Source organism: Kribbella sp. NPDC050470, assembly GCF_044458365.1.
In the GTDB taxonomy this organism is placed as follows: Bacteria; Actinomycetota; Actinomycetes; order Propionibacteriales; family Kribbellaceae; genus Kribbella.
Genome location: NZ_JBITHV010000008.1, coordinates 221,951 through 275,383, shown reverse-complemented (window position 1 = coordinate 275,383; position 53,433 = coordinate 221,951). Strand labels below are relative to the sequence as shown.

65 protein-coding genes (2 of these 65 only partly in view) are annotated in these 53,433 nt (G+C 68.4%); 33 read left to right on the top strand and 32 right to left on the bottom strand.

The annotated features are described in order from the left end of the window. The 3 genes from ACIBGM_RS25460 to ACIBGM_RS25450 form a co-directional block, all read left to right on the top strand. On the top strand, nt 1–330 hold the 3' portion of the coding sequence (locus ACIBGM_RS25460) for an alpha/beta hydrolase-fold protein (protein ID WP_360534420.1). It extends 327 nt beyond the left edge of the window; 330 of the gene's 657 nt are visible here — the last part of the coding sequence; the start codon falls outside the window, past its left edge; its stop codon occupies nt 328–330. 111 nt (nt 331–441) lie between these two features. After that, nucleotides 442–1,023 (top strand): dihydrofolate reductase family protein, encoded by a 582-nt coding sequence (locus tag ACIBGM_RS25455; protein ID WP_396386932.1) that lies wholly within the window; start codon nt 442–444, stop codon nt 1,021–1,023. A 181-nt stretch (nt 1,024–1,204) separates the two neighbouring features. Beyond that, nucleotides 1,205–2,185: a hypothetical protein gene (locus ACIBGM_RS25450; protein ID WP_360534416.1), complete on the top strand. Its 981-nt coding sequence runs from the start codon at nt 1,205–1,207 to the stop codon at nt 2,183–2,185. An 83-nt stretch (nt 2,186–2,268) separates the two neighbouring features. Here the strand turns inward: ACIBGM_RS25450 and ACIBGM_RS25445 are convergent, their stop codons facing one another. Both ACIBGM_RS25445 and ACIBGM_RS25440 read right to left on the bottom strand, forming a co-directional pair. After that, nucleotides 2,269–3,132 carry a universal stress protein gene (locus ACIBGM_RS25445; protein WP_360534414.1) on the bottom strand — a complete coding sequence of 288 codons (864 nt, stop codon included), beginning with the start codon at nt 3,130–3,132 and terminating at the stop codon, nt 2,269–2,271. A 10-nt stretch (nt 3,133–3,142) separates the two neighbouring features. Further along, nucleotides 3,143–4,351, bottom strand: coding sequence for a nitrate/nitrite transporter (locus ACIBGM_RS25440; protein ID WP_396386931.1), 1,209 nt, complete (start codon nt 4,349–4,351; stop codon nt 3,143–3,145). Nucleotides 4,352–4,579: 228 nt separating this feature from the next. On the opposite strand from ACIBGM_RS25440, the gene ACIBGM_RS25435 reads away from it, so the two are divergent. From ACIBGM_RS25435 to narI, 4 genes are read left to right on the top strand one after another with little or no spacing between them, the layout of a single operon-like run. Beyond that, nucleotides 4,580–8,275, top strand: a complete 3,696-nt coding sequence (locus ACIBGM_RS25435; protein WP_396387069.1) for a nitrate reductase subunit alpha — start codon at nt 4,580–4,582, stop codon at nt 8,273–8,275. Further along, entirely contained in the window at nt 8,275–9,939 is a 1,665-nt protein-coding gene (narH, locus tag ACIBGM_RS25430) for a nitrate reductase subunit beta (protein WP_396386930.1), read from the top strand. The genes ACIBGM_RS25435 and narH overlap by 1 nt, the downstream gene beginning before the upstream one ends. Then, complete coding sequence (gene narJ / locus ACIBGM_RS25425) at nt 9,936–10,547, top strand: nitrate reductase molybdenum cofactor assembly chaperone (protein WP_360534406.1); 612 nt, start codon at nt 9,936–9,938, stop codon at nt 10,545–10,547. Before narH ends, narJ begins: the two co-directional genes overlap by 4 nt. Continuing rightward, nucleotides 10,544–11,239, top strand: coding sequence for a respiratory nitrate reductase subunit gamma (gene narI, locus ACIBGM_RS25420; protein WP_360534404.1), 696 nt, complete (start codon nt 10,544–10,546; stop codon nt 11,237–11,239). Before narJ ends, narI begins: the two co-directional genes overlap by 4 nt. Nucleotides 11,240–11,242: 3 nt before the next feature. Here narI and ACIBGM_RS25415 read toward each other — a convergent pair whose 3' ends face one another. The 4 genes from ACIBGM_RS25415 to ACIBGM_RS25400 all read right to left on the bottom strand — a co-directional run bounded on the left by ACIBGM_RS25415 (nt 11,243) and on the right by ACIBGM_RS25400 (nt 14,475). Next, nucleotides 11,243–12,058: a hypothetical protein gene (locus tag ACIBGM_RS25415; protein ID WP_360534402.1), complete on the bottom strand. Its 816-nt coding sequence runs from the start codon at nt 12,056–12,058 to the stop codon at nt 11,243–11,245. Nucleotides 12,059–12,141: 83 nt separating this feature from the next. Next, the gene (locus ACIBGM_RS25410; protein WP_360534400.1) at nt 12,142–12,387 is read right to left on the bottom strand and encodes a hypothetical protein; all 246 of its coding nucleotides are present in this window, start codon (nt 12,385–12,387) and stop codon (nt 12,142–12,144) included. Nucleotides 12,388–12,463: 76 nt separating this feature from the next. Continuing rightward, nucleotides 12,464–12,646, bottom strand: a complete 183-nt coding sequence (locus ACIBGM_RS25405; protein WP_360534398.1) for a hypothetical protein — start codon at nt 12,644–12,646, stop codon at nt 12,464–12,466. After that, nucleotides 12,643–14,475: an FAD-dependent oxidoreductase gene (locus ACIBGM_RS25400; protein ID WP_396386929.1), complete on the bottom strand. Its 1,833-nt coding sequence runs from the start codon at nt 14,473–14,475 to the stop codon at nt 12,643–12,645. Before ACIBGM_RS25400 ends, ACIBGM_RS25405 begins: the two co-directional genes overlap by 4 nt. A gap of 86 nt (nt 14,476–14,561) precedes the next feature. Here ACIBGM_RS25400 and ACIBGM_RS25395 point away from each other — a divergent pair, with 86 nt between their 5' ends. The 3 genes from ACIBGM_RS25395 to ACIBGM_RS25385 all read left to right on the top strand — a co-directional run bounded on the left by ACIBGM_RS25395 (nt 14,562) and on the right by ACIBGM_RS25385 (nt 16,973). Further along, nucleotides 14,562–15,146: a TetR/AcrR family transcriptional regulator gene (locus tag ACIBGM_RS25395; RefSeq protein WP_396386928.1), complete on the top strand. Its 585-nt coding sequence runs from the start codon at nt 14,562–14,564 to the stop codon at nt 15,144–15,146. A 67-nt stretch (nt 15,147–15,213) separates the two neighbouring features. Then, complete coding sequence (locus ACIBGM_RS25390) at nt 15,214–16,551, top strand: glycoside hydrolase family 27 protein (RefSeq protein WP_396386927.1); 1,338 nt, start codon at nt 15,214–15,216, stop codon at nt 16,549–16,551. 116 nt (nt 16,552–16,667) lie between these two features. Further along, nucleotides 16,668–16,973 carry a DUF6401 family natural product biosynthesis protein gene (locus tag ACIBGM_RS25385; protein ID WP_396386926.1) on the top strand — a complete coding sequence of 102 codons (306 nt, stop codon included), beginning with the start codon at nt 16,668–16,670 and terminating at the stop codon, nt 16,971–16,973. Here ACIBGM_RS25385 and ACIBGM_RS25380 read toward each other — a convergent pair whose 3' ends face one another. Then, nucleotides 16,974–17,801, bottom strand: coding sequence for a hypothetical protein (locus ACIBGM_RS25380; protein WP_360534388.1), 828 nt, complete (start codon nt 17,799–17,801; stop codon nt 16,974–16,976). A 217-nt stretch (nt 17,802–18,018) separates the two neighbouring features. Beyond that, on the bottom strand, nt 18,019–18,513 hold the full coding sequence (locus ACIBGM_RS25375) for a cupin domain-containing protein (RefSeq protein ID WP_396386925.1): 495 nt from the start codon (nt 18,511–18,513) through the stop codon (nt 18,019–18,021). Nucleotides 18,514–18,583: 70 nt separating this feature from the next. On the opposite strand from ACIBGM_RS25375, the gene ACIBGM_RS25370 reads away from it, so the two are divergent. Further along, nucleotides 18,584–19,507 (top strand): LysR substrate-binding domain-containing protein, encoded by a 924-nt coding sequence (locus ACIBGM_RS25370; protein WP_396386924.1) that lies wholly within the window; start codon nt 18,584–18,586, stop codon nt 19,505–19,507. On the opposite strand, the gene ACIBGM_RS25365 is transcribed toward ACIBGM_RS25370, so the two are convergent. The 3 genes from ACIBGM_RS25365 to ACIBGM_RS25355 form a co-directional block, all read right to left on the bottom strand. Then, nucleotides 19,450–19,779, bottom strand: coding sequence for a cupin domain-containing protein (locus ACIBGM_RS25365; protein WP_360534382.1), 330 nt, complete (start codon nt 19,777–19,779; stop codon nt 19,450–19,452). The genes ACIBGM_RS25370 and ACIBGM_RS25365 overlap by 58 nt on opposite strands. A gap of 43 nt (nt 19,780–19,822) precedes the next feature. After that, nucleotides 19,823–20,269, bottom strand: a complete 447-nt coding sequence (locus tag ACIBGM_RS25360) for a hypothetical protein (protein WP_396386923.1) — start codon at nt 20,267–20,269, stop codon at nt 19,823–19,825. A gap of 445 nt (nt 20,270–20,714) precedes the next feature. Then, complete coding sequence (locus tag ACIBGM_RS25355; RefSeq protein ID WP_396386922.1) at nt 20,715–21,755, bottom strand: hypothetical protein; 1,041 nt, start codon at nt 21,753–21,755, stop codon at nt 20,715–20,717. Nucleotides 21,756–21,990: 235 nt separating this feature from the next. On the opposite strand from ACIBGM_RS25355, the gene ACIBGM_RS25350 reads away from it, so the two are divergent. Next, nucleotides 21,991–22,764, top strand: coding sequence for a hypothetical protein (locus ACIBGM_RS25350; RefSeq protein ID WP_396386921.1), 774 nt, complete (start codon nt 21,991–21,993; stop codon nt 22,762–22,764). Between the two features lie 54 nt (nt 22,765–22,818). Here ACIBGM_RS25350 and ACIBGM_RS25345 read toward each other — a convergent pair whose 3' ends face one another. After that, nucleotides 22,819–23,103, bottom strand: coding sequence for a hypothetical protein (locus ACIBGM_RS25345; RefSeq protein ID WP_396386920.1), 285 nt, complete (start codon nt 23,101–23,103; stop codon nt 22,819–22,821). Nucleotides 23,104–23,237: 134 nt separating this feature from the next. Then, nucleotides 23,238–23,435 (bottom strand): three-helix bundle dimerization domain-containing protein, encoded by a 198-nt coding sequence (locus ACIBGM_RS25340; protein ID WP_360534372.1) that lies wholly within the window; start codon nt 23,433–23,435, stop codon nt 23,238–23,240. A gap of 109 nt (nt 23,436–23,544) precedes the next feature. Between ACIBGM_RS25340 and ACIBGM_RS25335 the strand changes: the two genes are divergently transcribed. The 3 genes from ACIBGM_RS25335 (at nt 23,545) to ACIBGM_RS25325 (ending at nt 26,534) form a co-directional block, all read left to right on the top strand. Further along, a complete protein-coding gene (locus tag ACIBGM_RS25335) occupies nt 23,545–24,525 on the top strand; it encodes a redoxin domain-containing protein (protein WP_360534370.1) in 981 nt (326 codons plus the stop codon). A 21-nt stretch (nt 24,526–24,546) separates the two neighbouring features. Further along, entirely contained in the window at nt 24,547–25,563 is a 1,017-nt protein-coding gene (locus ACIBGM_RS25330) for an NADPH:quinone reductase (protein WP_396386919.1), read from the top strand. 161 nt (nt 25,564–25,724) lie between these two features. Next, nucleotides 25,725–26,534, top strand: coding sequence for a hypothetical protein (locus tag ACIBGM_RS25325; protein WP_396386918.1), 810 nt, complete (start codon nt 25,725–25,727; stop codon nt 26,532–26,534). 54 nt (nt 26,535–26,588) lie between these two features. Here ACIBGM_RS25325 and ACIBGM_RS25320 read toward each other — a convergent pair whose 3' ends face one another. Then, a complete protein-coding gene (locus tag ACIBGM_RS25320; protein WP_396386917.1) occupies nt 26,589–26,849 on the bottom strand; it encodes a WhiB family transcriptional regulator in 261 nt (86 codons plus the stop codon). A 177-nt stretch (nt 26,850–27,026) separates the two neighbouring features. Between ACIBGM_RS25320 and ACIBGM_RS25315 the strand changes: the two genes are divergently transcribed. Then, nucleotides 27,027–27,407, top strand: a complete 381-nt coding sequence (locus tag ACIBGM_RS25315; RefSeq protein ID WP_360531667.1) for a YciI family protein — start codon at nt 27,027–27,029, stop codon at nt 27,405–27,407. 12 nt (nt 27,408–27,419) lie between these two features. Next, nucleotides 27,420–28,634 (top strand): RNA polymerase sigma factor, encoded by a 1,215-nt coding sequence (locus ACIBGM_RS25310; protein ID WP_396386916.1) that lies wholly within the window; start codon nt 27,420–27,422, stop codon nt 28,632–28,634. A 10-nt stretch (nt 28,635–28,644) separates the two neighbouring features. Here ACIBGM_RS25310 and ACIBGM_RS25305 read toward each other — a convergent pair whose 3' ends face one another. Both ACIBGM_RS25305 and ACIBGM_RS25300 read right to left on the bottom strand, forming a co-directional pair. Further along, nucleotides 28,645–29,517 (bottom strand): alpha/beta hydrolase, encoded by an 873-nt coding sequence (locus ACIBGM_RS25305; protein WP_360531672.1) that lies wholly within the window; start codon nt 29,515–29,517, stop codon nt 28,645–28,647. 55 nt (nt 29,518–29,572) lie between these two features. Continuing rightward, nucleotides 29,573–31,000 (bottom strand): PepSY-associated TM helix domain-containing protein, encoded by a 1,428-nt coding sequence (locus tag ACIBGM_RS25300; protein ID WP_396386915.1) that lies wholly within the window; start codon nt 30,998–31,000, stop codon nt 29,573–29,575. 141 nt (nt 31,001–31,141) lie between these two features. On the opposite strand from ACIBGM_RS25300, the gene ACIBGM_RS25295 reads away from it, so the two are divergent. Next, the gene (locus ACIBGM_RS25295) at nt 31,142–31,768 is read left to right on the top strand and encodes a hypothetical protein (protein ID WP_360531678.1); all 627 of its coding nucleotides are present in this window, start codon (nt 31,142–31,144) and stop codon (nt 31,766–31,768) included. 139 nt (nt 31,769–31,907) lie between these two features. Beyond that, complete coding sequence (locus ACIBGM_RS25290) at nt 31,908–32,474, top strand: sigma-70 family RNA polymerase sigma factor (RefSeq protein WP_396386914.1); 567 nt, start codon at nt 31,908–31,910, stop codon at nt 32,472–32,474. Here ACIBGM_RS25290 and ACIBGM_RS25285 read toward each other — a convergent pair. Both ACIBGM_RS25285 and ACIBGM_RS25280 read right to left on the bottom strand, forming a co-directional pair. Beyond that, nucleotides 32,460–33,407, bottom strand: a complete 948-nt coding sequence (locus ACIBGM_RS25285) for an alkylmercury lyase family protein (protein ID WP_396386913.1) — start codon at nt 33,405–33,407, stop codon at nt 32,460–32,462. The two genes, ACIBGM_RS25290 and ACIBGM_RS25285, sit on opposite strands and share 15 nt — an antisense overlap. After that, nucleotides 33,404–33,790: a MerR family DNA-binding protein gene (locus tag ACIBGM_RS25280; RefSeq protein WP_360531687.1), complete on the bottom strand. Its 387-nt coding sequence runs from the start codon at nt 33,788–33,790 to the stop codon at nt 33,404–33,406. The genes ACIBGM_RS25285 and ACIBGM_RS25280 overlap by 4 nt, the downstream gene beginning before the upstream one ends. Nucleotides 33,791–33,881: 91 nt before the next feature. Between ACIBGM_RS25280 and ACIBGM_RS25275 the strand changes: the two genes are divergently transcribed. Then, nucleotides 33,882–34,397 carry a DinB family protein gene (locus ACIBGM_RS25275; protein ID WP_360531690.1) on the top strand — a complete coding sequence of 172 codons (516 nt, stop codon included), beginning with the start codon at nt 33,882–33,884 and terminating at the stop codon, nt 34,395–34,397. A 40-nt stretch (nt 34,398–34,437) separates the two neighbouring features. Continuing rightward, nucleotides 34,438–34,803, top strand: coding sequence for a VOC family protein (locus ACIBGM_RS25270; RefSeq protein ID WP_360531693.1), 366 nt, complete (start codon nt 34,438–34,440; stop codon nt 34,801–34,803). A gap of 459 nt (nt 34,804–35,262) precedes the next feature. Here ACIBGM_RS25270 and ACIBGM_RS25265 read toward each other — a convergent pair whose 3' ends face one another. Together ACIBGM_RS25265 and ACIBGM_RS25260 are read right to left on the bottom strand one after the other, a co-directional pair. Next, nucleotides 35,263–36,924, bottom strand: a complete 1,662-nt coding sequence (locus ACIBGM_RS25265; RefSeq protein ID WP_396386912.1) for a hypothetical protein — start codon at nt 36,922–36,924, stop codon at nt 35,263–35,265. A 445-nt stretch (nt 36,925–37,369) separates the two neighbouring features. Further along, on the bottom strand, nt 37,370–37,870 hold the full coding sequence (locus ACIBGM_RS25260) for a DUF2231 domain-containing protein (RefSeq protein ID WP_360531699.1): 501 nt from the start codon (nt 37,868–37,870) through the stop codon (nt 37,370–37,372). A 102-nt stretch (nt 37,871–37,972) separates the two neighbouring features. Here ACIBGM_RS25260 and ACIBGM_RS25255 point away from each other — a divergent pair, with 102 nt between their 5' ends. The 4 genes from ACIBGM_RS25255 to ACIBGM_RS25240 all read left to right on the top strand — a co-directional run bounded on the left by ACIBGM_RS25255 (nt 37,973) and on the right by ACIBGM_RS25240 (nt 39,839). Further along, a complete protein-coding gene (locus ACIBGM_RS25255; protein ID WP_360531702.1) occupies nt 37,973–38,392 on the top strand; it encodes a hypothetical protein in 420 nt (139 codons plus the stop codon). Between the two features lie 53 nt (nt 38,393–38,445). After that, entirely contained in the window at nt 38,446–38,595 is a 150-nt protein-coding gene (locus tag ACIBGM_RS25250; protein WP_360531705.1) for a hypothetical protein, read from the top strand. Between the two features lie 66 nt (nt 38,596–38,661). Then, entirely contained in the window at nt 38,662–39,219 is a 558-nt protein-coding gene (locus ACIBGM_RS25245) for a hemerythrin domain-containing protein (protein WP_360531708.1), read from the top strand. 86 nt (nt 39,220–39,305) lie between these two features. Then, complete coding sequence (locus ACIBGM_RS25240; RefSeq protein WP_360531711.1) at nt 39,306–39,839, top strand: hypothetical protein; 534 nt, start codon at nt 39,306–39,308, stop codon at nt 39,837–39,839. 2 nt (nt 39,840–39,841) lie between these two features. Here ACIBGM_RS25240 and ACIBGM_RS25235 read toward each other — a convergent pair whose 3' ends face one another. From ACIBGM_RS25235 to ACIBGM_RS25225, 3 genes are read right to left on the bottom strand one after another with little or no spacing between them, the layout of a single operon-like run. Beyond that, nucleotides 39,842–40,471 (bottom strand): DUF1684 domain-containing protein, encoded by a 630-nt coding sequence (locus ACIBGM_RS25235; protein WP_360531714.1) that lies wholly within the window; start codon nt 40,469–40,471, stop codon nt 39,842–39,844. A gap of 36 nt (nt 40,472–40,507) precedes the next feature. Continuing rightward, on the bottom strand, nt 40,508–40,768 hold the full coding sequence (locus tag ACIBGM_RS25230) for a DUF6855 family protein (RefSeq protein WP_360531717.1): 261 nt from the start codon (nt 40,766–40,768) through the stop codon (nt 40,508–40,510). Nucleotides 40,769–40,798: 30 nt separating this feature from the next. Further along, nucleotides 40,799–41,071, bottom strand: a complete 273-nt coding sequence (locus ACIBGM_RS25225) for a hypothetical protein (protein ID WP_360531720.1) — start codon at nt 41,069–41,071, stop codon at nt 40,799–40,801. 194 nt (nt 41,072–41,265) lie between these two features. Here ACIBGM_RS25225 and ACIBGM_RS25220 point away from each other — a divergent pair, with 194 nt between their 5' ends. Further along, nucleotides 41,266–41,511: an ANTAR domain-containing protein gene (locus ACIBGM_RS25220; RefSeq protein WP_360531723.1), complete on the top strand. Its 246-nt coding sequence runs from the start codon at nt 41,266–41,268 to the stop codon at nt 41,509–41,511. On the opposite strand, the gene ACIBGM_RS25215 is transcribed toward ACIBGM_RS25220, so the two are convergent. Continuing rightward, entirely contained in the window at nt 41,508–41,789 is a 282-nt protein-coding gene (locus tag ACIBGM_RS25215; RefSeq protein ID WP_360531726.1) for a hypothetical protein, read from the bottom strand. The two genes, ACIBGM_RS25220 and ACIBGM_RS25215, sit on opposite strands and share 4 nt — an antisense overlap. A gap of 292 nt (nt 41,790–42,081) precedes the next feature. On the opposite strand from ACIBGM_RS25215, the gene ACIBGM_RS25210 reads away from it, so the two are divergent. Together ACIBGM_RS25210 and ACIBGM_RS25205 are read left to right on the top strand one after the other, a co-directional pair. Continuing rightward, nucleotides 42,082–43,107, top strand: a complete 1,026-nt coding sequence (locus tag ACIBGM_RS25210) for a Ppx/GppA phosphatase family protein (RefSeq protein ID WP_360531729.1) — start codon at nt 42,082–42,084, stop codon at nt 43,105–43,107. A gap of 13 nt (nt 43,108–43,120) precedes the next feature. Continuing rightward, entirely contained in the window at nt 43,121–43,909 is a 789-nt protein-coding gene (locus ACIBGM_RS25205; RefSeq protein ID WP_360531732.1) for an SDR family NAD(P)-dependent oxidoreductase, read from the top strand. Nucleotides 43,910–43,959: 50 nt separating this feature from the next. Here ACIBGM_RS25205 and ACIBGM_RS25200 read toward each other — a convergent pair whose 3' ends face one another. Next, nucleotides 43,960–44,694 (bottom strand): GAF and ANTAR domain-containing protein, encoded by a 735-nt coding sequence (locus ACIBGM_RS25200; protein WP_360531735.1) that lies wholly within the window; start codon nt 44,692–44,694, stop codon nt 43,960–43,962. A 132-nt stretch (nt 44,695–44,826) separates the two neighbouring features. On the opposite strand from ACIBGM_RS25200, the gene ACIBGM_RS25195 reads away from it, so the two are divergent. Then, entirely contained in the window at nt 44,827–44,955 is a 129-nt protein-coding gene (locus ACIBGM_RS25195; protein WP_360531738.1) for a hypothetical protein, read from the top strand. 938 nt (nt 44,956–45,893) lie between these two features. Further along, the gene (locus ACIBGM_RS25190) at nt 45,894–46,193 is read left to right on the top strand and encodes a hypothetical protein (protein WP_360531741.1); all 300 of its coding nucleotides are present in this window, start codon (nt 45,894–45,896) and stop codon (nt 46,191–46,193) included. Nucleotides 46,194–46,238: 45 nt separating this feature from the next. Here the strand turns inward: ACIBGM_RS25190 and ACIBGM_RS25185 are convergent, their stop codons facing one another. After that, nucleotides 46,239–46,826 (bottom strand): hypothetical protein, encoded by a 588-nt coding sequence (locus ACIBGM_RS25185; protein WP_360531744.1) that lies wholly within the window; start codon nt 46,824–46,826, stop codon nt 46,239–46,241. A gap of 278 nt (nt 46,827–47,104) precedes the next feature. Here ACIBGM_RS25185 and ACIBGM_RS25180 point away from each other — a divergent pair, with 278 nt between their 5' ends. Beyond that, the gene (locus ACIBGM_RS25180; protein ID WP_360531747.1) at nt 47,105–47,569 is read left to right on the top strand and encodes a hypothetical protein; all 465 of its coding nucleotides are present in this window, start codon (nt 47,105–47,107) and stop codon (nt 47,567–47,569) included. A gap of 31 nt (nt 47,570–47,600) precedes the next feature. Here ACIBGM_RS25180 and ACIBGM_RS25175 read toward each other — a convergent pair whose 3' ends face one another. The 3 genes from ACIBGM_RS25175 to ACIBGM_RS25165 are packed head-to-tail and all read right to left on the bottom strand — an operon-like array spanning nt 47,601 to nt 49,879. Further along, nucleotides 47,601–48,359 (bottom strand): endonuclease/exonuclease/phosphatase family protein, encoded by a 759-nt coding sequence (locus tag ACIBGM_RS25175; RefSeq protein ID WP_396387068.1) that lies wholly within the window; start codon nt 48,357–48,359, stop codon nt 47,601–47,603. A 29-nt stretch (nt 48,360–48,388) separates the two neighbouring features. Then, nucleotides 48,389–49,279: an alpha/beta fold hydrolase gene (locus ACIBGM_RS25170; RefSeq protein ID WP_396386911.1), complete on the bottom strand. Its 891-nt coding sequence runs from the start codon at nt 49,277–49,279 to the stop codon at nt 48,389–48,391. A gap of 21 nt (nt 49,280–49,300) precedes the next feature. Further along, nucleotides 49,301–49,879: an MFS transporter gene (locus ACIBGM_RS25165; RefSeq protein WP_360531759.1), complete on the bottom strand. Its 579-nt coding sequence runs from the start codon at nt 49,877–49,879 to the stop codon at nt 49,301–49,303. Between ACIBGM_RS25165 and ACIBGM_RS25160 the strand changes: the two genes are divergently transcribed. Beyond that, the gene (locus ACIBGM_RS25160; RefSeq protein ID WP_360531762.1) at nt 49,850–50,632 is read left to right on the top strand and encodes a LysR substrate-binding domain-containing protein; all 783 of its coding nucleotides are present in this window, start codon (nt 49,850–49,852) and stop codon (nt 50,630–50,632) included. The genes ACIBGM_RS25165 and ACIBGM_RS25160 overlap by 30 nt on opposite strands. Here the strand turns inward: ACIBGM_RS25160 and ACIBGM_RS25155 are convergent, their stop codons facing one another. Continuing rightward, on the bottom strand, nt 50,633–51,274 hold the full coding sequence (locus ACIBGM_RS25155) for a HemK2/MTQ2 family protein methyltransferase (protein ID WP_360531765.1): 642 nt from the start codon (nt 51,272–51,274) through the stop codon (nt 50,633–50,635). Beyond that, nucleotides 51,271–52,392, bottom strand: coding sequence for a YbdK family carboxylate-amine ligase (locus ACIBGM_RS25150; RefSeq protein ID WP_360531768.1), 1,122 nt, complete (start codon nt 52,390–52,392; stop codon nt 51,271–51,273). The genes ACIBGM_RS25155 and ACIBGM_RS25150 overlap by 4 nt, the downstream gene beginning before the upstream one ends. 117 nt (nt 52,393–52,509) lie before the next feature. Here ACIBGM_RS25150 and smpB point away from each other — a divergent pair, with 117 nt between their 5' ends. Continuing rightward, the gene (gene smpB, locus ACIBGM_RS25145; RefSeq protein ID WP_360531771.1) at nt 52,510–52,989 is read left to right on the top strand and encodes an SsrA-binding protein SmpB; all 480 of its coding nucleotides are present in this window, start codon (nt 52,510–52,512) and stop codon (nt 52,987–52,989) included. Here smpB and ACIBGM_RS25140 read toward each other — a convergent pair whose 3' ends face one another. Continuing rightward, nucleotides 52,990–53,433: the 3' portion of an adenylate/guanylate cyclase domain-containing protein gene (locus tag ACIBGM_RS25140; RefSeq protein WP_396386910.1), read on the bottom strand. The gene runs 792 nt beyond the window's last position; 444 of the gene's 1,236 nt are visible here — the last part of the coding sequence; its start codon lies beyond the right edge, outside the window; the stop codon is at nt 52,990–52,992. It abuts the gene before it with no gap.

Genomic DNA, 53,433 nt, shown 5'->3' with positions numbered 1-53,433 from the left:
CCTGAGCGCACTGCGGTGTTCGGTGTCTCCGCGAGTGGCGAACTGGCCCTCGCCACCGGCCTTCGCCACCCGGACATCTACGGCGCGATCTTCTGCGCCTCCCCCGGCGGCGGCTATCAGCCGCCCGGCGACATGCAGACCACGCTGCCGCGCACCTACCTCGTCGGAGGCACCGAGGAGCCTTGGTTCTACGAGAACGCAGCCCGCTGGGCCGAAGCCCTCCAGGCCGCCGACGCCGACGTCGTCATCACCGAACGCCCCGGCGACCACGGCGACCCCTTCTGGCGAGAAGAACTCCCCCTGATGGCGGCCTGGGCTTTCAACAGCTGACGATGGAATGTGACCGGCGTCACACTTTCTCCTGGGGCGGCTTGTGTAGTGTCCGGCGGCTCTCGATCGACGCAGTGACGTCTGCACACCAACCGAAGCAAGGAGCATGACATGCGCACCCTGATCGCCACTGCCTTCGTCTCGCTGGACGGCGTCGTCGACTCGCCCGGTGAAGACACCGGCTACCGCAACTCGGGCTGGACGTTCAAGGACATCGCCTTCGACGAGTCCGCCTACGAACTCAAGGGCCGCGAGCAGGACCAGGCCGCCGCCATGATGATGGGCCGGGTCAGCTACGAGGCGTTCTCGCCGGTCTGGCCGAACATGACCGAGGACTTCCCCCGCTACATCACGATGCCGAAGTACGTCGTGTCCACCACCCTGCAGGACGCCGACCTGGTGACCAACTGGGGTGACATCACCATCCTGCGGTCACTCGACGACGTCGCGGCGCTCAAGGAGACCGACGGCGGGCCGATCATCGTCCACGGCAGCGCGACCCTGAACCGCAACCTGTCCGACGCCGGCCTGATCGACCGCTACCACCTGCTCGTCTTCCCGGTCCTGCTCGGTGCCGGCAAGCGCTTGTTCAGCGACACCGACAAGGACAAGCAGAACCTGACGCTCGTCGAAAGCCAGTCGTACCCCAACGGCATCCAGAAACTGGTCTACGACACCACCACCACCTCCTGATCTCGCCTCGTACACGGACCCCGGGCCGATCCGGTTCACCGTCGGCCCGGGTTCGTCTTTTAGGTGCTTTAGGCAACTTCCAGGAAATTCCCCTGAACCGGTTGGCGACGGTGCCCGTGTAGCCCCCAACAGCGCGGCACGTCGATCCGAGGCAGCCGCGACAAATGGGAGGGGCCCGATCATGAGCAGCACGACAAGACGACTCCGCCGAGGTCTGAGCGCGGCAGCCGTCGCCGCCGGCATCGCAGTGAGCTTCGCCGGTACGGCGTCCGCCGCGCCGACGGGCGGCGTCGTCATCGACACCGGACAACTGATCGTCACCGGCACGAACAACGCCGACAACCTCACGCTACGCGTGCCGGCCACCAACACGTCGGTCCTCGAGGTCGACTTCGGCAACGGTACGACGCGCACCGTCAACCGCAGCGACTTCGTCCAGATCCAGGTCAACAGCCGCGCCGGCAACGACGTCGTACGGATCGACTACGGCGCCGAGGTGCAGCCGTTCACGATCGTGGACACCGGCAACGGCAACGACTCCGCGTTCGGTGGCAGCGGCAACGAACTCTTCCGGACCGGCAACGGCAACGACACCGTCGACGGCAACCGCGGCACCGACACGGCGTTCCTCGGCAACGGCACCGACACGTTCATCTGGGACCCGGGCGACGGCAGCGACGTCATCCAGGGCGGTCGCGGTCCCGACACCATGCTCTTCAACGGCGCAGGCGGCGCCGAGCGCTTCGCCGCCATCGCGAACGGTCCCCGCCTCCGCTTCACCCGCGACCTCGGCAACATCGTGATGGACACCGACAACGTCGAACGGGTCAAGCTGAACGCCCTGGGCGGCGCAGACACCGTCACCGTCAACGACCTCCGCGGTACCGACGTCCAGAAGGTCGACATCGACCTCGGCGCCCAGGTCAACACCGAGGGCGGCGACGCAGCAGTCGACGCAGTCACCGTCACCGGCACCCCCGGCCGAGACCACATCCGCGTCTCCGGCTCCAACGGAAACGTCCGCATCTCAGGCCTCAAAGCCGAGGTCGCCCTGTCGGACGCCGAACCAGCCGACCAACTGACCATCGACACCCTCACCGGCAACGACCGAGTCTCCACCGACAGACTCGCCCCAGGCACCATCACCCTCAACACCCTCTGACCGCCAACCGGTCAGGTGCTGGATGCGTCCGCTCGACCAACCCGAGCGGACGCACCAGCCGCCGGCGCGTCCGGGGTCTTCAGTCAGGACGCCGGCTGGGGGTTGGTTGGGCGGACGACGGCGATGGGGCAGGTTGCGTGGTGTAGGAGGGTCTGGCTGACGGAGCCGAGGAGGAGGCCGGCTACGCCGCCGCGGCCGCGGGAGCCGACTACGAGGATCGAACTGTCGCTGCTGCGCTCTGCCAAGACGGCGGCAGGCTTCCCGGCGACGACCTCGGCCCGGACTCGCACGCTTGGGAACTTGTCCCGGTACGGCGCCAGGCTCTCGGCCAGCCAGTTCCGCAGCAGCTCCTCCGCGTCGTCGATCGCCGCCTCCTGGCGAGCCAGCGGCTGCCAGCAGTAGACGACCTCGAGCGGGTTGCCGGACCGAGCCGCCTCCTGGAAACCGAAGAGCACAGCGGCTTCGGAATCGGCAGAGCCGTCGGTGCCGACCAGCACCGGACCGGTCGCGGGGGCTCCCCGCACCACGACCACCGGGCACGGCGCCTTCGCCGTGACAGCTGTCGCAGTCGACCCCAGCAAGGCAGCTCCGAGCTTGCTGTGTGGTCGCGAGCCGAGCACGACGAGCTCCGCCTCGGACGCCTCCTTCAGAATCGCGTTCGCCGCCTTGTCTCCGGCCAGCCAGCCGGATCCGTTCTCGTACCCCAGGCGATCGCGGACGAAATGGACCGCGGCGTCGAGCTCGGACTGGTACAGGTCCACCTGCACTTCGGGAACGTAGCCCTCGGCGCCGGTCGCGGGCCACTCGACGGCCTGGTCCAAGTAGGCGTACACCACCCGCACGGGCCGGCTCCGCGCAGCCGCAGCGTCGACCGCCCAGCGCAACGCGACCTGACTCGCGGGGCCGGCGTCGACCCCGACGAGGATGAACTTCCCTGCACTCTCCATGATCCGCCCTTCAGCTCGCTGCTCGGCGTACTACCAGCCAGGTAAAAGCAGTCGCGGCGGCTGCCGTTGCTGCTAGCAACAGGTAGCCGACGGTGTAGTCGCCGGTCGCGCTGCGCACCACGCCCATGACCAGTGGCGGGAAGAATCCGCCCAGGCCGCCGGCGGCGCCGACGATGCCGGTGGTCGCGCCGACCTGTTCTGGCGGAACGACCTTGGCGACCAGCGCGAAACAGGCCCCGGCGGCCGCGCCCAGCGCGGCAGCCAGACCGAGGAACGCGATCGTACCCACCGGCATGAGTGGCGCCTCGATTGCGGCCACGGCGGCCAGCACCGTGGTCGCCGCGAAGGCGGCGATCAGGATCGGAACCGGGTGCAGCCGGTCGGACAGCCACCCGCCCACCGGGCGCATCACCACCGCGACCACCACGAACCCCGCGGTCCGGAACGCGGCGTCCGACTGGGTCAGGTCGAAAGCGCTCCGCAGGTAGGAGGGCAGATAGACGCTGAAGGCAACGAATCCGCCGAACCCGACGGCGTACAGGAAGGCCAGCTGCATGGTCACCGGCCTGCGAGCCGTGCGCCAGGCACGACCTACGAAGCCATGGGGCGATCCAGCCGACCACCCCGGGGCCGGGAGCAGCAACCACGCTGAGACGACGGCGAGCACCACGAGCAGCCCCGCGACCAACAGAAACGGCGCCTCCTCACCCCAGGCGTCCGTGATCGGCACAGTGGTGAACGCCGACAGCGCCGTACCACCGGTCCCGGCGCCGAAGATGCCGATCGCGGTGCCGCGGCGGGACGGCTCGAACCACGAGTTCACATGCGGTACGCCGACCGCGAACGACGTGCCGCCGAGGCCGAGGAAGAAGCCGCCCAGCAGCAATGTGGCCAGGCTGTCCGCGACCAGTCCGATGAACAGGACCGGCAGCACGGTCAGCGCCGCGATCGCGGGCATCATCCGGCGGGCGCCGAGCGCGTCCGTGAGCGCCCCGACCGGGATCCGGCCGAGTGAGCCGACCAGTACAGGGGTGGCGACGACCAACGCCTGCTCGAAGGAGCTCAAGTCGAGCCGGTCGGCGTACCTGGCGCCCAGCGGGCTGATGAGTGCCCAGGCCCAGAAGGTCAACAGGAATCCGGTCGTCGCCACCGCAAGCTGAACCACCGGTCGCGCCGCTACACGGCGCGCCGGCACTTCGACTTCCGGCTGATCAGGCATCGAGGTCACCACTATGCCTCCTCACATCGTGCCGAGCCACCCGTCGGGCTCCCGTCGAGCCTAGGGAGCACGGGCCACCCGCAGTCAGGGGCAGAAGTCCCGTGATGCAAGGGCACAAGGACGCGGCCCACCCGCCAACAGGCCCGACACGATGAGGGGCCATTGACTAAACCGCGCACCCTGCAGTTCGGTGGACAGGTCAGCGGCTTCGACCCGAAGGGGATGGGGATGGGCACGGAACCAGGCAGGGCATCAGCTGGTCTGGACGGTGCGGCGGCCGAGGCGCTGCTACGCACCGGGCGGTTCTTCAGCCGGGCCGAGACGTCCGACGACCTGCGGACGATCCACAAACGCGGCGGCCGCAGTGGCGACGTCTTCTACCGGGACCGGTGGAGCTACGACAAGGTCGTCCGCTCCACCCACGGGGTGAACTGCACCGGCTCGTGCTCGTGGAAGGTGTACGTCAAGGACGGCATCATCACCTGGGAGGCGCAGCAGACCGACTATCCGTCGGTCGGAGCGGACCGCCCCGAGTACGAGCCGCGCGGATGCCCACGCGGCGCCGCCTTCTCCTGGTACACCTACTCCCCCACCCGGGTTCGCTACCCCTACGCCCGTGGCGTCCTGGTCGAGATGTACCGGGAGGCCAAGGAGCGCCTGCAGGATCCCGTCGCCGCCTGGGCCGACGTCGTCGGTGACCCGGTCCGCCGGACCCGGTACCACCAGGCTCGCGGCAAGGGCGGCCTGGTGCGGATCGGCTGGTCCGAGGCGGCCGAGCTGATCGCCGCCGCCCATGTGCACACGATCAAGGCGCACGGCCCGGACCGGGTCGCCGGCTTCTCCCCGATCCCCGCGATGTCGATGGTGTCGCACGCGATCGGTGCCCGGTTCATCGAGCTCATCGGCGGCTGCATGACGTCGTTCTACGACTGGTACGCCGACCTGCCCGTCGCCTCACCACAGGTGTTCGGCGACCAGACCGACGTACCGGAGTCCGGTGACTGGTGGGACGCGTCGTACCTGCTGATGTGGGGTTCGAACGTGCCGGTGACCCGGACGCCGGACGCGCACTGGATGGCCGAGGTGCGCTACCGCGGGACCAAGGTGGTCGCGGTGTCGCCGGACTACGCCGACAACACGAAGTTCGCCGACGAGTGGTTGCCGGCCCAGCCCGGCACCGACGGCGCCCTGGCGATGGCGATGGGCCACGTGATCCTGACCGAGTCCTTCGTGAAGCGGCGCGTGCCGTTCTTCGTCGACTACGTCCGGCAGTACACCGACCTTCCGTTCCTGGTCACGCTGCAGGACAAGGACGGTGCGAAGGTTCCCGGCAAGTTCCTCACTGCGGCCGACCTCGGCGACGAGTCCGAAGGCGCGGCCTGGAAGACGGTCCTGCTCGACGGCCGGACCCACGAGCCGGTCGTCCCGAACGGCTCGATGGGCTTCCGCTACACCGACTCCGGCGTAGGGCACTGGAACCTCGACCTCGGCGACGTCTCCCCGCAACTGACAGTCCAGGACCTGACCGGCACGACAGGCGTCGAGGTCCTGCTGCCGCGCTTCGACGAGCCGGCCGGCGCCGGTACTCTCCGCCGCGGTGTTCCCGCCGTCGAGGTGGCTGGGCGACTGGTGACGACCGTCTTCGACCTCATGCTCGCCCAGTACGGCGTACGTCGCGCAGACCTGCCCGGAGACTGGCCGAGCGGGTACGACGACGCGGCTACGCCGTACACACCGGCGTGGCAGGAGCAGATCACTTCGGTGCCGGCCGCGACGGCCACCCGGATCGCCCGGGAGTTCGCCGCCAACGCCGAGGAGTCCGGCGGCCGGTCGATGATCATCATGGGCGCCGGGATCTGCCAGTGGTTCCACGGCGATGCGACGTACCGGGCGATCCTGAGCCTGCTGATGCTGACCGGCTGCATGGGCCGCAACGGCGGCGGGTGGGCGCACTACGTCGGACAGGAGAAGTGCAGGCCAATCACCGGCTGGGCGACCCTGGCGATGGGGCTGGACTGGGTCCGGCCGCCCCGGCAGATGATCGGCACCGCGTTCTGGTACACGCACACCGACCAGTGGCGGTACGACGGCTACCAGGCCGACGCACTCGCCTCCCCGCTCGCCACCGGCGCCCTGACCGGGATGCACACTGCCGATGTCGTCGCGCAGTCGGCGCGGCTCGGCTGGATGCCGTCGCACCCACAGTTCGACCGGAACCCGCTCGACCTGGTCGACGAAGCGGATGCCGCGGGCAACGACCCGGCGCAGCACGTCGTCAGCGGCCTGCGCGACGGCACCCTCGGGTTCGCGTGCGAGGATCCGGACGCGCCGGCGAACTGGCCCCGCGTGCTGACGGTCTGGCGGGCCAACCTGCTGGGCTCGTCGAGCAAAGGAAACGAGTACTTCCTGCGCCACCTGCTCGGCACCGACGCGAACCTGCGCGCCACCGAGACCCCGCCGGACAAGCGCCCGCGCGACGTGACCTGGCACGACGAGGCGCCGGAGGGCAAGCTCGATCTCCTCGTCTCGATGGACTTCCGGATGACGTCGACCACGCTCCTGTCCGACATCGTGCTGCCCGCCGCGACGTGGTACGAGAAGCACGACCTGTCGAGCACCGACATGCACCCCTTCGTGCACGCGTTCAACCCGGCTGTGGATCCACCGTGGGAGACCCGAACCGACTTCGACGCCTTCCACGCCATCGCCGGCCGGTTCAGTGAGCTGGCCGCCGAGCACCTCGGCGTACGGCGGGATCTGGTCGCGACGGCGCTGCAGCACGACACACCAGGCGAGACCGCCCAGCCGGGCGGTGTCGTCCGGGACTGGCGGCACGAGGACACCGACCCGGTTCCCGGCAAGACCATGTGGGGCCTCACCGTTGTCGAGCGCGACTACGCGGCGGTGGCCCAGCAGCTCGCCGCACTCGGGCCGCTCGTCGACCGGCTCGGCGTGACGACGAAAGCGGTCACCGTCATACCCGACCGTGAGGTCGACGATCTCGCGCACCGCAACGGCGTCATGTCGGCCGGGGTCGCGGCGGGCCGGCCGGCGTTGGACACCGACAAGAAGTTCGCGGAGGCGATCCTCGCCCTGTCGGGTACGACGAACGGCCGCCTCGCGGTGGAGGGCTTCCGGGCACTCGAGCGGCGGACGGGCACCCCGCTGGTCGCGCTCGCCGAAGGCAGCGAGGAGAAGCGGATCGTCTTCGCCGACACCCAGGCGCGGCCGGTGCCGGTGATCACCAGCCCGGAGTGGTCGGGCAGCGAGACCGGCGGCCGCCGGTACGCGCCCTTCACGGTCAACGTCGAACACCTCAAGCCGTGGCACACCCTGACCGGCCGAATGCACTTCTTCCTCGACCATGACTGGATGGCCGAGTTCGGCGAGCAGCTACCGGTCTTCCGGCCGCCGCTGGACCTGAACCTGCTGTTCGGCGAGCCCCAGGTCGGGCCGGACGGGCAGCGGCAGGTGACGGTTCGCTACCTGACGCCGCACTCGAAGTGGTCGATCCACTCCGAGTACCAGGACAACCTCCTCATGTTGTCGCTGTCCCGCGGCGGGCCGACGATGTGGATGAGCCCCGCCGACGCCGAGGCAATAGGCGCCAAGGACAACGACTGGGTAGAGGCGGTCAACCGGAACGGCGTACTCGTCTGTCGGGCGATCGTCTCCCACCGGATGCCCACCGGCACCGTGTTCGTGCACCACGCCCAGGAGCGGACCATCGACGTACCGCTGACCGAAACGACCGGGAAGCGCGGCGGCATCCACAACTCACTGACCCGGCTGCTGGTGAAACCGACACACCTGATCGGCGGCTACGCGCAGCTGTCCTTCGCGTTCAACTATCTCGGCCCGACCGGGAACCAGCGCGACGAGATCACTGTGGTCCGTCGCCGGTCTCAGGAGGTGACGTACTGATGAAGGTGATGGCGCAACTGGCGATGGTGATGAACCTCGACAAGTGCATCGGCTGTCACACCTGCTCGGTCACCTGCAAGCAGGCGTGGACGAACCGGACCGGGATGGAGTACGTCTGGTTCAACAACGTCGAGACCCGACCAGGCCAGGGCTACCCGCGCACCTACCAGGACCAGGCGAAGTGGCGCGGCGGCTGGGAGCTGAACAAGCGCGGCCGGCTGAAGCTGAAAGGCGGCGGCCGGCTTCGCAAGCTGCTGACCATCTTCGCCAACCCGAAGCTGCCGTCGATCCGGGACTACTACGAGCCCTGGACCTACGACTACGAGAAGCTCACCAGCGCACCGCTCGGCGACCAGATGCCGGTGGCCCAGCCGCGCAGCCTGATCAGCGGCGAGCCGATGAAGATCGAGTGGTCGGCGAACTGGGACGACAACCTGGCCGGCGGACCGGAGCTCGCCGTCCAGGACCCGGTGCTGGCCAAGCTCTCCCGCGACGTCAAGCTGCAGTTCGAGCAGACCTTCATGTTCTACCTGCCGCGGATCTGCGAGCACTGCCTGAACCCGTCCTGCGTCGCGTCCTGCCCGTCCGGCGCGATGTACAAGCGGGCCGAGGACGGCATCGTCCTGGTCGACCAGGACGCCTGCCGCGGCTGGCGGATGTGTGTGTCGGGCTGCCCGTACAAGAAGGTGTACTTCAACCACAAGACCGGCAAGGCCGAGAAGTGCACGTTCTGCTACCCGCGCGTCGAGGTCGGCCTGCCCACGGTCTGCTCGGAGACCTGTGTCGGCCGGCTGCGCTACCTCGGCCTGCTCCTGTACGACGCCGACGCCGTACTCGCGGCCGCCTCGGTGCAGGACCCGAAGGACCTGTACGCCGCCCAGCTCGACGTCCTGCTCGATCCGCATGACCCGTCGGTGATCCGCGCCGCGGAACAGGAAGGGATCAGCGCGGAGTGGATCGAGGCGGCACAGCGGTCGCCGGTCTACAAGCTCGCCAAGGAGTACAAGGTCGCCCTGCCACTGCATCCGGAGTACCGCACCATGCCGATGGTCTGGTACATCCCGCCGCTGTCGCCGGTCGTGGACGCGCTCCGCGAGACCGGGCACGACGCCGAGGAGGCCGGCAACCTGTTCGGCGCCATCGAGTCGCTGCGGATCCCGATCGAGTACCTCGCCGAGTTGTTCACCGCCGGCGACACCGCCGTGGTGGACGGCGTACTGCGCCGGCTCGCCGCGATGCGCTCGTACCAGCGCGACCTGAACCTCGGCCGCCCGGCCCGGCCGGAGATCCCGGCCGGCGTCGGGATGACGGAGGCGAGCATCTCGGCGATGTACCGGCTGCTCGCGATCGCCAAGTACGACGACCGGTACGTGATCCCCACCGCGTACGAGGAGACCGGGCGGCAGCTGGAGGAGATCGGCTGCTCGCTGGACTACGACGGCGGGCCGGGGATGTACCTCACCGGATCGAAGCCGTTCGGCGAGGCATCCGGCCGTCCGGTGCCGGTGGCCGTCGAGACGTTCCACGCATTGCGGCATCGGCAGACCGACGACCAGGCAGCGAGTCCGGAGACGGTCTCACGGCGGGTCAACCTGCTCAACTGGGACGGACAGGGAACTCCGGCCGGTCTGTTCCCGCCCCGGCGGGAAGGCGATGAGCAATGAGCCGGCAGACCACCGCGGTCGCGCACAAGGCAGCCTCGCTGTTGCTCGCCTACCCCGATGAGGAGTTGTTCGATCGACTCCCGATGATCACCGATGCGCTCTCGACGCTGCCCGCCGATGTCGGCGCGCCGTTGCGCTCGTTCGCCGAGCACCTTGCGGCGTCCACGCCGGCCGCCGCCCAACGCGACTATGTGGCGACGTTCGATCTGCGGCCACGATGCTGCCTCTACCTGACCTGGTGGACCCACGGAGACACCCGTGAACGTGGCAAGGCACTTGTCGGTTTCAAGGATATCTATCGCGCGGCAGGCCTGACACCACCGGATGACGAGCTGCCGGATCACCTCAGCGTCGTACTCGAGTTCGCCGCGACCGGTGACGCCAAGGCTGGGGTGGCGTTGCTTACGCAGCACCGCGCTGCACTGGAGCTGCTGAAGGACGCGTTGCATCGGCATCGGTCGCCGTACGCGCAACTCGTCGAGACGGTGCTCGCGACCCTTCCCCCGTCGGGACCCGACGTGCTGCTCGCGGCGCGCCGGATCGCCGCCGAAGGACCGCCGCAGGAACGCGTCGGCCTCGAACCGTACCCGACTGGAGGACCGCGATGAGCACTGTGCTGTGGGTGATCCTGCCCTACGTGACCATCGCTGTGCTGGTGGTCGGGACGATCTGGCGGTACCGGTACGACAAGTTCGGCTGGACGACGCGGTCCAGCCAGCTCTACGAAAGCCGGCTGCTGCGAATCGCCAGCCCGCTGTTCCACTTCGGCATCCTGGTCGTCATCATCGGCCACCTGATCGGGCTGGTGATCCCGGAGTCCTGGACCTCCGCCGCCGGTCTCAGCGAGCACGGCTACCACATTCAGGCGCTGGTGCTCGGCGGCGTGGCGGGTGTCTGCACGCTCGTCGGCGTAGTCCTGCTGGTCTACCGCAGGCGCACCCAGGGGCCGGTCTTCATGGCCACGACCAAGAACGACAAGACCATGTACGTCGTCCTGGTGGCGGCGATCGTTGCCGGGCTCGCGACAACTCTGCTCGGCTCAGGCGCCGTCGGCGCGGAGCACAACTACCGGGAAACCGTCTCGCCGTGGTTCCGCTCGCTCTTCGTGCTGCAGCCGGACGTCGAGGCGATGGAACACGCCCCGTTCGCGTTCCAGCTGCACACGCTGATCGGCCTGCTCCTCTTCGCGATCTGGCCCTTCACCCGCCTCGTCCACGCCTTCAGTGCCCCCGTCGGCTACCTCTTCCGTCCCTACATCGTTTACCGCACCCGAGACACCCGCCCCCGCTCCCGCCCGTAGCGGCTAGCTCTCCCACAGGCTCGGGCGGAGGAACTCACGTTCGTCGGCGCGCAAGACGCGAATCCACCGCAGAGCCAGCCAACCGCTCACCACGAGCAGCACCGCCGACGGCCCGGCGTCGGGTCCGAGATCAAACGTCTCTCCCGTGACCAGGACCGCGACCATGCCTGCCCACAGTGCGGTGAACAGCGTGACGATCTTGATCAGCACCACCACCGCCAATGGGCCGGCGACGGCGCGACCGCGTAGCAGCATCAGGCCAACGGCAGCGATGCACGGCAGCACGACCACCAGGTCGAGCACGAAGACCGGGTACGGCGTACCTCCGACTCCCTCGGGCTCAGGAGCACTCCCGCCGGCGGCGTACGGCGCCAATGTCGAGAGCCACAGCAGCGCGAACAGGATCGCAACGACGACCAGCATCCACCCGGTCCCGCGCTCGAGGCGCCGCGATCCGACCCGCGACCACGCCGTACCGCGCAACCGCAACAGCCCGTCGAGGAGCGCGGCTCCGGCCAGCGACTCGATCACGACGTACACGAGGAACACGCGGTTCATCGGGACGCCGGTCAGATAGATCGCGTAGCTGTAGACGACGTACGCCAGGAGGCCGAGCCGGACGAGATGGACCCGCGGCGAGATGTAGCGGCGACGGACCAAGTAGACCAGCAGGCCGGCAACCACGATGCTGCAGACGTCCTGTGCCTTGGCGCCCAGCACGGTCGCTTCCGGGAGATCCCGATACGGCTCGGCAGCGAACAGGCCGTACGCCGACGCGAGCACGATGCCCAGAGCAAGTACGACGGTTGACCACAACATCAGGGCAGTCCGTCGCACCCCCGCGCCGCTCGCTTGAGTCGAACGGCTCTCTGTTCTGGTGGTCACGGCGTCTCACCTCCCTGCTACCGATGGACCTGAGGGAACGAGCGGCGGCGGCCGTAGGTGAAGTAGGCGATCGGCACCGCGCCGACCGAGTTGGTCAACGTGATCGCGACCGCCCAGCGCACCTTCGACCCCCGCACCTCGGCAGGCGACCGCCGTGCCAGATCGGCCAGCGCGGCGATCTTCAACACACTGTCAAACGCACCCGCGGCGATGACGACGCGGCGCATCCTGGGACTCAGCTCGTCCCATCTCTTCCCAGCCACGTCTTCACAGTGCCCCCAACAAGCGCCGCCGCAATAGGGCACATCGGCCCTACATACCCGACCCCTGCAGCCCTCATCATGGGGACCGATCAGACGAGGGCGAAGCCGCCGGTCCCGGAGATCTTCTCGCCGGCGTCTTGCGGGGCTTCTTGGTCGGGGCGCGCTGCTGCGTTCGGTAGGCCAAGCCGATGCCGCCGAAGCAGATGATGGGTGTCAGCACCCCGATCACGGCCAGCATCACCAGGTCGATCGCACTCATCGCGTGCTCCTCTGCTGCGCCGCTTCGCGTCCCGCCAGGTAGCCGAAGACCAGCCCGAGCGAGATGGTGCCTCCAGCTCCGCCGTAGAACCCCTTCGTGGGTGCGCCTCCTGCGTTGCCGGCGGCGTACAGGCCCGGAATGGCCTCGCCCTCGGTGTTCAGCGCGCGCCCGAGCGCGTCGGTCTTCGGACCACCCACGGTGCCGAGCGCACTGGCTTCGACCTTGAGCGCGTAGTACGGGGCGGTGTCGACCGGTCCCAGCACGCTCGACTTCGGACTCTTCAGTACGCGCCGGATGATCTTCGCCAGCGGCCCGACCACGAGGGAACGCACGCGTTCAGGGTCGTTGTTCTTCGCCACCCGTCCCGCGAGCTTGCTGACAACCGGCCCGATGAGTGCCGCGATGGCCAGCCGGGCCTTTGCGGTGGCAGCGGGGAACCGTGCGTCCGGCGAGTTCTTGCCCAGCCGGGGATAGAAGGCGCCGAAGTAACGGTCGAACAGCGTGCCACCGCGGTTGAACTGCGGGTCGCGAGCGCGTGCGGCCTGCGGGTTGAACTGGTCGACGGTGCGGAGCAGCCCCACCTCATCGACCCCGATCTCGGTTGCCAACTCGGACAGCGTGTCGGCGCGATGGAGGTAGTCGGGCACGTCTCCGCCCGGGGTGATGCCGAAGATCCCGAACTTCGTCCAGTAGTTCTGGTCGAAGATCAGCCAGGCCGTGGCGTTCGGCATGGCGCCCGTCTCCGGGTCGACCGCTCGCATGATCTTCCCGAGCTGGTCGTACGGAAGGGCCTCGTTGGCGAAGCGGTCGCCCTTGCGGTTCACCATGATGCTGTGCGGCAGCGCCCGCTCCCCCAGGAACACCCGACTGAGTGGGCGGCCCTCCAGTTCTTCGCCGGGCAACTGCACCCCGGGCATCCACCAGGCGTCCTCCACCCCGGTCAGATCAGCGCCGACCTCCTCAGCCAACTGCATCGCAATGCCGTCATGACCCTTTGGCGAGACCTGAACGCCGAAAGGCGCGCCGAGGTAGGTTCCGGTGACCTCGGGCGAGCTCTCGAACCCGCCGCTGGCCAGCACGACCCCCTTGGTGGCACGCACCGTGTGCTCGACGCTATCGGCTCGGACCACCACGCCCCGCACCCCCGATTCGTCTGTGACGAGCCGCACCACAGGAGCCTCCACGCGTACGTCGACACCGTTGCGCAGGCCTGCCTCGAGCAGGGCTCCGACCAACGCCGGCCCGGCGAGCCAGACGTCCTCGCTGCCGATCCCACCCAGCAACCAGAACGGGAGCGGATTCTTGGCCATGCCCGTCGTCAGGGCCGGCCGCACGAACTTCGCAGCCTCACCCAGACCTTCGGGCGAGTAGGGGCCGGGAAAGAGGGCCCGGCCGACCGACGCGCCGTCGATGTCGGAGCGGTAGTCCGGCCAGATCGCCGGGATCCACCCGAAGGAGGTGTGCTCTTCGATGAACCGGGCGACCTGCGGCCCTGTCTGCAGGAACTGCTCCACCAGGTCGTGGTCGAGAACGTTGTCCCGGCCCTCGCCGTAGAGATAACGCCGAGCCTGGTCGAGGTCGTCGTCGACCTGCAGGTCGCCGGTCGAGAAGCCGTGGTTGGGGATCCACGCCGCGCCCGCAGAGATCCCGGTGGCGCCACCGACGATCTCCCGTGACTCCACGACGAGAACCCGCGCTCCCTCCTTCGCGGCGGCCAGCGCCGCCATCAACCCGGCTCCGCCGGAACCGACGACTGCCACGTCGACCTCGTCCGGGATGCCACGCTCCGGCACGCTCCCGATGGAGCCGCGGAGGTTACTGCCGATCATGATGTTCCTCCTCTTGCACGAAAGATTTACGCTACAGATGATGTAGCGTAAATGGATGCGGATCTATTCCCGGCAGACTGGGCCCCATGCCTCACAGCAGCTCCAACCGCGGCCGGCCCCGGCTCGAGTCGACCGACCAGCGCATCATCGAAGCGGCAATGGAGCTGCTGAAGGAGAAGGGGCCGGCCGCGGTCAACATCGACGCCACAGCGGCTCGATCCGGTGTCGCCCGTACGACGATCTACCGCCGGTACCGCAGCCGGGACGAGCTGATGACCACCGTCCTCGAACACCTCATCGACCCGGCTCCCCTGGCGCCCGACCTCCCGGTCGCCGAGAAACTGCGCTGGGTTCTGGACCGGATCAGCGACATCCTGGAGAACCGGCTCGGTCCGGGTGGCGCCGCAGCCGTCATCGCCGACAGCGATCCGGTGTTCACCGCCGCCGTACGCGCACGTCTGGCGACCCGGATGGGCGCACTCGCCGACCTGATGAACCTCGACATCAGCACAGGCAGGCTCCGCGAGACCGTCGATCCCGACACGGTGCTCGGCATGTTGGTCGGCAGCTATCTCGCGGAGGTCCTCAGATTCGGGTCGCCGCGCGCCGGGTGGACCGACCGTGCCGTCGAGTTCCTGACTCCGGCAGTGGCACCGGTAGGGATGGACTGATACTTGACGGGGTGAATTAACCCGCCGTACGGTACCGGGCACGCCCCGCTACGGAAGGTGCCCCGTCATGATCACCGTTCGTCTCGTCCGCCGTGTGCTTGCGCTGGTGACCGCCGTACCACTGGCTCTGACTGCCGGGGTGGTGCCGGCGCAGGCCAAGAGTGACTTCAGTGTGAAGCCGTTCATGGGGTGGAGCAGCTGGAGTGTGCAGTCGTCGACTCATCCCGACTACGGCACGAAGTGGCTGACCGAGGAGCACATCAAGGCGACCGCCGACTCGATGGCGGCGAACCTGAAGCGAGCCGGGTACACCAACGTGAACCTCGACGCGGGTTGGAACGCCAACTGGGAGTGGCAGTTCCGCACGGACGCCAACGGCATCCCCGAGGCCGACCCCGAGCGGTTCCCGAACGGCATCGCCAGCCTGGCCCGGTACGTCCACGGCAAGGGCCTCAAGCTCGGTCTGTACGGCGGCGCCGGCCTGCAGAAGGCGATCTACGACAAGAACGCCCCGATCGTCGGTACCGACTGCACGACCCAGGACATCACCGTGATGCCGCTGACGCCGACCAACATGTGGGGCGGCGACTGGAAGATCGACTTCACCAAACCGTGCGCGCAGGCGTACTTCGACTCGATCGCGGACCGGTTCGCGTCCTGGGGTGTCGACTTCGTCAAGGTCGACGGCGTCACCACCGACAACATCCCCGACATCGAGGCCTGGTCGAAGGCGATCGACCAGAGCGGCCGCAAGATGTGGCTGACCGCGAGCGCCTGGCCGATTCCGCGCGAGGCGGGCGAGGGCCTGCGGCCGTGGGCGAACAGCGTCCGCGTCGACACCGACGTCGAGTGCTACTGCAACACCGTGTCGACCTGGACGAGCTCGGTCGACAACCGGTGGGAGGACCTGCCGAAGTGGCTCGACGTGGTCGAGCCGAACTACTGGCCGGACCTCGACTCGATGCCGATCAACAACAACACCGGCGCCGGGATCCAGGACGGCATCACCGACGTGGAACGGCAGAGCGTGATGACGTTCTGGTCGATGGCCTCCTCACCCCTGTACGTCGGCGGCGACCTCTCGAACATCGACGACAAGGCCGTCTCGATCCTCACCAACCGCGAAGTGATCGCCGTCGACCAGGCCGGCGTGATCCCCACCCAGGTCACCGCCGGAACCCTGCAGGTCTGGAAGAAGCGCCTGCCCGACGGCCGCCTTGCCGTCGCCGTCTACAACCTCGGAGACCAGCCCGCCGACATCACGGTCTCCTGGCAGCAACTCGCCGTACACGGCAGCAAGAAGGTCCGCGACCTGGTCGACCACCGCGATCTGGGCAGGCACAACAAGTCCTGGACCGCCAAGTCAGTCCCAGCCCACGGCTCCCGCCTGATCACCCTGTCCTGACCTCGTTGGGATCGAGGCCCGCAGAATTGACCGGATAACGGGCAACACAGCGTCCGGGGAGCCAGTCAGCCGAACACGGCTTCCCGGGCGCGGGAGTGGATCCGTAGCCTGCTGGGGTGACTTGGGTGCGGGCTTTGCAGGATGCCAGGGCCAGACGAGAACTGGCCGCGCTGCGCGACCGGATCATGCCGGAACTGAACCCCTTCGCGCCGGCGCTTCAAGCCGCCATCGACCAGCATGCGGCCGCGATCCGCGACATCCTCGGACTCACCGCGGGCCGCTCCGGCCCGGTCGAGTTGGCTGCGTACGCCAACGGCGTACACGACGTCGCGGTCGAGCGTGGCTGGACAGGCGGGACCACCCTGGACTGGGTGACGATCCGGCTGCTGGCCGCGGTGAGTATGGCGTCCGCGCCGCGCTGATCAGATTCCCCGCGATGTCGGCGGCGGGTTCGTGGACGGCCGGGGTCGTTCGCCTTCGAGTCCGACGCTCATCCCGGCCGACGGCTCACTCGGCTCACTCGGCTCGCGCGGGTACTGGCTGCGCTCGGCGTCCTCACGGCCGCGCTGGTAGGCCTCGTCGCGGGCGCGCGCGTTCGGGAAGTCCTGCTCGGCACGGTTCAGCCAGCGTTCCCACCGTTGCTGCATCGGGCGTACCAGCCCGCCCCCCATGCCGACGACGATGACGCCACCGACGGTGGCCAGGACCGCGATCAGGACCGGCGTCGTCACCGTGGTGGCCACACCGATCTGGTTGAGGGCCGCGATGATTCCCAGCGCGATGACGAAGATCTGAACCGCTTTCGCCACCAGTTGCCCGTAGCTCAGGGCCGACAGTGCGCTGCCGACGAGGTCGCGCAGCGCGTTGGCGACCGCGGCGGCGACCACGACGATCACGATCGCGACGACCGCCCGCGGCAGCCATCCGACGATCGCTGCGAGCAGGTCGCTGACCGGGTTCGGACCGAAGACGCCGAAGGCGAACTGCAGAGCGATCAGCAGGACCGCGTAGTAGACCAGCGCCGCGATCAGGCCACTGGCGTCGTACTTCGACTGCGCTAGCGCCCGGCCCACGCCGCCACGTTCGACCGCTCGGTCGAAGCCGACCCGGGTGAGCACCACCTCGACGACCTTGCGCAGCGCCTTGGCAATTAGCCATCCGATCAGCAGGATGACCAGGAACAGGGCGAACTTCGGCAAGAAGTTGATCACTGCGCCGACCGCGTCGTTCCACGACTGGGTGAGATCCATCGTTCCGCTTCCCTTCGATCAGCCCGGCGGATCTCCCCAGCGGATCACGGGCGGCGATGTGCGTCGTTCTACGCCGCTGATTTGCCCATGCGGTACCCGCCCCCACACCCAACAAACGACAGCCCCCGCGAATACCCCCGCAGCGCACAGGTGTTGCCGATAGGCGGTGGATCGGGGCGCGGTTGTTCCTGGCGTTCGCCGATATTGGTGAGCGCAGTTACCAGGACGGCCGAGGTGGCGGACCCAGCAGGGCGATGCCGTGCCGAGCAGCCGTCTTCGCGAGTACGGCGAAGTCCGGCCGCTGCACGGGCTCGGGCGGCAGCGTGAGCGCCGGAGCGGGCCGGCCGACCTCAGCGGCGAATTGCTCGAACCCGGCGGGCGTGTGCAGGGACAGGAACCGTGCCGTCGTCGAGGTGACGACGTACGCGTGGCTCACGCGTCTCGGCAGCACAGCGGCGGTGCCAGGACCTGCCGTGTGCTCGGAATCGCCGACGAGGACCCGCAGCTCACCATCGAGCACGAGGAACATCTCGTCGTCACGTTCGTGGACATGGACCGGGCTGGCGTCCCCGCGCCGGGCCAGGTTGTCGGTCAGCGAGAAGGCTCCGCCGGTCTGTTCGCCGCTCACGCGCACCTGGGACAGCACGCCCAGGAACCAGATCGCCGTCTGGGCCTCCGGATCGGCGATCAGCCTGCGGGTGTCTGATGTCATGGGTTCCAGCCAACCGGGATCCATCGATGATGTCCAAGGCCTATTGGTTCGTGATTGATAACGTGGCTGCATGGATGTGGATGCCCGCTTGTGGCGGTCGTTCGCCACAGTGGCGGACGAACTCCACTACGGCCGCGCCGCAGAGCGCCTGCGCGTCACCCAGCCGGCGCTGTCCCGGCAGATCCGCGACCTCGAACGGATCCTCGGGGTCCGGCTGTTCGACCGCACCAGTCGGCGGGTCGCGCTCAGCCGGGCCGGTCAAGCAGTGCTCGAGCAGGCTCGCCGGGCGCTGACCGAGTCCGATCGCGCCGTACGGCTGGCCCGGCTCGCTGCCGAAGGCGACTGGGGCGAGCTGACCGTCGCGATCCTTCCGTCGGTCGCACCGGCACTGCTGCCCGCGATCATCCGGGCACACCGGAACGCGCACCCCGAGATCGGCTTCCGGATCAGCGAGAGCTTCGACGACGAGCAACTGGCGGCGCTCACCGCCGGGCGCATAGATGCCGGGTTCGTACGTGCCTCCGCGGCACCGCCAGGCATACATCTCGAGACACTGCTCACCGAGCCGCTACTGGCCGGCGTACCGCTGGATCACCGACTGGCCGACCGTGACCGGATCGCCCTGTCCGAGCTCGCCGGCGAGCCGTTCGTGTTCTTCCCGCGGCACCGGTCCGTCTTCGCGTACGACGAGTTCATCGCGGCCTGCCGCGCAGCCGGGTTCAGCCCGGACATCGTCCAAGAGGCCAGCGGAATCTCCGCACTCGGCCTCGTCGCGGCGGGCCTCGGCGTCACCGCCGTCGCCTCCTCCTACGCAGCGGTGTCAATGGCCGGCGTCCGCTTCGTCCCCATCACCGGCCACGAGCTCACCCTGCAACTCGCCTGGTCCGCGGACAACACCAATCCCGCCCTGCCCGCCTTCCACGAGACCGCCCGCCGTCAGTGCAAGGCAACCGACAGCAAGAGGACGGACGGCTCCAGGGCTTCGATGTCGTGACGTTGCGGAGGTACGGCGACCAGGCCACCCGGACCGAGTTCGACCTCCGCCTCGCCGGCGTGGACCAGGACGCGACCCTGCAGGCAGAGCAGCGAAGCGTCCCCGGGACTCTTGTGCTCGCCCATCATCCGGCCCGCGGCCAGCGCCATGAGCGTTTGCCGGAGCCGCGCGCCGGACCTGCTGTAGACAGTCACCGAACTGCGCCCGCTGTCGGCAGACCCTGCCTTCACCAGCAGGTCGGCAGCCAATTGGTTGATCACCGCAACGTCCATCGTTCGATGATGGCACGACACCGCGCTGTCCTTCAGCGGCTCGTCACGGCAGGCAGGCCGGAGCGCTTGCCAAGGCCGCGTCGGCCCGCGCGAACGCGTTGAGGTTTCTCGCCGCGTTCTCCCAGGCCGTGACCCACATTTCCTGAGCATGTTCGGCGCCGAAGTCGCCGTCCGCGTGGGCTCTCATCATCTCGAGATGAGCGGCCCAGTCGCCGGCCGCAGCTCGCCCGCTGGCCGCGGCTGCCTGGAGCGTGGTCAGCCGCTGGGCGCAGGCGACCGCCTCCGGGCTGGTCAGTCCCTCGCACCCCCGGACGACCTTGTCGTACGTGGCCGTGACCGTGGCAAGTTGAGCGACATCAGCCGGTCCGGCAAGCCGAGTCCGCTTCCAGATCGCTTTGGTCGTCTCTTCGGTGTTCTTCCCGGCCATGAGATCCGTACGGGCCTGGACATGCTCCCGCCAGTGCCCGGCCGCAATTCGCGCGGATTTCACCACCGCTTCAGCAGCGGCAACCTGGGTCGCACAGGCACCGGCCGGACCGGTCTCATCGGACGCCGGAAGCGTCCCGGAAGCCGACGACACGGTTCCCGGCAGGAAGGTCGAAGGCGGCGGACCAGTTCCTGGTTCACCACCAGCCTGAAGCTGTGCGCCCACGACCACGACCACGACGGCGGCTCCGACAAATCCCGCCGCGAGCAAAAGCCCGCCGCTCCAGCCGTTCCCGTGCGGTAACGCTCGTCTGGCCCGTGACATCGTGGCAAGCTCCCCGGTTGCTCGGTCGGCCCTGCGAAGGGAATGCTGCCAGGAATGCACGGACAAGCGCGAGTTATTCACTTTACGGAGCGGTAATCGTACGGACGGTCGAATGACGCTGCTTGTAGCAACCACCCCGGCGGCGAGCGCGCCGGGGTGGTTGCCACTGGCAGCCTGAAGGAGCTCAGCAGCCCAGCCAGAGCACCGGACGGGCGCGTGGGCCGTCGATGAGCCAGCCGGCCGCAACACCACTGTCGCTGAGTGTGACCACCGCGCCGCGATCAGGCCCGTCGACGCCGGGCAGCGGGACGATCCGGCCGCCATGGTGGGCGATGGCGGCCGGGAGCTCGGCTCCGGACACCGCCAGGTCACCGTGCCGGTTGACCGCCCGCGCGCGACCTACGACGCCGAGCACGTTGGCCGCTCGTCCACGGGACCGCCAGGCGGCCGGGATCTCGCCGTCAGCGCCGATCAGGCCGCCGGCGATCCATCCGCCGCGAATCTTCCAGGTGTACACGTGCGGCTCGTCGGCCGGCCCGTGAAGCACCCGGGCAGCGCCCCCGCGCGGCCAGATGTAGCCCACCGTCATCGGGGAGTACGAGCCCCCGACCACGGTCCCGTCGTCGTCGATGTCCACGGCGTACAGGTGATCGGAGCTCGCACCGGGCGGCGGGGTCAGCTCCCGCGGCCTGTCCGGCTGCCCAGCCGGCCAAACCAAGACATGGGCCTCGAAGGTGGCGGGATCATGCGAGATCCCCAGGATGTCGCCACGGGCGTTGATCGCCACCGCGTCGGTCACGTAACCGGGACGCAGGCTCGCCAGGGTGGTGAACCGTCCATCCTGGTATCGCCAAGCACCGCGCGACCCGGCCCCGACCAACACACCCGACGCGTTCACGTCCTTGATCAGCGCCCGCTCGTACGGCGTCCGCAGCTCACGCAGCCGCCGGTCGATCCACAGCAGCGGGGTCCCCTCCTCGGGCGTGGTCCATCGCGCGCCGATCAGGTACCGGCCAGACGGATCGCCGCCCGTCACGACACTGTCCCCGGGCAGCGCCGGCTGCGGGAGACGATGGACCCGGCATCCACCGGCGGCGGCCTCGCTCGCCGCAGCCCCGCTTGCGGCGGTCCCGGCGAAGCTCGGCACACCGACCGCGCCCACCGGGACGGCGGCGACGGCCAGGACGGCGAGCGCGGTTCGGATCGGTCTGCGGAACGTCTTCATGATGTTCCCCCCTTCGGATATACCCACCTAGATGCCTTCCAGGGCGTCGCGGTTATAGATCCTCGGTGATCATTTCCAGTGCCCGGTCCAGCACGCGGCGCGACCGGAAATTGCTTTCCTGATCGCACCGTCGCATTTGCAGAAGGGCAACGCACAATCGGGCAACTATTTCAGCGCGCGGCTCATCGTGCGTGATAAGAGGCGCGACCCGGCGCCTCAGCAGGGGGGAATTGCCATGTTCAGCAGACGTTTGATCACCACGTCGGTCCTGATGACCGTCCTCGTCGCAGGTTGCAGCGAATCTCAGCCCACAGGTACGCCGCCCACCATTGCGGGCAAGGCCGGACCATCGACCTCCGCGACTCCGTCGAAGCCGGCCACGAGACTCGACGCTCTGACGGCCGATCAGCTAGCCGAAAAGGCGGAGTCCGCGGCCGAAGCGGCCGTCGGCGTACGGGTCCGAGCCACGATGACGACTGACGACGGCAGGCCGTTGACGTTCGATCTCGGACTCACCAGGACCGCCGCTTCCGGCACTCTCACCATCAACGGCGCACGGCTCAAGATTCGCATCATCGGCAGAACCGTCTACCTGCAGGCCAGCGACGCCTACTGGCGGCAGAACACCAAGCCGAAGAAAGAGGCCGACATGGTCATCGAGATGATGCGCGGCAAATGGCTCAAGGTCGCGCTGACCGACGAGAAATTCGGCCAACTGACGACCTTCGTCCGCAAGTCCGCCCTGTTTTTCGACCTGTTCGACCACGCCGTCGGGTCACGGAAGGCCGGGACGAAGACCGTTGGAGGCATCCCGTGCATCGGCCTCGTGGACGCCCAGGGAAACACACTGTGGGTCGATGCCACCAATGCCCGCCCCATCCGCCTGGACCAGCCTGGCAAGTCTCGTTCCGAGCGCATGACCTTCACCTTCAGCGAGTACAACCAGATCAAGGAACCCAAGGCACCGCCGGCCGCGCAGATCACCGACGGCAAGAGCCTCGGCATCTGAGAGTCCACCGACATCCCCGGTCCGGACCGCCACGGTCCACTGCATCACCTGACGTCAGTGCAGGGAGTCCAGCTTCTGGCGGGCGGCGGTGAGGCGGCCGGCGGCCTGGTCGAGGTGGTCGGAGGCGGCGATCAGGTCGGCGTCGGCCTCCGTGAGGACGCCGGCGGTCGTCGGCCGCTGGGGGCGGATGAGCCGGGCGTAGCGGGACAGGCTGAACGACGTCATCAACAAGGCCATCGTCGACATCAGCGCTCGCAGCTCGTGGAACTCGGCCACGAGCCCCTTCGCCGCGACCTCGTCGGCCGGACGGTGCCGCAGTACGTCGACCGCGCGCCGCAACGCCGCGCTGCAGGGAGTCTTCCGCGCTCTCTGACACTCTGGTCCTCTCCGGTCCGAGCCACCCGAGGGAGCAAGCGTCGCCAAACCACCTGCCGGCAGACAAGCGGTTCGGCCGAGCCGTGGACGAATCGTGACTATGCCAGCTCGCGCAGTCGCGCCTTGGCGCCCCTTTCCACGAACAGCGGCACGAAGTCCCGGATCGGGACCTCTTCGAACTCGGGGCGGGACTGGTTCACGGCCTGCGCAACTTCCGCTGCGGGCACCCCCGGAAACTGCTTGGCCAGGCGATCGACCACTTCTCCGATCGCACGCTCCTCATCTGACCTGTCCATGTCATCCATGGTCCGGACCGCAGTCCCGCACACAAGACCTGTCCGACATTCGATCAATTCTGTGCGAGTGTGGCAGTGGGTACTCAGGTGTCCGAGGGAGGGGATCGTCGTGAACGCGACGGGAGCGGGAGCACCTCGCCGTACTCCGCTGGAGGCACTCGGACGAGCGACCGAGTGGATCAACTCGCCCCCGCTCACCGCGGCCGGGCTGCGCGGCCGCGTCGTACTGGTCGACTTCTGGACCTACACCTGCATCAACTGGTTGCGGACGCTCCCCTATCTCCGGGCCTGGATCGAGAGGTACGGCGGCCACGGGCTGGTCGTCGTCGGCGTTCACACCCCCGAGTTCGGCTTCGAGCAGGACCTCCGCAACGTCCGGCCGGCGATCGACGAGCTTCGGGTCGACTACCCGGTCGTGGTGGACAACGACTACGCCATCTGGACGGCCTTCGAGAACCACTACTGGCCGGCCGCGTACGTCGCCGACGCCGACGGGACGATTCGCCACCACCAGTTCGGCGAAGGCGGCTACGAGGAGATGGAGGCGGTCATCCAGCGCCTGCTCGCCGAGACCGGCGCCGGCGGATTCGGCCCGGACCCCGTCGAGGCCCAAGGCACCGGCGTCGAAGTCCAAGCGGACTGGCAGAACCTCTGGTCACCGGAGAACTACCTGGGCTTCGCGCGCACCGAGAACTTCGCGTCGAAGGACGGCGCCGTACTCGGCCGCCAGCACACCTACGCCGCGCCCGAGCGCCTGCAGCTCAACCAGTGGGCGTTGTCAGGTGACTGGACGATGACCAGAGAGTCCGTGGTGCTCAACGAGCCTCAGGGCCGTCTCTCCTGCCGATTCCACGCCCGCGATCTCCACTTGGTGCTGGAGTCGAGCGACCCGATTGGCTTCCAGGTGCGAATCGACGGACAGCCTCCGGTCGCCGCTCACGGCACAGATGTCGACGCCCATGGCGATGGCACCCTCGACCGGCCGCGGCTGTACCAACTCCTCCGCCAGCCGGACGTGGTCGCCGATCGCAACTTCGAGATCACCTTCGCCAGGCCGGGCGTCCGCGCTTATGCCTTCACCTTCGGCTGATTCAACCTAGGAGACCATCGCATGAGAAGGATCCGCTACACGCGCGCCGGCGATCCGTCCGTACTGGAGCTGGTCGAGGCGCCGATCCCAGAGCCCGGGTACGGCGAGGTCCGCGTACGCGTGATGGTCTCCGGCGTGAACCCGACGGACTGGAAGTCGCGAAGTGGCGGTGACGTGGCGGAGGCAACGGTCCCCAATCACGACGGCGCCGGAGTGGTCGACCAACTCGGCGCCGGTGTCGACGGCCTGAGCGTCGGCGACCACGTCTGGGTCACCCTGGCCGGCGACGGTCGTCCGGCCAGCGGCACAGCGCAGGAGTTCACGGCCCTGCCGGCCGACCGGGTCTTCCCACTACCTCCGGGCGCGTCCTTCGATCTCGGGGCCAGCACGGGCATCCCCGCTCTCACAGCCCATCGCGCACTGACGGTCGGCGAAGATGGTCCAGCCCGGCTGGCGCCCGGGGCGCTGACAGGCCGGACAGTACTTGTCGCCGGCGGAGCCGGTGCTGTGGGCAACGCAGCGATCCAGCTCGCCCGCTGGGCCGGTGCGAACGTGATCTCGACCGTCAGCCAGGAAGCCAAAGCGCGGCTCGCGACTGCCGCCGGAGCGCACCACGTCGTCAACTACCGCTCCCCCGACGCGACCGACGCGGTCAAGGCGGTCGCCCCGGACGGCGTCGACCTGGTGGTCGAGGTCGCTGCCGGCGCCAACTCCGAGCTGGACCTGGCAGTCCTGCGGACCCGTGGGACGATCGCGATCTACGCGAACGACGGCGGCCGGCCGTTCGATCTCGACGTACGGCGAAACATGGGACTGAACGTGCGCTACCAGTTCGTCCTGCTGTACACCGTCGGCTGGGGCTGGATCGCGAGCGCCGCCGCTGACATCAACCAGGCGATCACCGACGGCGCGTACCGGGTCGGCGAAGACGCCGGACTCCCCCTGCACCACTACCGCCTCGAAGACACGAGCGCCGCACACGCCGCTGTCGAGCAGAGCACGGTCGGCAAAGTCCTGATCACCGTCAACACCGACTGAGTTCCTGGCGGTCTATGCCAGTTCGAACTTCTTCCGGAGGACCTGCGTCTGACCTCGCATGCGTGCCCCTTGGGGAAGGGGCCATTTCGTCTGGGGGAAGTACACGTACGGCGGATCCGTCCGGCCGCTACATCCTTGGCGAGGCGAACCGCGAGGGTCGCATGCACGGCCAGGCCGTGCTCTGGGTGAACGGAGTACCGCGCTGGCTCGCCTCACAGGCGGAGGGCGAGTCGTTTGCCTACTCGGTGATCGAGGGTGGACTCGTCCTCGGCTCCACCAGCAGCTTCACGCGAACCGACCACTGGATCTACTCGGTCAAGACCAACTCGTACCGGATCCTCGCGCCCACGACACTGCAGATCAGTCAGCTGACCGGGATGAACAAGCACCAGGACATCCTCGGCACCACCTGGGACGAGGCGCTCGGCCAGCACGTCCCGTTCGTCTGGCAGGCGGGCGGTCAGCCGCAGCGGCTCGCCGTACCGAGCGACCAGACCTTGTACGCCATGGACGACATCTCCGACGAGGGCCTGATCGTCGGACGGCTCTACCTTCCCGACGGCCAGCACACGAGCTACCTGTGGAAGTCGTCGAGCGCCGAGCCCGCACGGCTGCCCGGCATCAACGACACCGGCGTTTGGGCACGTGACATCCAAGGCAGTTGGATCGCCGGCGGCGACACCGACATCGACGACGTCACCGGCCTGCTGTGGAACACCGGCAACACCAGCATCGTGCAGCTCGAGGACAGAGTGGTCGACCTCAACCGCTCCCGCGACGCTGTCACCGAAGGCCGCTTCGGCCCACTCGGCGACTACCCGTCGGTGATCATCAAGAGCGACGGCACGAAGATCACGTTCCCCCAGGGCACCCTTCTGGAGCACATCTTCGAGCGCAACACCCGGTGGACGGCCGCCGGGTACGACGTCAGCTCCGGCGAGCTCGTCCCCGTCGTCTACGCCTGCGGCTGACCGCCAACCAGAGCAGCCCGCTTGCCGGCCGGCAAGCGGGCTTTGCTCTGCCGCCTACCGGGGCAACGAGTCCGAAGGGTCCATGTGGCGACGCCGGCGCTTCAGGTCCCGGCGCTCGAGCTCAGACAGCCCGCCCCAGACCCCGGCGTCCTGCCCGGTCCGCAGCGCCCACTCCAGGCAGCTGTCGATCACCTCACACCGCCGGCACACCGTCTTCGCGGCCTCCACCTGCTGTACGGCGGGCCCGGTCGTCCCGATCGGAAAGAACAGCTCCGGATCTTCGCTCCGGCACGCTGCCCTGAACAGCCAATTCATGACGTCGGATCTCCTTCGATCTCTCGAAACCTAGACCGACCGATAGCTCGGTTTGTGACGCCACCGGGCGTCCAGGCGCGGAGATTGCTGAGATTCTTGGCTGAGGTGTCCTGATCGGGGACCAGCCGTTCGTCATCAGGTCGAGCGGGACCGTCCCGCCTGATCGAAGGAGTCCGGATGAATCAGTACCTGCTGTCGGTCTACGAGGTGGACGGGCAAGCCGCGCCGGCGCCGTCGTCGCCGGAGGAGATGCAGGCCTTCATGGGCCGGGTGATCGCGCTGGAGGAGGAGCTGGACAGCGCGGGCGCATTCGTGTTCGGCGGCGCACTGCACGGCCCCGACGCCGCCACGGTGGTGAGCGGCGGCACCGGCCTCGACAAGGTGACCACCGACGGGCCGTTCGTCGAGACCAAGGAGCACATCGGCGGCTTCTACATCATCAACGCCGAGGACCTCGACGCGGCTCTGGCCTGGGCAGAGAAGGTCGTCGAGGCCACGAATCGCTCGATCGAGGTCCGGCCGTTCCGGGCGACCGGCCGGGTGCAGGCCGGCCACTGACCGGCCCTGTCGATGGACGACGTCGAGCGCGCCTTCCGGGAGGCGCACGGCCAGGCCGTGGCCACGCTGACCCGACTCTTCGGTGACCTCTCGCTCGCCGAGGACGCGGTACAGGACGCGTTCGTGACCGCGATGGATCGGTGGCCGCACGACGGCGTACCGCGTAACCCCGCCGGCTGGATCGTCACCACCGCGCGCCACCGGGCCCTCGACGTCGTACGGCGAAACCGCCGGGGCCGCGAGCTCGCCGAAGAGCTCGCGGCCGGCCTGCTCCGGGATCTCTCCGGCTCCGACACGGACCCACCGCGCGACGACCAGTTGCGCCTCATCTTCACCTGCTGCCACCCGGCCCTCCGGCCGGAGCACCAGGTGGCGCTCACCCTTCGTCTGATCGCGGGACTCACGGTCGCCGAGGTGGCTTCGGCGTTCCTGGTGAGCGAGGAGGCCATGGCGAAGCGGCTCGTTCGGGCGAAGTACAAGATCAAGGCGGCACGCATCCCGTACCGCGTGCCCGGCGCCACCGAGCTCCCGGGTCGGCTACGCGCCGTACTCTCGGTGCTTTACCTGATCTACAACGCCGGCGCCGACGACCCTGCGAGGTCCGACCTGCGCGCCGAGGCGATCCGGCTCACCCGGCTGATGGTGAAGCTGATGCCTGATGATCCCGAGGTGCTGGGCCTGCTGGCCCTGATGCTCTTGAACGAGGCGCGAGTGCCGGCGCGCGGCGGATCCGCAGAACTGATTCTCCTCAAGGACCAGGACCGGTCGCTGTGGGACAGTTCGATGATCGCGGAGGGTCAGGCGCTCGTGCTGTCGTGTATACGTCGCCGTCAGTTGGGTCCGTACCAGATCCAGGCCGCGATTCAGGCGCTGCACTGCGCGAGTCCCCGGTACGACGAGACCGACTGGGCGGCGATCGTCCGGTTCTACGACCGGCTGCTCGCGGTGACGCCAACACCCGTAGTTGCTCTGAACCGTGCCGTCGCCGTCGCCGAGCGGGACGGGCCTGCCGTCGGACTTTCCCTGCTCGACGAGCTTTGCGACGAGTTGGCCGGCTACCACCTCCTGCACGCCGCACGCGGCTCCATGCTGCACCGCCTCGGGCGACGATCGGAGGCCGCAGCGGCCTACGCCCGCGCGGCGACGCTCGCCAGGACCTCGTCGGAAGTCCAGTTCCTCAGCCGGCAGAGTCGGACCATCAGCCAGGAGGGCGACGCTCCCGGATGACGCAGCACTTCTACGAAGCGCGCTCGGCCAAGGCGGCAGCCGCTGCGGCGACCTCTGCTGGGAAGTCCTCCTGGAAGAAATGCTTGCCCGGGACCGTCTTGATGTCACCGAGGCGGGCGGCGAGACGGGCCTGGACGCCGTACGTGCGCAGTGGAAGCGCCGGGTCCTTGCTGCCCCATAGCACTCCCACCGGGTACGCGTCGGAGCCGACGACGCCTTCGTAACGCCGCCGCTTCTCCGGCGTCCGCTCGAACGAACCCATGATCCGGAGGAACGCACGGCCGGAGTCATCGCCGACGAGCAGCCGCAGGTACGCGTCGATGACCTCCGTCGGCACATCAGGACCGACTCCGATGTTCCTCATCAAGCTGCGGAACACCAGCGGCGCCTGCGCGGTCGTAAGCCATGCCCGGCCGAGGAGGTGATGAGCGAACGGCTCCATCACCCACGGCCGTCGGAAGGTGTCGACGGCAACGAGTGTGTTGAGCAGCAGCAACGAGCGAACGCGATCCGGTGCGGCGGCAGCGATCTCGAAGCCGACCGGTCCACCGATGTCATGGACGATCAGGTGGACCCTGTCCAGCCCGAGCTCGTCCAGGGCCGCGGCCGCCCAGCGCCCGAGCCCGGTCCAGGAGTAGTCGAAGTCGCGCGGCCGCTCAGCCAGGCCCAGTCCGGGCAGGTCGAACGCGATCCCCCGGAACCCGCGGCCGGCCAACTCGGGCAGCACCGACCGGTAGACAAACGACGATGCCGGTACGCCGTGCAGGCAGACAACTGCCTCCGAGTCAGCAGATCCGTGGTCGAGCACGAAGCTCCGCACCCCGGTGGCGCTGAACTCCCGCCCAGCGCCACGATGCGCCGCAAGCACCTCGTCCACGCCCACAACTCAACGGTACGCCGGAAGTCCTCACTCTCCAGGCTGTCCTTTCCGTGGGTCGCTATCCGGCAACGTTGAACCATGCTCGCAGGCCTGCGATCCGGCGGAGCAGGAGCTGGTCGAGCACGAGAACGGCCAGCAGCGTGATCCCGAACAGCGGCAGGAAGAGCGCCAGGGCAATGACGAGGACAGCCAGCGCGGGAGTTGCGCGGAGCGGAAGCCGGCCACGGGGCGCACCGAGCGACGTACCCTTCGGGCGCCGGCGCCACCACATCAACGGGCCACTGACACACATGAAGATCACGCCGAGGCAGAAGATCGCGGTCAACCAGAAGTTGAGGGTGCCCAGCCGCCTGCCTTCGTGCAGGGCGATCCCCTGCGAGACCACCTTGGCCAGGGCCGGGTAGTCGCTGTAGCCGTACGTCGACACCACGCGGCCGCCGTACTGGTCGACATGGAGCGTGCGTTCCTTGCCGGGGTCGTTGAAGGCGTAGCCGATCGCCGAGAACACACCCTCGTCGTCGGCGGGCAGTGCGATCGTCATCGGACGCAGCAACCCGTTGCGCCGGCCGACCTCGATCGCGGTGTCGATCGTGGCCACCGACTCGGTCCGGTCCGACGGATTCGAGCGCGGCACCTCGGTCTTGCCCAGGCCCCAGGGCACCGAGTGGCTGTGCGGCAGGGACTCGTCCAGGGTCGAGGTCGGGTTCGACAGCGCACCGGGATCCTCGCCCCAGAACGACGTACCTTGGCTGGACGCGATCTCTTGGGTCTTCGCGCCCCAGAACCCGGTCCACGGCAGCCCCGACACGATCAGAAACAACAAGCCGATCCCGAGGACTGCCCCGGTCCGGCCGTGGCGTGATCGAAGTACCGCGCCTGCTGCTCCGGCGGCTCTGCGACGTGCTCGCGCCACCCGTCCGCGGACGAACAGGTAGTAGCCGGTCAGCGCCATCACGATGGCCCAGCAGGCGGCGATCTCGATCACGTAGTCGCCCCAGCGGCCCGCCATCAACTCGCCGTGCAGCAGGATCGCGCCGCCGGACAGCGTCGCGTCGTGGTTCAGCGACCCGAGCACCTTGCCTTCGTACGGGTCGACGAACACATCCCTTGGCCCGGCCGCGGTGTCGACGGAGAACACCGTCGAGCGGTCCGGCCCGGACGGTTCGGTCATCGAGACCACGGTCGCGTCCGGAAGGGCGCTGCGCACCGCGTCGAGCTGGGCCGAGTACGGCTGAGCGACCAGCCCGGCGGGCTGCTCGACCTTCATCACGTCGGCATGCAGCATCGGCTCGAGTTGGAACCGGAACAGGTAGATCAGTCCGGTCGCCGCCAGAATCAGCAGGACCGGGATCACCAGGAACGCGGCGTAGAAGTGCCACCGCCAGAACGCGCGGAACAACCCGGCTCCGCGGCCGCGCGCACCGCCGTCGGGCCGAGCCTCCACCTCGACAACCGTTGCGCCCTCAGCGCCTTCTACTCTGCTCACGCCCACTCCTTCTGCACGATCCAGAGCAGGAGTCGGTCGGGGACGGCAATCAGTTCCAGCCCGGTAGATGTGAGGTGGACCACAGAGCTGATGGAGCCTGTTCAGTGCGGCACAGGTGGCGGATGCGACCATGGTTCGGCCATGCAGCAGAGCTGGGGATTTCGAGTCGCACGAGCCGGGATGTTCGCGGCTACGTCTGTGCTGCTCGCGGCGCTCGGTCACGTGCTCATGTCCGGTGCGGCGATTCCGTGGTGGGCGCTGGCCATGTGCTTCGGATGGATCGGGCTCACTGCCTGGATCGTGGCCGACCGCGAGCGCGGCGTACCGTTCGTCGTTCTCGGAACTCTCGTGATCCAGGCCGCGCTGCACACGGTGTTCTCCATGACGCAGTCACTCGTCCGTCCGGAGCCCGCCGGACTGCCTTCGGACCTGCACCCGATGGCACATGACGCGATGCCGATGGCGGCAGCGACCGATCCGGCTGCCCATCACCTGACCGGCGCTGGCTCGATCGGCATGCTGGTCGCTCACCTGCTCGCCGCACTCCTGTGCGGCTTGTGGCTGGCCTACGGAGAGCGGGCCGCGTTCGCCATCCTGCGGTTCGTCGCCGGCCAACTCCGGCTGTCGCTGCGGCTGCCCGCCCGTCCACGGCTGACGGAGCACCTGCCACGCATCCGGCACAGCTACTCCCCCACCCCCTTGCGCAACTGGCTGCTCGCTCACGCCATCGTCTCCAGGGGTCCACCCCGCGGAACCGCTGTTTCCTGACAGCACGAATCACCCGGGCGCGACCGGCTTCGGCTCCTCGCCCGGGTCGAGCCATGCCATTCGGCAGGTTCTCTCCGCTCACCGGCAGTGCGCTCTGTCATGCGCTGCCGGATCTTTGGATCCCAGAAGGAATCGAACTATGGCTTCTGACCTGTTCCCACCGGGTGACGCGCATCCGGACGAAACCCCGACCCAGCTGGCGATCGCGGCGCGCACGGGCGATCTCGACGCCCTCGACCGCTTCGTCCGCGCCCTGCACCGCGACGTACGTCGCTACGTCACCCACCTCAGCGCGGATCCACAATCGGCCGACGACCTCACCCAGGAGACCTTCCTGCGGGCGTTGGGCAGCCTGCACCGCTTCGAGGCCCGCTCGTCGGCACGCACGTGGTTGCTGTCCATCGCCCGCCGTACCGTCGCCGACGACCTCCGCACCAAGGCATCCCGCCCGAGAATCTCCGAGCACGACTGGCAGCTCGCGGCCGAACGAGCCCAACCACGAAACCTGCCAGGCTTCGAGGACGGGATCGCGCTGGCCGAACTGCTCGCCAGGATTCCCGGCGACCGGCGTGAGGTCTTCGTCCTCACCCAACTGGCCGGCGTTCCGTACGCGCAGGCCGCCGAACACCTCGGCTGCCCGATCGGCACCGTCCGCTCACGCGTAGCCCGCGCGCGGACGACCCTCGCCGAGCTACTCGCCGCCTGACCGGCGGGGCTCGCCTCCCGGGTAGGCCGGGAGGCGAGCCCCGCCGTCGTCGCCAGCAAGCAAGTGCCCGAACAGGCGAGCGCCTAGCTCCTCGGCCTCGTGGTGGCTGATGAGCTGGCCTGGTACGCCGGGGTGGGCGGCCATCCACCGATCCCCGGCCGACCGGTCGGCGAAGAAGTTCAGGTAGTCGCAGCAGCAGTCAGCCGACGGTCCACCGCCTGCGTCGGCGCCGACGAACACCACGGCCGTGTCCGGTGACCAGGTACTGCGACCATCGCGTGTGACGACCGTGATCGGCCGGCCCGTGGTCACGTCCACCGAGGAGATGACGGTGTCCTCACCGACCATCGGGGCGATGCCGAGCGCGTCGACCGCACACATCGCGTAGACGTCGACGCGGTCGCCGATCCGTACTCGGTGCCTGGTCGGCGTCGCGGAGAACGGGTACGCCACCGCGATCTCGCCGTACGACGTCAGCCGGATCGCATCGGCGTCGTGCAAGGCTCGCAGTACGGCGGGGTCCTGCGCCGACGGACGTTCGGCGGCGAAGGCACGCAGAATCGCCTGATGCGCGGCTCGCTCCTTCGCATTCAACGGCACCGCGCGAGTACGCCACGCGCTCAGGATCTCGGTCGGCGGCGCAACTTCAGCGAGCGCGGCGCGCAGTTGATCCGCTGACGGAGCAGACACGATTCGGCCGTCGTCGTCGCGATACAGACGACAGGCCAGACCACACCCGCAGTCCCCGTCCGCCGCGAACGGATCTTTGCCGTCGACCAGCAACGTCGGGGAACCCGCCATACCGAGCCTCGCGGCGTCCGCCTCGGTCTCGACCACTCGCGTCACCACGGGCAGGTCCGTCACCTCCGCTAGGCGTTCGAGCAGCGGCAGCAGATTCGGACAGTCCGGGACATGCAACACCTCGAGCCTCACTTGATCGCCTCCAGCAACGCGCACCGACGATCCGCGCGCGGCAGATCGCACGTCTCTACCAACCCCGATAGCGAATCGTGCATCCGCTGTAGATCGGCGATCCGGGCGGCCAGATCGTCGCGCCGACGTTCGGCCAGCGCCCGCGCGGCATCACAACTGTCCGGCCCACCACCGTCGAGGTGCAGCAACTCCTCCACCTCGTCCAGCGTGAACCCCAACTCCTGCGCCCGCTTCACAAATCGAAGCAGTCCCACGGCCGACGCCGGGTAGTCCCGATACCCACCCAACGTCCGAGGCGGTTCCTCCAACAGGCCCCGACGCTCGTAGTACCGCAACGTCTCGGCATTCACCCCAGCCCGACCAGCCAACTCACTCGTGCGCATACCTCATCGTGAACCCTGGACCTGACTACAGAGTCAAGCCGGACGCGATCGGCGGGCTTGGCGCGGGCGTGTTGGCGACAGACCATGAGTCATGGAACGGAGTTTGGTGCACGCGGAGTTGGAGCGGGCGCGCCGTGAGTTCCACGAGCTCATCGAACTTGCCGACGATGATGCCCTCCGTCGACCGTCGAACGGGACCCGGTGGAACAACCGGCAACTGCTGTTTCACATGCTGCTTGGCTACCTGATCATCCGGGCGTTGCTGAGGTTGGTTCGCGTCTTCGGGCGCCTGCCAGGCGGCTTCAGCCGAACGTTCGCACGCGTGCTGAACGCCGGGACGAAGCCGTTCGACTTCGTGAACTATCTCGGGTCGTACGCCGGCGGCAGCACCTTGAGCCCGGACCGTATGGCGACGATGTTCGACCACGTCATCGACAAACTCCACCGACGATTGGACGCCGAGAGCGACGCGGCACTGGAGCGCGGCATGCACTACCCGACGCGGTGGGATCCGTTCTTCCAGGACTACATGACGCTGGCCGACGTCTACCACTTCCCGACGCAGCACTTCGACTTCCACCGACAGCAGCTCACCCTCGACGACTGAGTGTTGTCGGGTACGGCGGGGCGCGCGCCGGGTGTCGATCGTGGGTACCGGCGACACCATGGCGATCAACGCAGTACTGGCAGTGATCCCGGTCGCGGAGATCGAGGACGCGTGCGCCTGGTACACCTCCTTCTTCGGACGACCTCCGGACCAGCGCCCGATGGACTCCCTGGCCGAATGGCACCTCGCCGACGGCGGCGTCGTCCAGATCTTCCAAGACCCCGCCAAGTCCGGCCGCACGACGGTCAACTTCTCCATCAACGACCTGGACGACCGAGTCACCGCCCTAACCGCCCACGGAATCACCACAACCGACCCCGTCATCGTGTCCAGCGGCCGCCAACGCCTAATCACCTGCCCCGACCCCGACGGCAACCAACTAGGCCTACTCGAACCCGCCACCTAACACCCCCACTCCCCCTCGCCCCACCGCCCAACCCACGCCCCGCCAACCAACCCGCCCCGACCCACCACCCGCCAACCGACCCAACACGAACCACAGCTCCACAAACGGACCGACCCGAACCACGGCTCCACAACTGGACCGCGCCCCGACCACCGGGTCGACACGAGCCGCGGCCAGACAACCGGACCGATTCGAGCCGCGGCTGGACAACTGGGCCTCAACGTCCGTGCAACTCGGGCTTGGTGCCGGTCACCTCCCGGCCGACCGGCGCCCTCCCGCTCTGCGCCCAGCCGCTCGTCCCTGAAGGTGTCCCGCCGGTGTCGGCGACGCGGCGGGCACAGCGGCACGCATTCCCAGACCCACATGGTCCCGCTCTCGCACACTGCGCCCATGGCGAGCGCGATCGGCCTAGAGTTCAGCGTTGATCGGACGAGGGCTCACCGTTGATCGGACTAGCGCTCACCGTCGGGCGTTGTCGTCGGCGTCGGGGCGACGCAATCTCCCGTACCACTTGTTCCCGGCGGAACCTCCCAGGACTGACCCGAGCAACGTGACGAGCAATATCGCAACGACTGCAGCCAACGCGGCCAACGGACGGTCGCCTTCCGCGATCGGCAAGGACGGCCAGTCGACTCTCGCCACAACGTCGTACTCGCGGTCCACCAAGTACCCCAGACCAACCATGAGCCCGACAGCCCCCCAGCCAAAGAGCCACACACCAAAGCCCTGGCGATCGCCACGCGACGGCACCATCCGCCCACCGACGTACCCGCCCGAGAACGCCGCAACCCCCATCAACAGAACCAAAACAATCCAAGCGCCAAAATAGAGCCGCCCGGTGCTCCCCTCGTCCCCCGCCCAGGCAGCAAGCCTGTCCCACCCGATCACCGTGCAGACACCACCAACCAGCACCATCAGAAGTACGCCGGTCCCACAAGCAACCAACCACCCAAAAAACGCCACCCCAACCGACGCCCCCGCCCCCCGAGCCTCGCCCTCCGAGTAGGCCTCGTCTCCCCGCCCCAGCACCCCGCCGCGGAACCGCTCGTCCTCCCAGTACGACTCCTCACCCCGGAACCGCTCCTCGCCCCGATACGACTCCTCGCCCTGGAACGGCTCCTCATCCCGGAACGGCTCGTCCTGCCGGTACGGCACCTCGCCCGGATACCGCTCCTCGCCCCGGAACCGCTCCTCCTCCCGGAACGGCACCTCGCCCCGATACGGCACCTTGTCCCGGTACGGCTCGTCCTGCCGGTACGACTCCTCACCCCGGAACCGCTCGTCCTCCCGGAACGGCACCTCACCCCGGAGTGACTCCTGACCCCGGTACGGCTCCTCATCCCGGTACGGCTCCTCATCCCGGTACGCCTCGTCCTGTCGGTACGGCACCTGTCCTCGGAACGGCTCGTCCTGCCGGTACGGCACCTCGCCCCGATACGGCTCGTTCCGGTACGGCTCCTCGTTCCGATAGAGCTTGTCGCGGTACGGCTTCTCGCCCCGATACGGCTCGTCCTGCTGGTACGGCTTCTCGCCCCGGTACGGATCGTCCTGCTGGTACGGCTCGTCGTCCCGGTAGAGCTCGTCCCGGTACGGCGCGTCCTCCCGATACGGCTCGTCCTGCCTGTACGGCAGGTCGCCCCGGTACGACTCCTCGCCCCGGAATCGCTCGCCCTCCCGGAACGGCTCCTCATCCCGGTACGGCACCCCACGCCGGTCCGGCTCCTCATCGCGGTGCGGCTCCTCCTGCTGGTACGACACCTGGCCCCGATGCGGCTCCTCGCTCCGATACGACTCCTCGGCCCGGAACCGCTCGTCCTGCCGGTCCGGCACCTCGCCCCCATACCGTTGCTCGCCCCGGAACCGCTCGTCCTCCCGATACGGCGCCTCGCCCCGATACGGCCCGTCTTGGTACGGCTTCTCGTCCCGGTACGGCGCGTCCTCCCGCTGCGGCGCGTCCTCACGGTACGGCTCCTCGTCCTGGTCGCGCTTGTCGCGGTGGGGCTCGTTGGCCGGGGCAGGGTTGGCTTGGGCGTCGGCGGTGGCACCTAGGAGCTCGTCCAGGGTTACTTCGATGGCCTTGGGCTTTCTGTTCCCGTGGGCCGCGTCGCGTCGACGCATCATGGTGACTCCCTGACCAGCCCGCCAGTCCCCGACGGTGGTCTGTCACCTGGCTCGTCGCGGTCACACGACCTGGATGAGCCGGCCCCTCGTCATCGTCGAACGACACTTCCGCTGCACCGCATCCAGTACCCCGATCCACCCCAGCAATGCGCCGACCAGGCCGAACCCGACCACGGCGCGACCGCCCGGCCAAGCCGAACCCGACCACGGCCCGGCCGTGGTGAACCGCGGTAGCCGCCGGCCAGGCCGAACCCGACGACGGCGCCTACGTCCGGTCACACGTCGACGACGGGTGCGGCCGCGGCCGAGCTGGTGAAGCGTGGGAGTGCGGCGGTGCCGATGGCGAGCAGGGCGATGATGGCGAGCTGGAGGGCTTCAACCGTGGCGAAGGCGTGTGGAGTGCTGTGCTCTGCGCGGGCGAGGTAGAGCTCAGATCTCGGTGACGTCAGTGGTAGCCCTCTCGTTGGGTGGCTTCGCCGGCGACGCGGACGCCGTAGTGGTAGGCGAGCTGGCCGCCCAGCCAGCCGGACGCACCGAGGAGCCCGACCGCGAACAGGCTCAGCACGAAGCCCGCCACGCTCACCTCGTCGTAGCCCGCACCGGCGCGGATCGCGAAGCTGATGACGAAGAGCGCCACAACGGTCAGGTTCAGCGTCATGTGCGTCAGGCCGGTCCGGAACACCTTGGTCCCACGCGGGATGGCCAGCAGATCCATCAACCCGAAGACGGCGGCGAGCAGGGCGCCGATGATGCCGATGCCGATCAACCAGTAGGCGCCCTTGGCGAAGACCGGCGCTTCGTCGGCATTGATCACGGCGACGAGGTCGAAGACAACGCTCGCCACCCAGGTGCCGATCGGTACGGCGACCAGCACCGGATGGAACGGATGACCGTACGGCCCGGCCAGCTTGGACTTCGGGCGTTTCGCCCGCTCGAGCTCATCCATCGTGGTTCTCCAGATCGCGCGGCGCGAGTACGTCGCCTCTATCGCCAGTACCCACTGTCGATAGAAACCACCCGACGTTGCAGCGGTGGGTACCGCGCTGGCATGACTGAGTTGCCGGAGAGGTTCGAGCGTCCCGAAGGCGTCGACGCCCAGACTGTCGAGGCTGTCGGGGCCTTGACGCTGGCGATGGAGACCGTGATCCGGGCGCGGGGCGCCCTGTACGAGTTCCACCAGTTGACCGGCAAGGCCGACAACGAGGTGATCAGAGCCGTCGGCATGTTGCGCAGCGCCGGGCATGACGACGTGGCCGACGAGGTCGAGCGGGAGATCAAAGGCCGCAACGTGAACGACCGGCGGTGGACGTTCCAGATCGTCGAGGACTACGAGCGGACGTACTACGAACCGTTCGTCGAGCGGCATCGCCAGGTCCGCGACCACCTCGTCGACGGCCGGCCCCACCAGCGTGAGGCCGAGATGAAGGAACGCCGTACGACGCCTGGCGAGCCCGGCCACGGCTTCTGATTCACGCACCGGCCCGCGGGAACCGGGGTGGCCGGCAACCCAAGGAGGCGACGATGAGTGTCGACCGTCCCGAACCGGACGACAAGCAGGTCACAGACACCGAACCGAACGAGCCGCCGGAGGACGACGCCGTACGACGTCGGCCGCAAGCGCAGGACGTGACGAGCGGCGAGCAAGGCGACCCGGTGGAACCGCCGGACTGAGCCGGTGCGGACCAGGTGTGGCACGGGGTACAGGGCGATTCACGCAACCACGAAAGGGGCAGGGGTATGACGGCGGACGTAGTCGACCTGATCATGCAGGACCACCGCGAGGTCGAGCGGCTGTTCGACGAGCTCAAGGAGAGTCCGGAGAAGCGGCCCAACTTGCTTCCGGTGCTGACCACGCTGCTGACCGCGCACAGCCGCGCCGAAGAGGCCGAGGTCTACCCGGTCGCCGCCAGCGAGGCAGGCGAGAAGGAAGAGGTCTCGCACAGCCAGCAGGAACACATCGAGGCCGACCAATTGCTCGCGAAGCTCGCGGAGACCGATCCCTCCTCCCCCGAGTTCGAAACCGTGCTGCAGAACCTCGTCGACGCGGTCTCGCACCACGTCGAGGAAGAGGAGACCAAGGTCCTGCCCGGCATGCGCTCCAACCTCTCCGACGAACGCCGCGCCCAACTCGGCGAGGCCTTCGTTGCCAGCCGCAAACAACACCTCGGCGAACAGCCCGGCGACATGACCCGCGACCAACTCGCCCAACAGGCCAGGAACGCCGACATCTCCGGGACCTCCGGCCTCTCCAAGGACAAGCTCCAGGAAAAGCTGCAGAGCGAGTCCAGCGAGTAGTCGACCTGAGAGCGCTTCCCGATCGATGATGACTGAGATGGGTACTGGTAGGTAGACCCGGATCGCGTCGAGGGTAGGTGGTCTTGATGTACGACGTCGTCCTGCTGGTTGAGGAAGAGCTGAGTGTGCCGGATGCGCAGCGCTTGGTCGAGCTCTACGCGAGTGCGCCGGACCCGCTCAGGTTCCATGTGATCATCCCCTGCGAAGATGCACAGGGCAGAATCGAGGCCTCGCTGGCGAGCCTCGCCGGGACGGAGTACTACGGCATCACGACCGCCCGGCTCTCGATCGAGTCGGACGAGGAGGCGCGCAAGGCCCAGGAGAACGCGCAACGCGACATCGACGCCCACGCCACGGCCGCGGTGGACCGCAGCCTCGACCGGCTGCGGTCACTCGGCCAGGCCGCGGAAGGTTCGATCACCCACCGGCACCCGGTGGACGAACTCGTCGAGCAGATCAAGCGCGTCGACGGCCAAGAGGTCGTCGTACTGACCCGCCCTCACGTCGTGGCCGAGCTGCTTCACATCGACTGGTCTGCCAAGGCTCGTCGACACCTCGGCGTACCGGTGCTCCATCTGCTCGAACAGCATCAGGACAGCCCGCTGGAGCCCGATCGCTGACCTCATTTGGCTTGGGCGTCGGTCAGCTCGCCGGCGGCTACGGCCGTTGTCAGAGTGTTGCCTGCGGGGGCGAGCGGGCAGCTCCAGAGTGAGTTGTACGCGCAGGACGGGTTGTAGGCGAAGTTCAGGTCGACGACGAGCCGGCCCTCGCGGAGGTCGCCGCCCAGATCCGCTCCCTTGACCGTGTCCAGGAGGTAGCGGCCGCCGCCGTACGTGCGGCTGCCGGCAAGGGCGTCCTTGATGGGCACGAACACGCCGCCGCCGTACGACTCGAGCCACCACACGTCAAGGTCCCCGACCTGCGGGAGATGCAGCACGCCGGCGCGGGTGAACGGAATCACGCCATCAGTTGCCGAAGGCACCTCCCACCGACGCGGCTCCACCTCCGTGTCGACCTCAACGTCGAAGCGCAGCTGCGGCTGGTAGTCGCCGATCTCGACCTGCAAGTCCTCGCGTTCGTCGACGGGCACCGGCGATGCTGGATGCGTCGCGAGCAACTCCGCCCGTCCTGCTTGCCAGATCGCGTGTCCCTCGACGGGATCGGCAGTCGCCCGTACGTCGCCGTACAAGGCGAACACCTTGCGACGCCAGTCCGCGGTGTCCAACGCCGATCCGCCAGCCTGCTGATTCACACTGTGCCCTTTGCTCTCCGGTGATCCGGCTCGTCGTCAGCGAACGCGGATGCGGTGTTGCGCCCAAGCTTCGAGCGTGCCGTCCTTCACCGGCTTCCCCTCGTCCGCACTGCCCAACTCCATCCAGCCGCCGTACGACGCCAGCATGGCAGGCACGTCGTCGAGACAACGCGCCGACGTCGGCGCTGCACTCGCGCGGGTGTTGGGTGCGCTCCCTCTGCCTCGACCAGGCCGGATTCCTTCAGCAGACGCAGATGATGCGACTCCGCCGCCCCGGCTTGGCCCACCACCCCTCAACGTAATCCGTCGATTTCGGTCACCATCCCGTTACGGAGTGTCAATAGGATGGACCAAGCGGTCGTCGCCGGTCCTTTGTGCGCCGTCGCCGCGCTCGTTGGCCGGCGCCTGCTCCCCGCTCGTCGCGGGATCCCCGGTCTCGACCACGCTGCCCGGCACCGGGGCCTGTGCGAACATCGCGTTGGCCGATCTGGACAGCTTCCGCCGCAACAACCGATACCCCACCGCTCCGGCACCTACGGCGCCGGCGACGGCCCATCGCTTTGCCACACCACCCGTACGCCGCTTCTTCGTGGAGATCATCTGAGGCCCTCCTCCGCTCGGTCGCCTCGGTAACCGTCGAACGACGACCGAAACCAGCCAGTCCGTCCTTGGAGACGCAGGCATACACGGCCCGGCGGATGGGAACCGGGAGCAACCGGATCGTGTATTGCCACGACGGGTTGAAGGATCAGCCCCTGGGAGTGGCTCGGTGCGCGGCGTGAGGTGAGGCTGTGATGAAGAGGGCCGTCTGCGTCGACGAGGCCGTCAGCGTCCTGATGGAATGCTTCGGCATCGACGCCGCGGAAGCGGAATCAATCCTGCGCGCGTGGTCGGCGGACCATCACAGCTCGGTGGTGACCGTCGCCCACGTCCTCGTCCATCAGGTATGGCGGGGTGACGAGCCGCCGAGCGATCGTCGACTGGCACGCGCCGTAGAGGAGCAACTCCGACGCCTCCCCGGCCCAGCCAGCCAAACCTAGTCAAGATCACGCTGGTCGACGAGGGCGCCGACGCCACCGGCGGTTCCTACGAACGACTCCTGCACAGGTACGTCGTCGTGCTCCGCGAACAACGCCTCCCGCGGCAGCATCACGTGCTCGGGCTCGAGCTCCCGAGGCTCCGGCAGTACGACGCTCGCCGGCGACGACAACGTGGTCCGAGCGAGGTCCGCCAATGCCGACACAAGCCGGTCCGCCCGCTCCCGGCCGTCGCCGAAGATGAACTGCGCGAGGACCCGGCGGTGGTCCGACAGTCCCACGTTGATCGCACGTTCCGACCGGACCAGGTTGATCGCACGTTCCCCCGGAACACCTCGGCGACGCGCTCCCGTCGTACCCCGTCGTCCACTCCCTGGCCTGCTTGTGACCGGGCGGCGAGACGTTCGCGTAGTCGGGCGCGTAGTGCTTGGCCGGCGCCTCCGGCCGCGGGGTCTCGTCGTGAGCCGTTCCGGGCAGTACCCGGAGCGACCATCCGCGCTCACCGCGCGACCTTGGCGCGGACCTGGGTCCGCTCAACACCGAGACGGTTTGTGCGGGGGCACCGGTGCACTTGTGAAGATCGGTGTGCTGGATATTGGGTCGAACTCGGCTCAGCTGCAAGTGGTCGAAGCCTCCCCCGGGGCGCCCCCACTACCGACGCACGCGGTCAAACACGCGACGCGGCTGAGTGAGGAGATTCAGCCCGACGGCTCGATCACCTCCGACGGCGTCGAAAGGGTGATCGAGGCTGTCGAGAGCGCGGTCAGAGCGGCTCGCTCGTTGCAGGTCGACAAGCTCTTCGCGTTCGCCACCTCCGCCGTACGCGACGCCAGCAACTGCGCCGAGATCGCCGACCGCCTCGCTCGCGAGGCCGGCATCCAACCGCGGTTCCTGACGGGTGAGGAGGAGGCGCGGCTGACCTACCTGGCCGTGAGGCGCTGGTACGGCTGGTCGGCCGGGCGACTGCTGGTCCTGGACATCGGTGGCGGGTCGACGGAGATCGCGCTCGGCCGGGACGCGCGACCCGACTTCGCGGTCTCCCTCCCCTTGGGCGCGGGACGGTTGACCAGGGCGTTCCTGCGCGACGATCCACCGAAGCGCGACGAGCTCCGCGAGCTGCGCCGGCATGCGCGGGCGACGCTGCGCGAGGTCTCCGACCGGCTGCGCTGGGAGGGCGACCCGAAGCGGGTGATCGCCAGTTCCAAGACGTTCAAGCAGCTCGCGAGAATGTGCGGCGCGCCGCCCCAACGCACAGGTCCCTTCGTACGACGGACGTTGTTCCGAGACGATCTCGCCACCGCGGTCCATCGCCTGTCTCGCATGCCCGCCCGGGAACGAGCGCAGCTGCGCGGTGTGTCCGAGTGCCGCGCCAAACAGCTCGTAGCCGGCGCGCTCATCGCCAAGGCAACGATGGACGCGCTCGACATCAAGCGACTCGACATCTCACCGTGGGCGCTCCGCGAGGGCGTCATCCTGCACTACCTCGAAACGGTAATGAATCAAGAACCTCCACTCGCTCTCGACGCCCTCCAACCCGCCCAGGTCTTCGAACCAGCTGCCGCCCCGCCCAGCAACGTCACCGTGATGCCCACCTCCTAACCCGGGTACGTCGATGACACAGGACGAACTCGCAGTGGTCACCGGCGCGTCCAGCGGGATCGGGCTCGAGCTCGCACGGCAGTTCGCTCAGCACGGCTTCGACCTCGTCATCGCCGCCGAGGACGACGCGATCCAGACGGTGGCACCTCAACTACGAGTCGCCAGGGCCAAGACCGTTCAGGTCGAGGCCGTCCAGGTCGACCTGGCGACGCCCGAGGGCGTGCAACGGCTCTCCACCGCTCTCGGCGACCGGCCGATCGCGGCCGCCGCACTCAACGCCGGCATCGGCTCGGGCGGCCAGTTCATCGACACCGACCTCGGCACCGAGGTCCGCATGATCGATCTCAACGTGAAGTCGACCGTTATCCTGGCCAAGTCCCTGGTGCGCGACATGGTGGCTCGAGACCAAGGCCGGCTGCTGATCACGTCCTCGATCGCGGCCACGATGCCGGGTTCGTACCATGCCGTCTACAACGCCACCAAGTCCTTCCTGCAGTCCTTCGCCGAGGCGCTGCAGGACGAGCTCCGGCACTCCGCAGTCACCGTCACCTCGCTGATGCCGGGGCCGACGGAGACCAACATCTTTCACCGCGCCGGCATGGACGACACCCGGGTCGGGCAGTCGAGCAAGGACGATCCGGCCGAGGTCGCGAGGCAAGGCTTCGAGGCGATGATGGCCGGCAAGAACCGAGTCGTCGCCGAGTCACTCATGAGCAGGGCGCAGGAACTGGCCGGCAAGGTCATCCCGGACACCCTCAAGGCAGCCGCCCACCGCAAGATGGCCGAACCCAAGCAAGACTAAAACCAAGAGCTGACCGGACAGCCAACCGGCTCAACTGCCAGCCGCACTGATCAGTGCGGCAGGCGCCGGGTGTCGATCAACTCCTGCGCGACATCGCGCAACTTGCGGTTGTACTGCTGGGAGTAGCGCTTCAGCACCTCGAACGCCCGGTCGCCGTCCAGGCCGTAACGCTCCATCAGAATCCCCATCGCCTGCCCGATCAACTTGCGGGCGTCGATCGCCTCGGCCAGCGACTCCTCCTCGCGCGCGTTCGCGATCGCCACCGACGCGTGCCGGGCCAGGATGTGCGCGATCGCGAGGTCGTCGTCGTCGAACGCGTTCGGCGCTTTGTCGTACAGACTCAGCACCGCCTCTGCGCGGCCGTGGGCCAGCAGCGGCAGATGGACGATGGTGCGGATCTCCGCGGCACGAACCTGGGTGATCCACGCCCTCGACCACCGCGTCTCTGCCTCCACATCGGCGACCAGAACCACCCGCTCCTCCTGGATCGCAGTGATCATCGGTCCGTCGCCCGCCTCGATCTGCAGCTCGTACAGCGTGGCGACCAGCGGATCGGTCAGCGCCAGCACCTCGGGGCGCCGGCCACGGGCGACCAGCACCACCCCTGCGTAGGTGCAGCCAAGCGCGTGCAACGCGAACTGCACGACCGCCTCAACGGTCTCCTCCACCCCGTCGACGTCGTGCAGCTCCATCGCCAACCGGCCGAACGCGTCAGCACTCGCACCACCGCCCGAACCACCATCCGCTGCGGCAGCAAATCCATTCGGAACCTCCGAATGAGGCATACCGCCATCATCCACCCCCAACCCACCATCCGGTATATCCAGCACGACGTACGCCGAACGCCGCGAAGACGCCGGCGTGTACAGCCCAGAACCTGGCGGCGGGTCGGGCGGGGATCCACTGGGAAGCCGCTTATGACCGGTGCGCTGAGGCCGACAAAGGTCGGTCCCATCGAGATGCTGGCCACCATCGTCGCCAGGCTTCTCAAAGGCGCACCCGCGACGGTGACGGCCGAGGCGGTCAAGGACCCGGTGACGGCCTAGGCGGTCAAGGACCCGGTGACGGCCGAGGCGTCAAGGACGCGGTGACGGCGGCGGTCATTGGCGGCATAGATCCGCAGCAGGCGATCATCGCCGCGCGGCGGCGCGCTGCCGGCGAACTCGCAGGGGGTGCACTGGAACGGCGGTGACATCGTTGCGATCGGCAACCTGCTGACAGTCTTCCGGTCGAATGCGGCCCGCTGAAGCTCACGGCTCGCTGCAGATGACACGCCTCTAGAACACGGCCGACGACCCCGGTGTCAGAGCAACGCTGCAGTTCAACCCGACCCGCGAAACCGTGCACCAGACAGTGGCTGAAGGCGATCGAGGAGCTGGAAGCCGGCGGCGGGGAGACTCCTATCGCGCCAACGCCTTGTTCGACGAAGTAGCCCAGGACCGCAACCACTCGAGCTGGCAACTGTCCGACCGCACCGACGGGCCCACAAACCGCTGGACCGAGGGCGACGATCCGCTGGAGTACCTGACCGACCCTGGCCCCCTCGGCGACCCAGCCTCCTCCCCGGCACCGACCCGGCCCTGTTCGGCACCCACTCAACCGCCCAGGACCTGAGGGACCGTGAAGTCCAAGGCCCAATCCGCCACCCGAAAGCCCATAAAGAAGGCAACCAAGCAGTCGAGCACCCTTGCACGGAGACGGTACGACGCCGGGACGTCGTACCTCTCGCCCAACTACCAGCGGAAGACGCTGGGAGATCCTGCGGGCGCAAATCCTCGCGTAGCGCTGGGAGTAGGCGTTGTCCGAACCTGCCTTGTTGGGCTCAGAGACGCGCGTGGCCAGGATGATCCGCCCTGCGGCCCGCCGCGACCAGGTGCGCCGAGCCGGCGCAGCGTTGTCCCGGGACCAGGACTGCCGTCGCTGATGCGGCAGATCCGGGCGTTGGGCAGCGGATGTGCCACCACCTCCGGGTCACAATTGCCGCATGGACTTGTCTCCGCGGCTCCGTCGGCGCATCGCGCGGGACTTCCCTGAGCCCGGCAGCGCCGAGGGTATCGCGGATCTGGTGGCCAGTGCCGTGGAGTCGCTGCCGTTGGCTGACTGGCCGCCTACTGCCATTGAGCGGATCCAAGCGGCAATCGTGATCGGCGGAAGCGGCGATCTTGCTCGAGTACGCCACATGAGGGATCTGGCTCTCCAAGACTGGCGTGACCTGCTCCTGGCAGCCGATCTGGGCAACCAGGACTGGGCCCGACGCCTGGACGCCGAGCTTGGACTGCCGTAGTACTTGTCCGGGCCGCTGGGCTGATCAACTCTGGGGGCGGGCGGGTCAGCCCGTCAGGGCCGCGACCACGGTTCCGAGAACCACCGCGCCGACGGCGAAGCCGAGGGCGCAGAGGAGTGCGAACGCGACCGGGTGCCGTCCGGCCCAGCCAACGGTGCCGGCCCGCTCGCGGGCCAGCTGCGCCGTCGTGACCGGCCCGGACGGCCCGCCGGTGGGCAATCCGAGGTGGTCGACCAGCCGGTCGAGATCGGCGGGCGCGTAGAGGGCGCCGTTGATACTCAGCAGGGCGTGTCCGCCGGTGCCGAGGACGACGATGGTCTCAGAGACAGCCCCAGGCTGGATCACCTTGGCCCGGATCACCGAGGCTGCGAGCGCGCGGTCGCGACGGCGGTGGAAGGTCAGGCCGCGCGCCGAGATCTCGGCCGGGGTGACGACGATGCGGGAGCGCGACAGATAGACGGCAATGGTGGCGGCCAGCAGCAGGACGAGGCTGATGCAGGTGATCAGGGCGGGCCGGCCTCCGGCCATGACGCCGGCGACAACGAGGACGACGGCGATGACGGCGGCGATCGTGAGGACCTGGCGGCGCGGGCCCGCAGCCGGCCGCAGGACGAGCGAGTCGGTTTCAGACACGGCCCGAACCCTACGGCACCGCGCACGGCACCCGATCGCGACTCGCGCGGCCCGGCCTGCCGGCGGGTCGGGCGACCGACTGGTTGCTCTGCACCCAGGACCTGTCATGCCGGTCTCCTGTCCAGCTCTGTCATCGGGCCGTGGCAGCTGAACGTCATGGGTACCCGTGTGGCTTCCGCGGTTCGGCTGCTAAACCCGATGCCCTCGACCAGTACGAGGTGCGCAGCTCCAGGGAGCCCGTTTCCGGCGTCAGAACATCGTTGCATCTAACAACATTGATGCATCGTGGCTGGAGGCAACTACCGGCATCAACTCGGCAACTGCAACTCTGCTCGTATCCGGACGTCGACGCGGCGAAGAAGTTCGTCAAGTGGCTGTGGATCGAAGCGGAGGCCGTGCCGGGACTGGCCGCCTGGGTCAAGGGTCCAGAGCCGCGCCCGCTCCCCCGCCGTACCACAGCCGCCAAGCTGGAGTCGCCGCTGCGGCAAGAGCACGGCCTCACCCTGTTCGAGTACCTCGTACTCAGCCACCTCTCCGAGGCCCCGCAGCGCAAGTTGCGGATGGGAGAGCTCGCCTTCCTCGCCGAACTCGCCGACGTCGGCTTCGACCTCGTACAGCTGGCAGCGCCCACACACGTGCGCGCCGTACGCCGTATCGTGCTCGACTCGCTCAACACGCCCGACCAGAAGGCCCTCGTCCGGATCGCACAGAAACTCCGCATCATCCCTGACGACTTCGGCTGACAGCGGTCCCAGCAAACGAACTCGGGCCTGATCAGTCAGAGAATCGGTGCGGAGTGATGAGTGGGACGTCGGCGAGCACCGCGTAGTGGTCGGACGGTGGGTGGTCGCCGTTTTCGGCGAGGCCTGCCAGCCATGAGCGAGGCGCGAGCGGTTCGCTCGGCGGGGGCGTCGTACTCAGGATGTAGTCGATGCGCTGGTCCTCGAGCCACTCCCCTGTGCCCAGGTGGGGATTCCGTGAGCTGTAGGTGTGCCCCGCGCAGGGATCAGGCTCCGGCCGGCAGTCACTCAGTACGGCGAGCAGCCGCTTGATCTCGGGTCGGTCGGGTGGGGCGTTGAGATCGCCTGCCACGACGACGGGATCACCGGAGGCCGACAGACTCGACGCGAGCGCGGCCAGCCTGTCCGCCTGCTCCAACCGTTCGCGGTCCTCCTCCCAGTCGAAGCAGGTGGTCAAAAAGTGCAGACTGCGATCACCGAGCCGAATCTCCGCCCGCAACGCCACCGTCTCGTCCGACAACGCATGCTGCTCGGCCCGCAGCAGCGGATACCGGCTCAGGATCGCCACGCCCAACTCGACCTCGGGATCCGGATCACGCGGCATCCGGGTCACCGCGAACGCCGACGACATCCTCAGTTCAGCACCCAGTACGTCGGCCTGCCTCAGCTTCCCCACCGCCCAGCTCTCCTGAAGAGCCACCAACGTGGGTCCCTGCGCTTTGATCGTTTCCGCGATCGTCCTGTGCCGGCGCTGCCACCTCGTCCCGAACCGCCCCCAGACGTTCCACGTCATGACCCTCATGCCGACCCCGGTACCCACCATCAGCGGCCTTCGTCTGTCATGCCGAGGAAGTGCGTCAGGCTTCGGGTCAGCTCGTCGGGTGCCTGCTCCGCGATGTGATGGGTCGACTTGATGCCATGCCCTGTGACGTCGCGGCACCAAGGTCGCCAGACGTCGACCGGGTCGCCGTAGAGCTGTTCCATGTCGTCGTCGGTCGACCACAGGACCAGCGTCGGGCACTCGATCCGGCGGCCGGCTGCCCGGTCCGCGGCGTCGTTCCTACGATCGACTCCGAGGCCGGCGCGATAGTCCTCCAGCATCGCGTGAACCGTTGCCGGATCACGGATCGCAGCCAGGAAGTCAGCGTGGTTCTCGGGCCCGAGCGCCTGCGGTGTGTTCGTCGTCCAAGCGCCGTACCAGCTCTCCGGATCGGAGCAGATCACCTGCTCGGCCGGCTTCTCGGACTGCGCGAAGAACCACCAGTGCCACCACGCGGCGGCGAACTCGGCCCCACACCGCTCCAACGCCTCGACTATGGGCACACTGTCCAGCACGGCCAGCCGGGCCACCCGCTCAGGATGATCCAGCGCGGAACGATAGGCGACGTACGAGCCGCGATCGTGCCCCACGACGGCGAACCGCTGATGCCCCAGGAGATCCATCAGGCCAACGACGTCACCAGCCATCGCTCTCTTCGAGTACGGCGTGTGGTCCGCATCCGTCACCGGTTTCGCCGACCGGCCGTACCCACGCAGGTCCGGACACACCACGGTGAAACCGGCATCCACCAGCCGAGGCGCGACGGCGTACCACGTCGTGTGCGTCCGTGGATGACCATGCAGCAACACCACCGCCGGACCCGAACCACCGTGCCGCACCCGCAGCCGGATCCCCGCGACATCAACCTCATCCAGAGCGAACCGGTCAAACATGTCCCCCGCTGTACCCACATCTCAGGAGCGCTCGCGGAGGCCGAGTCGGGCGGGCACGACCAGGAGGGTGCTGGCGACGACGAGCATGGTGAGGGCGACGGAGAGGTTGCTGAGTTCCGCGAGTACGCCGATGGCCGGCGGGCCGGTGAACGAGCCAAGGTAGCCGATCGTCGTGACTGCAGCGATCGCGACGCCCGGCGGGACCCCGGCGACGCTCGGCGCGGCGCCGAGGACGGTTGGCGCCAGCGCGGCGAGTCCCAACCCGAACAGCGCCCAGCCGGCCAACGCCGTACCGGCTGTCGGCGCGACGATCGCGAGGAGACTGCCCGCCGCCGCGACAGCGCCACAGCCCTGCACAACCCGCACCCGACCGAACCGCGCCACCAGCCGATCACCGAACAGTCGCCCCAGAGCGAGCGTCAGCGAAAACATCGTGAACGCGGCCGCGGCCAGACCGGCGGAGGCATCACGCGCACTCTCCAGATGTACGGCGCTCCAGTTGTACGCAGCCCCGTCGAGCAGGAACGCGCAGAACGCAATCATCCCCAACAACGACAGGTCGGGGCGCAGTTGGTACGCCGTACTCAACGCGGAGTCCACGCGACCGAGGCCGGACGGCTCCTCGCCGACCACGCCGAGGCGATCCTCGGCCGGCTCTCACTCGCCGAGGCACAAGTCGCGGACCTGGCCGGCCTGCGATGCGGGCATGTCCGTCTCGGCTCGTTCTTCACCGCGCTCGTCTACCTCTCAGCGGAGGTCGCCGCAGTCCTCGAGGAACGGCATCCCGACCTGTACCGGCTCCAGTACGACGTCATCGAAGACCAGCTGGTCGACCGAGCGACCGCCTTCCGGCGACTCGCCTCCAACGAGCTGGACGTCGCGATCGTCTTCGAGCACGCGTTCCAGCCGAGTCCGGCGCCGTCGGACATCGAGCTCATCCCTCTGTTCGACGACCCGCCACGGGCGCTCATGCCGTCCGGCCACCCGCGGGCCCGGGCGAAGTCCGTCACGCCGGACGACCTCGCCGACGATCCCTGGATACGCGCCCACCAGGGGTCCGCCGCCGACCTCGTCGACCACGTACTCGCCCACGCGCAACTGCAACCGCCGATCCTGCACGCCGGCCATGGCGACGAACCAGTCGAAGCACAAGCCTTCATCGCCGCCGGCCGAGGCGTCACGGTCGCGCACCAACTCGACGTCATCCTCGACCCCGCCAAGATCGCCGCCGTACCCCTACTCGGCGCCCCGGCCCGCCACATCCAGGCAGCCATCATGCGCGAACAGCGCAGCCCAACCGCCCGGGCAGTCGTCGATGCGCTCCGCGAAGTAGGCAGCACGAGGACAACCTGATCAGCGGGCGGTCGCCCGGATGATCGCCACCTCCTCCTCGTCGACGTCGGAGGGGATCAGTCCCGCGGCCTGCTGCGCCCGCATCAGCGGGCCTAGCGGACCCCGGACCGAGGCTCGTACCTCAACGTCCACCAGTCCGGCGCGAACCAGGCGCTGCAAGGTCGTGTCGATTCCGATCAGGGACGACTGCACCAGCAGCAGCACCCCGCCGGGGCGCAGGTGGATGGGGGCGGCGTCGCACAGCGCGTCGAGGATGATCCGTCCGTCACGGCCCGCCTCCCAGGCCCGGCTCGCGCCATGACGAGGTACGTCGGACCTCGGCGAGGGCACGTACGGCGGGTTGCTCACGATCAGGTCGAAGCGCTCACCCACGACGGGCGCGAAGGTCCGGCCCCGAAGCGTCCGGACGCAGGCGCCGTACCGGATCGCGTTGAGCCGCACCGTGAGCAACGCTCGCCGGGAGACGTCGATCGCGGTCGTCGTCGCGCCGCGCGCCGCCGCGGTCAGGGCAAGGACGCCGCTTCCCGTGCAGACGTCCAGCGCCTGCGATCCGGAACCGATGGCCTCTTGACGGATCGCGTCGGCCAGCATCCAGGAGTCGGAAATCGGCGCGAACACGCCGGGCAGGGTCAGCAGTTTCATGCGGCGAAGACCTCCGCGAGCCAGGGGACGACGCGTTCGGGGCCGAGTGCTCGGAGGTGGTCCACCGGTGGGTGCTCCACCATCGCGCGTACGTCGTCCAGGTCGGCCGACGCGTAGGGCTCGGCAGAGTCGATCAGGTTGTGCAGCCGACGGCGAGTGGAGTGGGCCTCGCCGGTGCGGAGGTCGAGGAGCTCACCCCGAACGCCGTCGCGGAGCGCCGCCCAACGGTTCTCGGCGATCCTCCACGTCGGCGCCGGCGGTAGAAGCTCACCGAGATAGTGCAGGTCGGCCAGCCTGGCGGCGAGCGCATGCACGAGCCGCGCGAGCGCGCTGGCCTGTGACACCGTCGCCTGTACGTCGAGGACCCGCAACTCCAGCGTCCCGTACCGAACGTGAGGTCGGAGCTCCCACCACCACTCCGACGCGTCGACAGCGCCCCCGCGAACCATCCACGCGAGGTCCACGGCGTACTGGTCCCAGGACGGGATGACCGGAGGCACGCCCTGGCGGGGCAGCTCGGAGGCGATCACCGGACGCACCGAGCACAGACCGGTGTCCCGTCCGCCGGCGAACGGCGCAGCCCCGGCCAACGCGGCCAACTCCGGCAGCAAGTCCCGTAGCGCGTGGTAGACGCCCAGCGTGCAGTCGGCGTCACCAAAGCCCAGGTGGATCTGCAACGAGGAGACCAACTGTCGGTTGATGACCTCGCGGTAGCGCGCCCCAAGCTCTGCGGCTCGCTCGGTGCGCGCGAGTACGGTCGGCCCGTCGAGCACGGGATGAACGGGCGCGGCGACCGCGGCAACCTCCTGCCCGCAGGCAGCGGCGACCATGGCTCGGCATGAGCGCAGCTCCTCGACGGCGTCCGCCACATCCTCATGGACCGAGGTCGCGATCTCGAGCTGGCAGGCCGGCAGCTCCGGCTTCACCCGCGGATCGCCGACACCCGCCACCACGGCGGCGGCATCCACGGGCAGCCAACTCCCCCGCCGTACCACCAGGAGTTCCTCCTCGAACCCCACCGTCCCGGCCACGGTCCCGTCGAACACCGCTCGAAGCCGCGCAGCATCGAGATGCGCATCAGCCCAACCACCAGGCATACCCGCAAGAGAGACAGCCACGCGAGCCTCCTGCTCACACTGACACTTGAGGCTCACCCCTGAACCCGAGCACCCCCGGTTACCCCTCACACCAAAGTCAATCCTCGGCCTTGTAGGGCTGTGGGGCAGAATTGCGGTGTGAAGAAGCCCGAGGCGAACCCTGTGGTTGCGCGCAACCGGAAGGCTGCCCACGACTACCAGTTGGGCGAGTCCTGGGAGGCGGGGATCGTGCTGCAGGGTCCGGAGGTGAAGGCGCTCCGTGCCGGGCGGGCGTCGCTGGTCGGCGGCTTCGCCATGGTCGAGAACCGGGAGATCTGGCTGCACGCCGTACACATCCCGCAGTACTCCCAGGCCCGCTGGTTCAACGACGGCTCACGCCGCAAGCGCAAGCTGCTGCTGCATCGCGCCCAGATCGACAAGATCGAGCGCAAGGTCAACGAGAGCGGACTGACGATCGTCCCGGTGACCCTCTACTTCAAAGACGGTCGCGCGAAGGTGGAGATCGCCTTGGGCCGCGGCAAGAAGACCTGGGACAAACGCCACGCCCTCGCCGAACGCGAGGCAACGCGCGAGACCGAACGCGCCCTCAACCGCCGCCGCAAGGGCCACCCGAACTGATCACCGCTGCGCATCGAGGAGGAAGGTCCGCATCGGGCCCTTTCCCTTGACCTCGATGACGCCGCGTGGCCGTACGGCGAACTCCGGGCCGAGGGCCGCCGCCACCCGTTCGGTGACCTGAATCTCGCCGGGTCGCCCGTGCGACTCCATCCGGCTCGCGGTGTTCACGGTGTCGCCCCAGAGGTCATAGATGAACTTGCGACGGCCGATCACGCCGGCCACCACCGGTCCGCAGTCGATTCCGATCCGGACGGCGAGCCAGTCCTGCCCGGGCCGTGCCGCGATCCGGGCGACCTCGTCGCGCAGTGCGAGCGCCGTACGGGCGACCGCTGTGAGGTGGTCGGGCCGCGGGTTCGGCAGACCGCCCACCAGCATGTAGGCGTCCCCGATCGTCTTGATCTTCTCGACGCCCTCGGCGTCGGCGATCCGGTCGAACGCGGAGAA

Excerpts from the sequence above, each read along its gene's own strand:
- ACIBGM_RS25455 (WP_396386932.1), top strand. The coding sequence starts at position 442 with ATGCGCACCCTGATCGCCACTGCCTTCGTCTCGCTGGACGGCGTCGTC.
- ACIBGM_RS25450 (WP_360534416.1), top strand. The coding sequence starts at position 1,205 with ATGAGCAGCACGACAAGACGACTCCGCCGAGGTCTGAGCGCGGCAGCC.
- ACIBGM_RS25445 (WP_360534414.1), bottom strand. The coding sequence starts at position 3,132 with ATGGAGAGTGCAGGGAAGTTCATCCTCGTCGGGGTCGACGCCGGCCCC.
- ACIBGM_RS25440 (WP_396386931.1), bottom strand. The coding sequence starts at position 4,351 with ATGCCTGATCAGCCGGAAGTCGAAGTGCCGGCGCGCCGTGTAGCGGCG.
- ACIBGM_RS25435 (WP_396387069.1), top strand. The coding sequence starts at position 4,580 with ATGGGCACGGAACCAGGCAGGGCATCAGCTGGTCTGGACGGTGCGGCG.
- narH (WP_396386930.1), top strand. The coding sequence starts at position 8,275 with ATGAAGGTGATGGCGCAACTGGCGATGGTGATGAACCTCGACAAGTGC.
- narJ (WP_360534406.1), top strand. The coding sequence starts at position 9,936 with ATGAGCCGGCAGACCACCGCGGTCGCGCACAAGGCAGCCTCGCTGTTG.
- narI (WP_360534404.1), top strand. The coding sequence starts at position 10,544 with ATGAGCACTGTGCTGTGGGTGATCCTGCCCTACGTGACCATCGCTGTG.
- ACIBGM_RS25415 (WP_360534402.1), bottom strand. The coding sequence starts at position 12,058 with ATGTTGTGGTCAACCGTCGTACTTGCTCTGGGCATCGTGCTCGCGTCG.
- ACIBGM_RS25405 (WP_360534398.1), bottom strand. The coding sequence starts at position 12,646 with ATGAGTGCGATCGACCTGGTGATGCTGGCCGTGATCGGGGTGCTGACA.
- ACIBGM_RS25400 (WP_396386929.1), bottom strand. The coding sequence starts at position 14,475 with ATGATCGGCAGTAACCTCCGCGGCTCCATCGGGAGCGTGCCGGAGCGT.
- ACIBGM_RS25395 (WP_396386928.1), top strand. The coding sequence starts at position 14,562 with ATGCCTCACAGCAGCTCCAACCGCGGCCGGCCCCGGCTCGAGTCGACC.
- ACIBGM_RS25390 (WP_396386927.1), top strand. The coding sequence starts at position 15,214 with ATGATCACCGTTCGTCTCGTCCGCCGTGTGCTTGCGCTGGTGACCGCC.
- ACIBGM_RS25380 (WP_360534388.1), bottom strand. The coding sequence starts at position 17,801 with ATGGATCTCACCCAGTCGTGGAACGACGCGGTCGGCGCAGTGATCAAC.
- ACIBGM_RS25375 (WP_396386925.1), bottom strand. The coding sequence starts at position 18,513 with ATGACATCAGACACCCGCAGGCTGATCGCCGATCCGGAGGCCCAGACG.
- ACIBGM_RS25370 (WP_396386924.1), top strand. The coding sequence starts at position 18,584 with ATGGATGTGGATGCCCGCTTGTGGCGGTCGTTCGCCACAGTGGCGGAC.
- ACIBGM_RS25365 (WP_360534382.1), bottom strand. The coding sequence starts at position 19,779 with ATGGACGTTGCGGTGATCAACCAATTGGCTGCCGACCTGCTGGTGAAG.
- ACIBGM_RS25355 (WP_396386922.1), bottom strand. The coding sequence starts at position 21,755 with ATGAAGACGTTCCGCAGACCGATCCGAACCGCGCTCGCCGTCCTGGCC.
- ACIBGM_RS25350 (WP_396386921.1), top strand. The coding sequence starts at position 21,991 with ATGTTCAGCAGACGTTTGATCACCACGTCGGTCCTGATGACCGTCCTC.
- ACIBGM_RS25340 (WP_360534372.1), bottom strand. The coding sequence starts at position 23,435 with ATGGACAGGTCAGATGAGGAGCGTGCGATCGGAGAAGTGGTCGATCGC.
- ACIBGM_RS25330 (WP_396386919.1), top strand. The coding sequence starts at position 24,547 with ATGAGAAGGATCCGCTACACGCGCGCCGGCGATCCGTCCGTACTGGAG.
- ACIBGM_RS25325 (WP_396386918.1), top strand. The coding sequence starts at position 25,725 with ATGCACGGCCAGGCCGTGCTCTGGGTGAACGGAGTACCGCGCTGGCTC.
- ACIBGM_RS25320 (WP_396386917.1), bottom strand. The coding sequence starts at position 26,849 with ATGAATTGGCTGTTCAGGGCAGCGTGCCGGAGCGAAGATCCGGAGCTG.
- ACIBGM_RS25315 (WP_360531667.1), top strand. The coding sequence starts at position 27,027 with ATGAATCAGTACCTGCTGTCGGTCTACGAGGTGGACGGGCAAGCCGCG.
- ACIBGM_RS25310 (WP_396386916.1), top strand. The coding sequence starts at position 27,420 with ATGGACGACGTCGAGCGCGCCTTCCGGGAGGCGCACGGCCAGGCCGTG.
- ACIBGM_RS25295 (WP_360531678.1), top strand. The coding sequence starts at position 31,142 with ATGCAGCAGAGCTGGGGATTTCGAGTCGCACGAGCCGGGATGTTCGCG.
- ACIBGM_RS25290 (WP_396386914.1), top strand. The coding sequence starts at position 31,908 with ATGGCTTCTGACCTGTTCCCACCGGGTGACGCGCATCCGGACGAAACC.
- ACIBGM_RS25280 (WP_360531687.1), bottom strand. The coding sequence starts at position 33,790 with ATGCGCACGAGTGAGTTGGCTGGTCGGGCTGGGGTGAATGCCGAGACG.
- ACIBGM_RS25275 (WP_360531690.1), top strand. The coding sequence starts at position 33,882 with ATGGAACGGAGTTTGGTGCACGCGGAGTTGGAGCGGGCGCGCCGTGAG.
- ACIBGM_RS25265 (WP_396386912.1), bottom strand. The coding sequence starts at position 36,924 with ATGATGCGTCGACGCGACGCGGCCCACGGGAACAGAAAGCCCAAGGCC.
- ACIBGM_RS25260 (WP_360531699.1), bottom strand. The coding sequence starts at position 37,870 with ATGGATGAGCTCGAGCGGGCGAAACGCCCGAAGTCCAAGCTGGCCGGG.
- ACIBGM_RS25255 (WP_360531702.1), top strand. The coding sequence starts at position 37,973 with ATGACTGAGTTGCCGGAGAGGTTCGAGCGTCCCGAAGGCGTCGACGCC.
- ACIBGM_RS25250 (WP_360531705.1), top strand. The coding sequence starts at position 38,446 with ATGAGTGTCGACCGTCCCGAACCGGACGACAAGCAGGTCACAGACACC.
- ACIBGM_RS25245 (WP_360531708.1), top strand. The coding sequence starts at position 38,662 with ATGACGGCGGACGTAGTCGACCTGATCATGCAGGACCACCGCGAGGTC.
- ACIBGM_RS25240 (WP_360531711.1), top strand. The coding sequence starts at position 39,306 with ATGTACGACGTCGTCCTGCTGGTTGAGGAAGAGCTGAGTGTGCCGGAT.
- ACIBGM_RS25225 (WP_360531720.1), bottom strand. The coding sequence starts at position 41,071 with ATGATCTCCACGAAGAAGCGGCGTACGGGTGGTGTGGCAAAGCGATGG.
- ACIBGM_RS25220 (WP_360531723.1), top strand. The coding sequence starts at position 41,266 with ATGAAGAGGGCCGTCTGCGTCGACGAGGCCGTCAGCGTCCTGATGGAA.
- ACIBGM_RS25205 (WP_360531732.1), top strand. The coding sequence starts at position 43,121 with ATGACACAGGACGAACTCGCAGTGGTCACCGGCGCGTCCAGCGGGATC.
- ACIBGM_RS25200 (WP_360531735.1), bottom strand. The coding sequence starts at position 44,694 with ATGCCTCATTCGGAGGTTCCGAATGGATTTGCTGCCGCAGCGGATGGT.
- ACIBGM_RS25195 (WP_360531738.1), top strand. The coding sequence starts at position 44,827 with ATGACCGGTGCGCTGAGGCCGACAAAGGTCGGTCCCATCGAGATGCTG.
- ACIBGM_RS25190 (WP_360531741.1), top strand. The coding sequence starts at position 45,894 with ATGGACTTGTCTCCGCGGCTCCGTCGGCGCATCGCGCGGGACTTCCCT.
- ACIBGM_RS25180 (WP_360531747.1), top strand. The coding sequence starts at position 47,105 with ATGCATCGTGGCTGGAGGCAACTACCGGCATCAACTCGGCAACTGCAA.
- ACIBGM_RS25175 (WP_396387068.1), bottom strand. The coding sequence starts at position 48,359 with ATGACGTGGAACGTCTGGGGGCGGTTCGGGACGAGGTGGCAGCGCCGG.
- ACIBGM_RS25170 (WP_396386911.1), bottom strand. The coding sequence starts at position 49,279 with ATGTTTGACCGGTTCGCTCTGGATGAGGTTGATGTCGCGGGGATCCGG.
- ACIBGM_RS25155 (WP_360531765.1), bottom strand. The coding sequence starts at position 51,274 with ATGAAACTGCTGACCCTGCCCGGCGTGTTCGCGCCGATTTCCGACTCC.